Source organism: Pseudomonas sp. WS 5010 (assembly GCF_012985565.1).
Lineage (GTDB): Bacteria > Pseudomonadota > Gammaproteobacteria > Pseudomonadales > Pseudomonadaceae > Aquipseudomonas.
Genome location: NZ_JAAQWQ010000001.1, coordinates 847,524 through 905,194, shown reverse-complemented (window position 1 = coordinate 905,194; position 57,671 = coordinate 847,524). Strand labels below are relative to the sequence as shown.

The following is a 57,671-nucleotide window of genomic DNA, read 5'->3' as shown; positions in this document are numbered from 1 at the left end:
CCGCAACAACGGGAACGCGGCCCTCAAGGCCTTTGTCGTGACCCGGATCGGCGACGTGTTCATGGCCATCGGCCTGTTCATCCTGTTCCAACAGGTGGGCACGCTGAACATCCAGGAACTGCTGGTGCTGGCACCGCAGAAATTCCAGGTCGGCGACTTCTGGATCACCCTGGCGACCCTGATGCTGCTGGGCGGCGCTGTCGGTAAATCGGCGCAACTGCCACTGCAAACCTGGCTGGCAGACGCCATGGCCGGTCCTACCCCGGTGTCGGCACTGATCCACGCCGCCACCATGGTGACCGCCGGTGTCTACCTGATCGCCCGTACCCACGGCCTGTTCACCCTGGCGCCGGAAATCCTGCACCTGGTGGGCCTGGTGGGCGGCGTGACCCTGGTGCTGGCCGGCTTCGCCGCGCTGGTGCAGACCGACATCAAGCGGATCCTCGCCTACTCGACCATGAGCCAGATCGGCTACATGTTCCTGGCCCTGGGCGTCGGCGCCTGGGACGGCGCGATCTTCCACCTGATGACCCACGCCTTCTTCAAGGCCCTGCTGTTCCTTGCGTCCGGTGCGGTGATCGTTGCCTGCCACCACGAGCAGAACATCTTCAAGATGGGCGGCCTGTGGAAGAAACTGCCGTTGGCCTACGCCAGCTTCATCGTCGGTGGTGCCGCGCTGGCAGCCCTGCCACTGGTGACCGCAGGTTTCTACTCCAAAGACGAAATCCTCTGGGAAGCCTTTGCCAGCGGTAACCAGGGCCTGCTGTACGCCGGTCTGGTTGGCGCGTTCATGACCTCGCTGTACACCTTCCGCCTGATCTTCATCACATTCCATGGTGAAGCCAAGACCGAAGCCCACGCAGGCCACGGCATTTCCCACTGGCTGCCGCTGTCGGTGCTGATCATCCTGTCGACCTTCGTCGGCGCCATGATCACTCCGCCACTGGCTGGCGTACTGCCACAAAGCGTCGGGCATGCCGGCGGCGACGCCAAGCACAGCCTGGAAATCGCCTCGGGCGCCATCGCCATCGCCGGTATCCTGCTGGCGGCCATGTTGTTCCTCGGCAAGCGTCGCTTCGTGACCGCCGTGGCCAACAGTGGCATTGGCCGATTCCTTTCGGCCTGGTGGTTCGCCGCCTGGGGCTTCGACTGGATCTACGACAAACTGTTCGTCAAGCCTTACCTTGCGATCAGCCATGTACTGCGCAAAGACCCGCTCGACCAGACCATCGGTTTGATCCCGCGTGCCGCCAAGGCCGGCCACACCGCCCTGAGCCGCACCGAGACCGGCCAATTGCGTTGGTATGCAGCTTCCATGGCGGCCGGTGCCGTGTTGGTGATCGGCGCCATCGTAGTGGTAGCGGTCTGATATGAACTTTGCGAACTTGCGAAAGGAAACGAGCCCGTCATGATTCTGCCCTGGCTAATCCTGATCCCCTTTATCGGCGGCCTGCTCTGCTGGATGGGCGAGCGCTTCGGCGCTACCCTGCCCCGCTGGATTGCGTTGCTGACCATGTCCCTGGAACTCGCACTCGGCCTCTGGCTGTGGGCCCATGGCGACTATTCATTTGCTCCGGCACCGGGTGTCGATCCAACCTTCGCGCTTGAATTCAAGCACGTCTGGATCGAACGCTTCGGCATCAACGTGCACCTGGCCCTCGACGGCCTGTCGCTGTTGATGATCCTGCTGACCGGCCTGCTGGGTATCCTCTCGGTACTCTGCTCCTGGAAAGAAATCGAGCGTCACGTGGGCTTCTTCCACCTGAACCTGATGTGGATCCTGGGCGGCGTTGTCGGCGTGTTCCTTGCGCTGGACCTGTTCATGTTCTTCTTCTTCTGGGAAATGATGCTGGTGCCGATGTACTTCCTCATCGCGCTCTGGGGTCACAGTTCTTCGGACGGCAAGAAAACCCGGATCTACGCGGCGACCAAGTTCTTCATCTTCACCCAGGCTTCCGGCCTGATCATGTTGGTGGCGATCCTGGGCCTGGTCCTGGTCAACTTCAACAACACCGGCGTGATTACCTTCAACTACGCCGACCTGTTGAAAACCAAGATGTCGATGACCACCGAGTACATCCTCATGCTCGGTTTCTTCATCGCCTTCGCGGTGAAACTGCCGGTGGTGCCGTTCCACTCCTGGTTGCCTGACGCTCACGCCCAGGCGCCCACCGCAGGTTCCGTGGACCTGGCCGGTATCCTGTTGAAGACGGCGGCCTACGGCCTGCTGCGTTTCGCCCTGCCGCTGTTCCCGAACGCTTCGGCCGAGTTCGCGCCGATTGCCATGACCCTGGGCCTGATCGGGATCTTCTACGGTGCGTTCCTCGCCTTCGCCCAAACCGACATCAAGCGCCTGATTGCCTTCTCGTCCGTTTCCCACATGGGTTTCGTACTGATCGGCATCTACTCCGGCAGCCAACTGGCGTTGCAAGGCGCGGTGATCCAGATGCTGGCTCACGGTGTTTCGGCAGCCGCACTGTTTATTCTCAGTGGCCAACTGTACGAGCGCCTGCACACCCGTGACATGCGTGAAATGGGCGGCATCTGGTCGCGTATCGCCTACTTGCCGGCGATCAGCCTGTTCTTTGCAGCCGCCTCCCTGGGCTTGCCGGGCACCGGTAACTTCGTCGGTGAGTTCCTGATCCTGATGGGCAGCTTCGTCAGTGCGCCATGGATCACCGCGATCGCCACCTCCGGCCTGGTGTTCGGTTCGGTGTACTCGCTGATCATGATCCACCGTGCCTACTTCGGCCCGACCAAGTCGGACGCCGTCCTCAAAGGGATGGATGCTCGCGAACTGATCATGGTGCTCGGCCTTGCGGTATTGCTGGTGTATATCGGCGTGTATCCGCAACCGTTCCTCGACACCTCTGCCGCCACGATGCATGGCGTGCAGCAGTGGTTGAGCACCGCCTTCACTCAACTCGCTTCGGCCCGGTAAGAGCGCTATGGAATTCACGATCCAACACTTTATCGCGCTTGCGCCGCTGCTGATTACCAGCCTCACCATTGTGGTGGTGATGCTGGCAATCGCCTGGCGCCGCAATCACTCACAGACGTTCCTGCTGTCCACCGCAGGCCTGAACCTGGCCTTGCTGTCGATTATCCCGGCACTCAAGGTAGCCCCGCTGGCGGTGACCCCGCTGGTCATGATCGATGACTTCGCGCTGCTGTACACCGCGTTGATCCTGGTTGCGACACTGGCCTGCGTCACCCTCGCCCACGCCTACCTCGGCGAAGGCGGCACCGGCTACCCGGGCAACCGCGAAGAGCTGTACCTGCTGATCCTGCTGGCTGCGGCCGGCGGTATCGTGCTGGTCAGCGCGCAGCACCTGGCCGGCTTGTTCATCGGCCTGGAACTGCTGTCGATCCCGACCTACGGCCTGGTGGCCTACGCCTTCTTCAACAAGCGCTCCCTGGAAGCCGGCATCAAGTACATGGTGCTGTCGGCCGCAGGTTCCGCGTTCCTGTTGTTCGGTATGGCCTTGCTCTACGCCGAAGCCGGCAGCCTGAGCTTCAGCGGTATCGGTCACGCCCTGGCCACCACCAGCATGCCTGCGCCAATCGCCCAACTGGGCCTGGCCATGATGCTGATCGGCCTGGCGTTCAAGCTGTCGCTGGTACCCTTCCACCTGTGGACCCCGGACGTGTACGAAGGCGCCCCGGCGCCGGTAGCCGCGTTCCTGGCTACCGCGTCGAAGGTTGCAGTGTTTGCGGTGATGGTGCGTCTGTTCCAGATCTCCCCCGCCGCCAACACCGGTGTGCTGAGCGACGTACTGACCGTGATCGCCATTGCGTCGATCCTGTTCGGTAACCTGCTGGCCCTGACCCAGAACAACCTCAAGCGTCTGCTGGGTTACTCGTCCATCGCGCACTTCGGCTACCTGCTGATCGCTCTGGTGGCGAGCAAGGGCCTGGCGGTGGAAGCCATCGGCGTGTACCTGGTCACCTACGTGATCACCAGCCTCGGCGCGTTCGGCGTGATCACCCTGATGTCCTCGCCTTACAAAGGCCGTGACGCCGACGCCCTGTACGAATACCGCGGCCTGTTCTGGCGCCGTCCGTACCTGACCGCCGTACTGACCGTGATGATGCTGTCCCTGGCTGGTATCCCGCTGACCGCAGGCTTTATCGGCAAGTTCTACATCGTCGCGACCGGTGTCGAAGCCCACGAATGGTGGCTGGTGGCATCCCTGGTACTGGGCAGCGCCATCGGCGTGTTCTACTACCTGCGCGTGATGGTCACCCTGTACCTGATCGAGCCAAACCTGCGCCGTGTGGACGCCGAGCTGCACTGGGAACAGAAAGCCGGTGGCGTGATGCTGCTGGCCATTGCCCTGCTGGCGTTTTTCCTGGGTGTCTACCCACAACCGTTGCTCACCCTGGTGCAGCATGCGGTGATGGCGGGTTGATCGCTTAGGCTCAAGCAGTAAACAGAACGGCACCCTTGGGTGCCGTTTTGCGTTCCTGGGGGCAGATGTGCGGTGCCACTGGCGTCGCCATCGCGGGCAAGCCCGCTCCCACATTGATCCGGTTTCATCATGAGAACAGGGTCAAGTGTGGGAGCGGGCTTGCCCGCGATGGCGGCAGCAAAGACACTACAAAAAACGGCACCTCACGGTGCCGCTGTGCTATCTGCCCTACCTCACTTACGTGCCGCCTCCCAGGACTTGAGCAAGTCGGCATAGTTCACGGTTTCACCCTTGGGCTTTTCGTTCGCCAGTTTCGGCTTGGGCGCGCCCGGCTGATCGAACCAGTACTGGGCATCACGCTCGGGGTTCATCTTCGGCCCACAGATCGGCTGCACCTTGGAGCGTTCCAGGCGCGTCATGATGGCGTCCTGGTCCTTGGCCAGGCCATCCAGCGCCTGTTGCGGGGTTTTCTCGCCGCTGGCGGCTTCCGAGATGTGGCTCCACCACAGTTGGGCCAAGCGTGGATAGTCCGGCACGTTGGTGCCGGTCGGCGTCCATTGCACCCGCGCCGGGCTGCGATAGAACTCCACCAGGCCGCCGAGTTTCGGGGCCAGGTCGGTCATGGCCTGGGAGTTGATGTCCGATTCGCGGATTGGCGTCAGGCCGACGATGGTTTTCTTCAAGGACACGGTTTTCGACGTAACGAACTGCGCATACAGCCAGGCCGCCAGTTTTTGCTTCTCAGGCGTTGACTTGAGGAAGGTCCAGGAGCCCACGTCCTGATACCCCAGCTTCATGCCCTCCTCCCAATACGGACCCCGGGGCGACGGTGCCATGCGCCACTTCGGCGTGCCATCGGCGTTCATCACTGGCAGGCCGGGTTTGGTCATGTCGGCGGTAAAGGCTGTGTACCAGAAGATCTGCTGGGCGATGTTGCCTTGGGACGGCACCGGCCCGGACTCGGAGAAGGTCATGCCCGCCGCTTCCGGTGGCGCATAGGCGCGCATCCAGTCGACATACTTCTGCGTGGCAAACACCGCAGCCGGGCCGTTGGTATCGCCGCCACGGGTCACGCTGGAACCCACCGGGTGGCAGTCCTCGACCCGAATCCCCCACTCGTCCACCGGCAAGCCATTGGGCAAGCCCTTGTCGCCGCCTCCGGCCATGGAGAACCAGGCATCGGTAAAGCGCCAGCCCAGGGACGGGTCCTTCTTGCCGTAGTCCATATGGCCGTACACGCGCTTGCCATCGATTTCCTTGACGTCTTCGCTGAAGAACTTGGCGATATCTTCATAGGCCGACCAGTTCACCGGCACGCCCAGCTCATAGCCGTATTTCTCCTTGAACTTGGCCTTGAGGTCGGCCCGCTCGAACCAGTCGGCGCGAAACCAGTACAGGTTGGCGAACTGCTGGTCGGGCAACTGGTAGATCTTGCCGTCCGGCGCAGTGGTAAACGAAATGCCGATAAAGTCCTTGAGGTCCAGGGTCGGCGAGGTGAAGTCCTTGCCTTCATTGGCCATCAGGTCGGTGATGGATTCGGTCTTGCCATAGCGAAAGTGCGTACCAATCAGGTCGGAATCGTTGACCCAGCCGTCATAGATGTTCTTGTCCGACTGCATCTGGGTCTGCAGTTTTTCCACCACGTCCCCCTCCTGCAGCAGGTCGTGGGTCAGCTTGATCCCGGTGATTTCACTGAAGGCCTTGGCCAGTACCTTGGATTCGTACTCGTGAGTGGTGAGGGTTTCCGACACCACATTGATCTTCATCCCACGAAACGGCTCGGCGGCCTTGATAAACCACTTCAACTCTTCAAGTTGCTGGGCTTCGCTGAGGGTGGACGGTTTGAACTCGCTGCCGATCCACTTTTTCGCGGCATCTTCATAGGCATCGGCCCAGGCTGCAGCACTCAGGCCGCTGAGTGCCAAGACTGCGGCCAATGAAATGCTATGTCGCAGCTTATTGTTTTTATCGAACATAGAGACCTCCTGGTTGGGATCAAAAGGGATGCCTGTGGCTATCCCCAACGCATCACAGACAACAGCCACACCACAGACAGCGCGGACGCCACCCAGATGCTCCAGCCGGTTACGCCAATCACCAGCAGATGCAGGTAGGCGCTCCCGAGAAGACCGATAAACAGGCGATCACCACGGGTGGTGCTGATCGGTAACAAACCGCGCCGAGGGATGCTCGGCGAGCGCAATTCCCACGTGGTCATGCCCGCCAGCAACAGGGCAATCGCCGCAAAAAACAGCGCAGTCGGGGTGGTCCAGGCCATCCATTCCATCATCGTTTCCTCAGACCCGGCCGAGGGCAAAGCCCTTGGCCACATGGTTGCGCACAAACCAGATCACCAGCATGCCCGGCAGGATGGTCAGCACCCCGGCGGCCGCCAGCACGCCCCAGTCAATCCCCGAAGCGGACACGGTGCGGGTCATCACGGCGGCAATCGGCTTGGCATTCACGGACGTCAGGGTGCGCGCCAGCAGCAGTTCGACCCAGGAAAACATAAAGCAGAAAAACGCCGTGACACCGATCCCCGAGCCAATCAGCGGGATAAAGATCTTCACGAAAAACTTCGGAAAGCTATAGCCATCGATGTAAGCCGTTTCGTCGATCTCCTTGGGCACCCCGGACATAAAGCCTTCCAGGATCCACACCGCCAGCGGCACGTTGAACAGGCAGTGGGCCAGGGCCACGGCGATATGGGTATCGAACAGGCCGATGGACGAATACAGCTGGAAAAACGGCAGTAGGAACACCGCCGGCGGCGCCATGCGGTTGGTCAGCAACCAGAAGAACAGGTGCTTGTCGCCCAGGAAGCGGTAACGCGAAAACGCGTAGGCCGCCGGCAGCGCCACTGTCAGGGAAATTACGGTGTTCAGGCTCACGTAGTACAGCGAGTTCAGATACCCGGTGTACCAACTGGGGTCGGTGAAAATCACCTTGTAGTTGGCCAGGGTGAAGTCCTGCGGAAACAGCGTCAGGCCGCCGAGGATTTCGGTGTTGCTCTTGAAGGACATGTTCAGCAGCCAGTAGATCGGCACCAGCAGGAACAGGATGTAGATCAGCAGCGGAATGACTTTGCGCTTGCTCATGTTGGCGGCCTCAGCGGTTGGCGTCGGAGTGGGTCATGGCGGTGTAGAACAGCCAGGACACCAACAGGATGATCAGGAAATACACCAGGGAAAACGCGGCTGCAGGCCCCAGGTCGAATTGCCCTACCGCCATCTGGGTCAAGGTCTGACTGAGGAAGGTCGTTGCGTTACCCGGCCCGCCTCCCGTCAGGACAAACGGCTCGGTATAGATCATGAAACTGTCCATGAAGCGCAGCATCACCGCGATCAACAGCACGCTCTTCATCTTCGGCAACTGGATATGTCGGAAAACCGCCCAGGCCGATGCCCGATCAATCCGCGCAGCCTGGTAGTACACATCCGGTATGGCCCGCAGCCCCGAGTAGCACAGCAGCGCCACCAAAGAGGTCCAGTGCCATACATCCATCACCAGCACCGTGACCCAGGCGTCCATGGTGTTGGCGGCATAGTTGTAGTTGATGCCCATGGCATTCAGGCTCGACCCCAGCAGGCCGATATCGGCACGGCCAAAAATCTGCCAGATGGTGCCGACCACGTTCCACGGGATCAGCAGCGGGATGGCCATCACAATCAGTACCAGGGAGGACCAGCGGCCCTTGGTGGGCATGGTCAGGGCGATGGCGATGCCCAGCGGGATCTCGATCAGCAGCACACACGCGGAATAGATGAACTGGCGCAACAGCGAGTCATGCAGGCGCGGGTCCAGCAATACCTGCTTGTACCAATCGGCCCCGACGAAATAGCGGCTGGACTGGTCGAAAATGTCCTGCACCGAATAGTTGACCACAGTCATCATCGGGATCACCGCACTGAACGCCACCAGCAGGAACACCGGCAACACCAGCCACCAGGCCTTGTTGTTCTGCACCTTGTTCATGGGCGCGCCTCCAGCAGGTAATCATCGGCATACACCATCAACCACTGCGCCGGGAAGCTGATCGACGCCCGCCCTTCGGGCACCGGTTTGTCTTCGGCCAGGCGCACCTTCAAGGGCGCGCCGTCGAGGTTGAGGGTCAGGATCTTGTAGGTGCCCAGGTCTTCGACATGCATGACCTCGGCCTGCAACGCGTCGGGATTGGGCTCATCCCACACATGAATGAACTCGGGACGTATGCCGACCTGGAGTTTCTTGTAGGCCTTTTCCGCGATCTGCCGTTGCTGCACTTCGGACAACGCCAGATGTGTCCCGGCAAACCGCACCCCACCGGCATCGGCCTGCACCTCAATCAGATTCATCCCAGGGCTGCCGATGAAATAGCCGACAAAGGTATGGCTGGGACGCTCGAACAACTCCCGTGGCGTGCCGAACTGCACAATCTGCCCGCCGTACATCACCGCGATCTTGTCGGCAAAGGTCGAGGCCTCCAACTGATCGTGGGTAACGTAGACCATGGTGATATTGAACTGCTCATGGATCTGCTTGAGCTTGCGCCGCAGTTTCCACTTCAGGTGCGGGTCGATCACCGTCAGCGGTTCGTCGAACAGGATCGCCGACACGTCATCGCGCACCAGGCCACGGCCCATTGAGACCTTTTGCTTTTCATCGGCACTGAGGTTGCGGGCTTTTTTACCCAGCAGGTTCTGCAGGTCGAGCACCTCGGCAATTTCCTGCACCTTGCTGTGCACTTTCGCCTCGGCCATGCCCTGGTTGCGCAGGGGGAATGCCAGGTTATCGAACACCGTCATGGTGTCGTAGACCACCGGGAACTGGAACACCTGGGCGATATTGCGCTTTTCCGGGGTCAGGTCATTCACCACCTTGCTGTCGAACAGCACCTGGCCTTCCGAAGGGCTGAGCAGGCCGGAGATGATGTTGAGCAGGGTTGATTTGCCACACCCCGAAGGACCGAGCAATGCGTAGGCACCGCCCTGCTCCCAGACGTGGTTCATTTCGCGAATGGCGTAGTCTTCAGGCCCTGTGGGTGTAGGGCTGTAGCTATGCGCCAGGTTCTGCAAATGGATCTCGGCCATCAGGCAACCCTCGCGACACGGCGCCCGGGAGCCTGGACCAAACGACCCTGGCCATCGAACACAAACAGTTTATGGGTCGGTATGTAGATGCGGATCGGCGCATCCACGTCGTACTCGTGTACCCCCGGTAGGTGCAACACCAGCAAAAAATGCTCGCTGCGCACATGCAGGAAGGTTTCCGAGCCGCTGATCTCTGCAACTTCCACGGTGACCGCCAGTTCCAGGTCATCGTCGTTGCTGGGCACCAGGCTGATATGGCTGGGACGCACGCCAAAACGGAACTCGCCCTCGCCAACCGGCCGCAGGTCAACGTTCAATGGGAAGTGCACATCGTTGGCGAAACTCACTTCGTTGCCGCTGATGCGCCCCGGCATCAGGTTGATCGGCGGCTCGGAAAACAGTTCGGCGGCCAGCACGGTCTGCGGTTGGTGATAGACCTCGGCGGCCTTGCCGCTCTGGATCACCCGGCCTTCGTGGAGGATGGTGGTGGTACCACCCAGCGCCAGTGCCTCGTTGGGTTCGGTGGTGGCATAGATGGCAATGGTGTTGCGGGCCTTGAACAACTCGCGCATTTCCTGACGCAGCTCTTCGCGCAGTTTGTAGTCCAGGTTCACCAGGGGCTCGTCGAACAAAATCAGTTCGGCATCCTTGACCAGCGCCCGAGCCATGGCCGTGCGCTGCTGCTGGCCACCGGACAGCTCCAGGGGATGACGTTGCAGGAACTTGTCGATGCGCAGCATCTTCGCGGTTTCCAGCACTTTGCTGTGGATCAGCTCGCTGCTCACCCCGGCCTGGCGCAGAGGCGAGGCGATGTTCTCGAACACGGTCATGGTGGGGTAGTTGATGAACTGCTGGTACACCATCGACACATTGCGCAAGCGCACCGGTTTATGGGTGACGTCGACGCCGTTCATCAGGATGCGCCCTGCATCAGGCTTGTCCAGGCCAGCCATCAGGCGCATCAGGCTGGTCTTGCCGGACAGCGTACGGCCCAGCAACACATTGAAAGAGCCAGCTTCAAAGCGCAGGTTGGCGTCATCGATCCAGGTCTGGCCTTCGACGACACGGGTCACATGTTCCAGGGTCAATGACATGACACGCCCTTTTTCTTATTGGAATTGTTCTTCCAGGGGCAGAGCCAGTTTCGTGCCAATAATAAAAAGTGTTGATTTACCAGCGACTTGAGCAAAACCAGTGCTCGGTGCTGAACAGAAATGAACATTCACAACTGAACAATTGAACAACCAGCGGGTTGACAATGAACAGTTCTGAACAACACTGAGTAAGCCCAGTAAAACCGTTCAACCTGTGGGAGCTGGCTTGCCTGCGATAGCGATCTCACGGACGCCATCGCAGGCAAGCCAGCTCCCACAAGGTGAGCGGTGCACGGTTCATAACAACAATAAAAAGAAGGTCACCACCATGGCCGCACCTGCCCCGCTTTTGCCCCACGACACCATCATCCAGGACTCCTGGCGCCGCTGCCGCGCCTTTGGCCTGGATCACCAGAGCACCCCCAGCTTCGACCAGTTGCCCGCCGAGGGCATCAGCCAGTTGCTGGAGAGCCAGCACGCGCTAGTCCAGACCACCCACCAGGAAGTGCTGCCCTATTACGAGAACATCCTCAGCAATTCCAACTGCCTGATCATGCTCGCCGACAATCAGGGCCAGGTCCTGACTTCCTGGGGCACCCAGCGTTTTATCGAACCCAAGCTCGCCCGTGGCTTCAGCGCCGGGGCCAGTTGGATGGAGCGCGCCACCGGCACCAACGCCATCGGCACCGCGCTGGCCTGCGCCCAGGCAGTGCATATCGAGCATGACGAGCATTTCCTCAAGGCCAACCGGTTCATGACCGGTTCGGCCGCGCCGATCTTTGATGCCAACCGCGAAATCATTGCGGTACTGGATGTGTCCAGCGACAGCTACCTGCCGCCCTCCCACACCCTGGGCATGGTCAAGATGATGAGCCAGACCGTGGAAAACCGCCTGATCCTCAACCTGTTTGGCGGCGAACACTTCCAACTGACGTTCAATACCGGCCTGAACAACCTCGACAGCCAGTGGGCCGGCCTGCTGATTTTCGATGAAAGTGGCCAGGTGCTGTCGGCCAACCGCCGCGCCGACAACCTACTGGGCATCAGCCTGTCACGGGTGATGATCGACAGCCTGTTCCAAGTCTCGCTGCTGGAGCTGCTCAACCAGCCCGAAGGCCTACCCTTTGCCCTGCAAGCCGCCGGGCGCAACCGTTTCCAATGCCTGCTCAAACGCCCCAGGCAGGCGCCGGTGCAGGCCAGGGTCTTTAGTGAACCAGCCCCCGCGCCCATCGGCCTCAAGACCCTGCACTTTGGCGACAGCCGCGTGGAAAAAGCCGTGCGCCAGGCCGAGCGCCTACTGGAAAAAGACATCCCGCTGCTGATCCACGGCGAAACCGGCGTAGGCAAGGAAGTCTTCGTCAAAGCCCTGCACCAGGCCAGTTCCCGCAGCCAGCAGGCGTTTATCGCGGTCAACTGTGCGGCAATTCCGGCGGAGCTGGTGGAATCGGAACTGTTTGGCTACGAAAAAGGCGCGTTCACCGGCGCCAATCAAAAAGGCAGCATCGGCCTGATCCGCAAGGCGGACAAAGGCACACTGTTTCTCGATGAGATAGGCGACATGCCCCTGCCCACCCAGGCCCGGCTGCTGCGGGTGTTGCAGGAGCGTTGCGTACAGCCGGTGGGCAGCAGCGAATTGTTCCCGGTGGACCTGCGCATTATCTCGGCCACCAACCGCTCGCTGCGCGAACAGGTGCAGCTCGGACGGTTTCGCGAGGATTTGTACTACCGCATCGGCGGCCTGACCCTGGAGCTGCCGCCCCTGCGCGAGCGCAGTGACAAGCAGGCGCTGTTCAAGCAACTGTGGCAACAGCACCGCGAACCCACGCAGTGGGCCGGGCTCAGCGCCGAAGTGCTGGAATTGTTCGAGCAACATCCCTGGCCGGGCAACCTGCGCCAGGTCAGCAGCGTGATGCAGGTGGCACTGGCCATGGCCGAAGACCAACCGATCCGCCTGGAGCATCTACCGGATGATTTTTTTGTCGACCTGGGGCACGCCTCACCCAGCAAGCCGGTGGTGATGGGCGATCTGGACGATAGGCAAAACCTTCAGCAAAGACTGGCAGCGGTCGGCGGCAATATCTCCCATCTGGCGCGGGAGCTGGGGGTTAGCCGCAATACGCTATACAAGCGGTTGCGCGCCGTAACATAGCGAGCAACTTTTGTGGGAGCTTGCCTGCGATGGCGGTGTGTCAGCCAGCCTAGTAGTGACTGAACCATTGTTATCGCGAGCAAGCCCGCTCCCACAGGGGATCTTCAGCGGGGCGGGAATTTGGGCTTTGCCACACATCAAATGTGGGAGTTGTCGAGCCCCAGCGAGGCGGCGATGGCGGTGCGTCAAACAACATAAGTATTGGCAGTACCGCCGCCATTGCTGGCAAACCAGCACACACAAAAACGCCCCGAACCAGTCGGGGCGTTTTTGTTCAGCGTATAGCCGTCAGTCAGCCAGACGCCATGTCGTCCCGCCCTTGCCGTCTTCCAACACCACGCCCATGGCGGTGAGTTGGTCGCGGATGCGGTCGGATTCTGCCCAGTCCTTGTTGGCACGGGCATTCAGGCGGGCCTGGATCAGTGCGTCGACTTCGGCTGCATCCACACGCCCTTCGGCGCCGGCTTGCAGAAAGTCGTCGGCTTCCATTTGCAGCACGCCCAGCACGCTCGCCAGTTCCTTGAGACGGGCCGCCAGGCCGGCCGCAGCGGTGAGATCGCTCTCACGCAGGCGGTTGATCTCGCGGACCATCTCGAACAGCACGGCGCAGGCTTCGGGGGTGCCGAAGTCATCGTTCATCACCGTGGTGAAGCGCTCGACAAACGCCTCGCCACCGGCCGGCGCCACAACCGGCAGGCCTTTCAATGCGTGGTAGAACCGCTCCAGGGCGCCCTTGGCGTCCTTGAGGTTGTCTTCCGAGTAGTTGATGGCGCTGCGGTAATGGCTTGATACCAGCAGGTAACGCACAACCTCTGGGTGGTACTTTTCCAGCACGTCGCGGATGGTGAAGAAGTTGTTCAAGGACTTGGACATCTTCTCGCCATTGATGCGAATCATGCCGCAATGCATCCACGCGTTGGCGTAGGTCTTGCCGGTGGCCGCTTCGCTTTGGGCGATTTCGTTTTCGTGGTGCGGGAACTCAAGATCGCTGCCGCCGCCATGAATGTCGAAAGTTTCGCCCAGGCAGCAGGTGGACATCACCGAGCATTCGATGTGCCAGCCCGGACGCCCGGCGCCCCATGGCGACTCCCAGCTCGGCTCGCCAGGCTTGGTGCCTTTCCACAGCACGAAGTCCAGCGGGTCTTGCTTGGCTTCGTCGACTTCGATGCGGGCGCCGATGCGCAGGTCTTCGATTTTCTTGCGCGACAGCTTGCCGTAGCCCATGAACTTGGCGACGCGGTAGTACACGTCGCCATTACCCGGGGCGTAGGCATAGCCCTTGTCGATCAAGGTCTGGATCATCGCGTGCATGCCCGGGATGTGGTCCGTGGCGCGCGGTTCCATGTCCGGCTTGAGGATGTTGAGGCGCGCCTCGTCCTCGTGCATCGCGGCGATCATGCGCTCGGTCAGCGCGTCGAACGACTCGCCGTTTTCATTGGCGCGATTGATGATCTTGTCGTCGATATCGGTGATGTTGCGCACATAGGTCAAGTCGTAGCCGCTGAAACGCAACCAGCGGGTCACCAGGTCGAAGGCAACCATGCTGCGGCCGTGGCCGATGTGGCAGTAGTCGTACACGGTCATGCCGCACACGTACATGCGCACCTTGTTGCCATCCAGCGGCTTGAAGACTTCTTTGGTTTTGCTCAGCGTGTTGTAGATCGTTAGCACGATGCTTCCTTTTCTCTCTATGCAAGCCGCTCACGGCTGCATCACTGGCCCCACGAATCACGCAAGGTCACGGTACGGTTGAATACCGGATGACCAGGTTTGGAGTCCTTGATATCCGCGCAGAAGTAGCCTTCGCGCTCGAACTGGAAACGGTCTTCCGGCTGTGCGTCGCCAAGCGATGGCTCGGCACGACAACCCGTAAGTACTTGCAGGGAGTCAGGGTTGATGTTGTCGAGGAAACTCGCGCTGTCTTCGGCCTTTTCAGGGTTCGGCGAGCGGAACAGGCGATCGTACAGGCGCACTTCGCACTCGACGCTGGCAGCCGCCGGCACCCAGTGCACCACGCCCTTGACCTTGCGGCCTTCAGGGTTCTTGCCCAGGGTTTCAGGATCGTAGGAGCAACGCAGTTCGACGATGTTGCCCTCGGCGTCCTTGATCGCTTCATCGGCACGGATCACGTAGCTGCCGCGCAGACGCACTTCACCGTTCGGCTCCAGGCGCTTGTAGCCCTTGGGCGGCTCTTCCATGAAGTCGTCACGGTCGATGTAGATTTCACGGGCAAACGGCAGCTTGCGCACGCCCAGTTCTTCTTTTTGCGGGTGACGCGGCAGTTCGAGGTTCTCGACCTGGTCTTGCGGGTAGTTGGTGATCACCACTTTCAACGGACGCAGCACGCACATGGCGCGCGGGGCGTTCGCGTCGAGGTCCTGGCGGATGCTGAACTCAAGCATGCCGTAGTCAACCACGCCGTCGGAGCGGTTGGTGCCGACCATCTCGCAGAAGTTGCGGATCGATGCCGGGGTGTAGCCGCGACGACGGAAACCCGACAGCGTCGACATGCGTGGGTCGTCCCAGCCGAACACGTGTTTTTCATCGACCAGTTGCTTGAGCTTGCGCTTGCTGGTGATGGTGTAGTTCAGGTTCAGGCGGCTGAATTCGTACTGACGCGGGTGCGCCGGTACCGGCAGGCTGTCGAGGAACCATTCGTACAGCGGGCGATGGCTTTCGAACTCCAGGGTGCAGATGGAGTGGGTGATGCCTTCGATGGCGTCCGACTGACCGTGGGTGAAGTCGTAGTTGGGGTAGATGCACCACTTGTCACCGGTCTGGTGGTGATGGGCATGACGGATGCGGTACATGATCGGGTCGCGCAGGTTCATGTTCGGCGAGGCCATGTCGATCTTGGCCCGCAGTACACGGGCGCCGTCCGGGAACTCGCCGTCGCGCATGCGGGTGAACCAGTCCAGGTTCTCTTCTACCGAACGATCGCGAAACGGGCTGTTCTTGCCAGGCTCGGTCAGGCTGCCACGGTATTCCTTGGCCTGCTCCGGGGTCAGGTCGTCGACGTAGGCCTTGCCGGCCTTGATCAGCTCCACGGCCCAGTCGAACAACTGGTCGAAATACTTGGAGGCGTAGCGCACTTCACCGGACCATTCAAAGCCCAGCCACTTGATGTCGCTTTCGATGGCGTCGATGTATTCCTGGTCTTCCTTGGCCGGGTTGGTGTCGTCGAAACGCAGGTGCGTGACGCCACCGAACTCCTGGGCCAGGCCGAAGTTCACACAGATCGACTTGGCGTGGCCGATGTGCAGGTAACCGTTGGGCTCAGGCGGGAAACGGGTGACGATCTGCGTGTGCTTGCCCGAATCCAGGTCCGCCTGGATGATCGGGCGCAGGAAATTGACCGGGACGGCAGGTCCGGCCTTGGAATTCGAGGTAGGGTCGACAGTGGGCTTGCTCATAGGATCCTTGAACAGACAGGTACGTGGCCGGGTCGGGCCAGACAAACAAAGGGCTTATCATAGCCGATGCTGTCAAGCACCTGACAGGGCATGGCCAAAAACTGCTGCATTTATTGCATGGGCGGTGAAAAACCACCTCGAAATTCCTGCAGGGCACGCTAAACTGCGCGCCTTGGCCGCAATTTAGCCAACCCGGTAAGGTGCCCAGGCGGCCGAACCCACGAATTCCCTGAAAAGAGTAATGAACATGACTCAAGTCAAACTGACCACCAACCACGGTGACATCGTCATCGAGCTGAACGCCGAGAAAGCGCCGACCACCGTCGCCAACTTCATCGAATACGTTAAAGCCGGCCACTACGAAAACACTGTTTTCCACCGTGTCATCGGCAACTTCATGATCCAGGGCGGCGGTTTCGAGCCAGGCATGAAAGAAAAGAAAGACAAGCGTCCAAGCATCCAGAACGAAGCGGACAACGGTCTCTCCAACGACAAGTACACCGTCGCCATGGCCCGCACCATGGAGCCGCATTCGGCCTCCGCGCAATTCTTCATCAACGTGGCCGACAACAGCTTCCTGAACCACAGCGCCAAGACCGTACAGGGCTGGGGTTACGCGGTATTCGGTAAAGTCACCGAAGGCACCGACGTCGTGGACAAGATCAAGGGTGTTTCCACCACCATGAAGTCCGGCCACCAGGACGTACCAGCAGAAGACGTGATCATCGAGAAAGCCGAGATCATTGCGTGATATTGCTGATTTCAGATTTGCATCTGGAAGAGGAGCGCCCGGACATTACCCGGGCGTTTCTGGATTTACTCCACGGCCGCGCCCGTGGCGCGCAAGCGTTGTACATCCTGGGGGACTTTTTCGAAGCCTGGATTGGCGACGATGGCATGACCCCGTTCCAGCGTTCGATATGCGCGGCTCTACGTGAGCTGAGCGACAGCGGCACCCAAATATTCCTGATGCACGGCAACCGCGATTTCCTGATCGGCAAGGCGTTCTGCAAAGCAGCAGGCGCGACCTTGCTCAAGGACCCCAGCGTCGTGCAGATGTATGGCGAGCCCGTGCTGTTGATGCACGGCGACAGCCTGTGTACCCGCGACCTCGGCTATATGAAGCTGCGGCGCATCCTGCGTAACCCCCTTGTGCTGTTTATCCTGCGCCACCTGCCCTTGCGCACCCGCCATAAGCTGGCGCGCAAGCTGCGCAGTGAAAGCCGCGCGCAGACGCGCATGAAGGCCAACGATATTGTCGATGTAACGCCCGAGGAAGTGCCACGGGTAATGCAGGCCCATGGCGTGCGCACCCTGGTCCACGGCCACACCCACCGCCCGGCCATTCACAAATTGCAGATTGGCGAGCAGGCGGCCAAACGCATTGTGCTGGGGGATTGGGACAAGCAGGGTTGGGCGTTGCAGGTGGATGAGCAAGGTTTCCAGCTGGCGGCATTCGACTTCGTCAATCCGCAGTTGGCGTTGCCTGGCGCATAACCCAGACACAACACCTATCAATATGTAGGAGCTGGCTTGCCTGCGATGCAGGCACCTCGGTACATCAGTCACACCGAGGTGATGCCATCGCAGGCAAGCCAGCTCCTACAGTTGACTGCATTGCAATTCAAGATCAGTGACCCGACGCCGCCGGCCCCGCCTTTGCGGTAAACGGCGGCTTGGCCAGCCACACCAGCAGGATCAAGCCCATGAACATCCACCCCAGCAAGGTGAAGTAGTCCACGGTAGACATCATGTATGCCTGGCTGGTGAGGACCTGGTCCAGTTGCGCATAGGCCTTGTGGCCCGCACCGCCCAGGGTGTTCAGGGCATCGCGGGTGGCCGAGTCGTACACACTCATGCTCTCGCTCATGTAGGCATGATGCTGGTCAGCCCGGCGAATCCAGATCCAGGTGGTCAACGATGCCGCAAAGCTGCCACCCAGGGTCCGCAGGAAGGTCGCCAGGCCTGCGCCGTCGGCGATCTGGTGCGGCGGCAGGTCGGACATCAGGATGCTCAAGGTCGGCATGAAGAACAGCGCCACGCCGATGCCCATGAACAGTTGCACCAGGGCGATGTGCTGGAAGTCCACTTCATTGGTGAAGCCGGCGCGCATAAAGCAGCTCAGGCCAATCGCCAGGAACGCCAGGCCGGCCAGCAGCCGCAAGTCGAACTTGTGTGCGTACTTGCCGACAAAGGGCGACATCAGCACCGGCAGGATACCGATCGGCGCCACGGCCAGCCCGGCCCAGGTGGCGGTGTAGCCCATCTGCGTCTGTAGCCATTGCGGCAGGATCAGGTTGATACCAAAGAACCCGGCGTAGCCCAGCACCAGCACGATGGTGCCGATGCGGAAGTTGCGGTGGGCAAACAGGCGCAGGTTGACCACCGGGTGTTTGTCGGTCATTTCCCAGATCACGAACACCGCCAGGGCGATCACCGAGATGGCCGCGCCGATGATGATGAAATTGGACTCGAACCAGTCCAGGTCATTGCCCTTGTCGAGGATGATCTGCAAGGCACCGACCCCGACGATCAGGCTCAACAGGCCAACATAATCCATCGGCTGATGGCTGGTGACCACCGGCCGCTTCTTGAGCTGCGCACGCACCACCATCACCGCAAAAATCCCGATGGGCACGTTGATAAAGAAGATCCACGGCCAGCTGTAGCTGTCGGTGATCCAACCGCCAAGAATCGGCCCGGCAATCGGCGCGACCACCGTGACCATCGCCAGCAATGCCAGGGCCATGCCCCGCCTGGCAGGCGGATAGACCGCGATCAACAGGGTCTGGGTCATCGGGTACAACGGCCCCGCGACCAAGCCCTGCAGGACCCGGAAGCCGATCAGCTCGGGCATCGAGGTGGAGATACCACACAGGAACGAGGCCAGCACAAACAAAATGGTGGCCCACAAAAACAGCTTCACCTCGCCAAAGCGCCGGCTCAACCAGCCGGTCAACGGCAGCGCAATAGCATTGCTCACGGCAAATGAGGTGATGACCCAGGTGCCCTGCTCCGAACTCACCCCCAGGTTGCCGGAGATGGTCGGCAGCGCCACGTTGGCGATGGTGGTGTCGAGCACCTGCATAAAGGTCGCCAGGGACAGGCCAATGGTGGCCATCAGCAAGCTGGGCGGCGTGAAGGAGGCGTTATTGCTCATCAGCGTTGCGCAGCCTTCGGCGCGGCCACACTGTTGTCATGGATCAACTGGGTGATCATCGCGTCGGCCTCGGCCAACTGGCGGTCATACACAGTGGTGCTGAACGAAGCTTTTTGCGGCGGTTGTTGCGCCAGCACCGGGCCGCTCTGGTCATGCAGGTTGACTTGCACCTGAGTCGACAGCCCCACCCGCAATGGGTGCTCGGCCAACTCCTGGGCATTGATGTGAATGCGCACCGGCACCCGCTGCACGATCTTGATCCAGTTGCCGGTGGCGTTCTGCGCCGGCAGCAAGGCAAAGGCGCTGCCGGTACCGGCGCCAAGGCTGTCGACGGTGCCGCTGTACTTCACGTCGCTGCCGTAGAGATCGGCCTCGATGTCCACCGGCTGGCCAATGCGCATCTGGCGCAGTTGGGTTTCCTTGAAGTTGGCGTCGATCCACAGTTGGTCCAGGGGAATCACCGCCATCAACGCGGTACCCGGCTCGACCCGCTGCCCCAGTTGCACGGTGCGCTTGGCGACGTAGCCGGTAACCGGTGCGATCAGGGTGCTGCGCGCATTGGCCAGGTAGGCCTGGCGCAGTTGCGCGGCAGCGGCCTGTACATCCGGATGGGAGGAAATCACCGTGTCATCCACCAACGCGGTGGAGGTATTGAGTTGCTGTTGCAGGTTGGCCAATGAGTTGCTCGCCGCGCTCAGGGCGTCGCGGGCATGGGACAGTTCTTCCAGGGAAATCGCGCCACCCTGTGCGAGGATTCGGCGGCGGTTGAAGTTGTCCTGGGCGGTCTGCACTTGGGCTTTTTGCGCCTGTACCTGGGCTTTCATGCCATCCACATTGCTGTACAGGCCGCGCACCTGGCGTACCGTGCGCGCCAGGTTGGCCTGGGCACTTTGCAGGCCGACGGCTGCGTCGTTGGGGTCGAAGTTGATCAGCACCTGGCCTTCGTGGACCAGGTCGCCATCGTCGGCGCCAATGCTGACCACAGTGCCGGTGACCAACGGGGTGATTTCCACCACGTTGCCGTTGACGTAGGCATCGTCGGTGCTTTCGCTCCAGCGGCCATACAGTTCGTACCAGCCCCAGACGCCCACGACGCAGAGCACGACGATCAGCGCCAGGCCCAGCAACATGATTTTGCGTTTGCGCGGGTTGCTGTCGTCGGGTTGGGTTTGAGCGGTGTTGTTTGCTTGGGCAGTAGCCATGACAAGTACCTTGCGTTATTCAGCGCGCGTGACTGGCGTGTTCATTGAGTCCCGACCCGCTGCAGCGTGATGGGGTCACCGGCGGCGATCAGGATTTTCTTCAGGATGTATTCCAGGGTCTGCAACTCCCCCGGCTCCAGCACCCCAGCCAGCTGGTTGAGGGCCTGGGCGCCGATCTGCGGCAACATGTCCGCCAGGCGCTGGCCTTCTGCGGTCAGCACCAGTTGCACCTGGCGCCGGTCCTGTTCGGAACGCTTGCGCGCCAGCAGGTCTTTTTGCTCCAGGCGGTCGAGCATGCGGGTCATCGAGCCGCTATCCAGGGACAGGTTGCGGCATAGCTCCGCCGGGGTATCGACGCCGAACTGGGCCATGATGATCAACACCTTGAACTGCGCGGCAGTGATGCCGTGGGGTTCCATATGGGTGTCGATGATGCGGTCTTTGAGAATCGCGGCGCGCCCCAGCAACAGGCCGAGATGGCAGTTGTGGAAGTTTTCCGGGGTGAAGTGTTTCATCGAAAGTCACCTTATTACTGCCTAGGCAGTGAATATGTGACCAAATATTACTGCCTAGGCAGCGAATGTCAAACAAATAGTTAGGTTGCTTGGTATACCCCACGACACAACTGTAGGAGCTGGCTTGCCAGCGATAGCGGTAGTTCAGTCACTATTTCCAGTGCCTGACAGACCGATATCGCTGGCAATCCAGCTCCTACAGGTTGGTGTGGGCTAAACGTCAGAAATCCCGTTTGTAGAAGATATCCAACGAGCTGGCTACGCCGCTGGCCACTTCCAGGTACACCCGCTTGCTCAGCAGGTAACGCAAGGCGATGGTACTGGCCGGTTCGAATACCCCGACCCCGTAACGCAGGCTGAGTTTCTCGGTGATCTTGCCGCTGGCCACCACGGCGGTGTTGTTGCCACTGCCCTGGGTGTCCAGTTCAAAGTCCTGGATCCCCAGGTTCTTGGCAATGTCCGAGGTCACCCCGGCACTGCCCATCAACCCCAGGCCCAGCGCCGCTTGCGCCAGCATGTTGTTATCTTCGCCAGTAGTGCTCAACGGGCGGCCCAGCACCAGGTAAGACAGCGCCTGCTCCTGGCTCATGGCCGGTTCCGAAAAGATTTGCGTGGTCGGTTGCTCGGCACTGCCGCTCAGGCGGATACCGGCGATTACGTCGTCTGTCTTGCGGATGGCTTCGATATCCAGGTACGGCTGGTCGAGCGGCCCGGCGAACAGCAGGCGCGCACGCCGTACATCCAGCCTCTGGCCGTAGGCGCGGTAACGGCCGTCGTTGAGCCAGAGTTCGCCACGGGTGTCCAGGTTGTCGCCGATGTGCACCCGGCCCTGGACCTTGGCGGTCAGGCCGAAGCCGGCAAAGTTGAGCTGGTCCTCGCCCACCACCACGTTGATATCCATGGCCATGGCCATCGGCGGCTTGCCCTCTTCGGTCTGGCTGCCAACGATCACTGTGTCATCCGAAACCTTGACCGTGGACGGCGGCAGTTCGCGCACGGTGATATCGCCGCGCGGGATGTGCACATTGCCGGCAATTGCCAACTTGTCGTCCTTGAGGGTGATCTTCAGGTCGGGCGCCACTTCCAGCTTGGCGTAGGGTTCGACGGTCACCGGCAACTGGGAACCTTGCAGGCTGAGGTCAACGACCAGCGCCCGCCCCCAGTCGATCTGCCCCTTGAGGCTGCCCTGCCCGGCCTTGCCACTGCGCCAGCCGCCGTTGAGCTGCACGCTTTCGCCGGCGATCAACGCCTGCACGTTCAGGCCTTCGAGGCTGATGGGCAGTTCGGGCCCGGAAATCTCGCCGGCGATCAGGTTGATGCTGCCGTTGACCTGCGGCGCCAACAACCCGCCGGAGATACGCCCGCTGCCATTGAGCTTGCCATTGAGTTTTTCCACCATCGGCACAAACGGCCGCGCGACCGCCAGGTCCAGGCCGGTGAGGCTGAAGTTGCCGGAGATCGGCTTGTTTTTCGCCACCGGGTTGATCTGCGCCTGCAACAGCAACTCACCCAGCTTGCCACCGCGAAAATTCAGCTGGGTATCGATGCGCGTGGGGTTGAGCGTGGTTTCCAGCTTGAGGGTGTCGTAGGGGAAATCCAGCCATTGATCCTTGTCCTTGACCCGCAGCGTGCCGCCACTGGCATCCACCGCGATCAGGCCTTTGGGGCCGCTGGCCGGCAGGTCGAGTTGGATATCGGCGTTGAGCTTGCCCTGCCAGGCAAAATCCTTGGGCAGCCATTGCGCCAGGCTGTCGATGGGGAACTGCTTGAGGTGGTAACGCAACTTGGGATCAGGCATCAGCCGCTGGTCTTCGCCACACAGGCTGGCGGGCCCGGAGACCCAGCAGTGGGCGGCGAACGTCAGCTTGCCGTCGGCCATGCGCTCGATTTTTGCCGGGGCCTGCAGTTTCCAGTCCTGGCCACCGGCCTGCACATCGCCACTGGCCAGGCGCCCGCGCCAGTTGCCCTTGTCAAGATTGCCGTCCAGGGCCAGGGCCAGCTTGACCAGGGGGCCCATCAGCTCCAGTTGGACTTTCTGGCTTTTGATATCGCCCTGGGCACTGGCGGTCAGGGTACCGAGCTGGGAGTCCCCGGCCTGGATGCCGCTGCCCTTGAGGTCGATCTTCGCCCGCTGTGCGCTATCGAGCGTCGCGTCCAGGCTGAGGGCTTGCAGGCGGTTTTCTTCAAATACCAGTTGCTGGCCCTTGAGGTCGAGCTTGCCCTGGGGCGCGTTCAACGTACCGGCCACATCGAGCCGACCGTTGACCTGCCCACGCAACTGCGGCCACAGCTGGGCCAGGCGTGCGAGCTTGATGTCGATCTGCCCGGCCAGGCGCTGTTGCAGGCTGCCACTGCCATTGATGCGGTTGTCACCCAGGCGGATATCCAGGTTGGCCAGGGTCCATTGCTCGCCCGCGCCTTCGGCCTTGGCCGCCAGCACCGCAGGCTGGCCGCGCAGGCGGCCCTTGAGGTCGAGGTCGGCGTTGAGCTTGAGTTGTTCGTTCTTGAACTCACCTTTGCTGCGCAGCGGCCCAGCCAGGGTGCCCGGCAGCTCTGCGACCCAGTACGCCGGGTTCAGGGCCGACAGGTCCAGCGCCGTGTCCCAGGCGATGCCCTCGGCAAATTGCAGGTTCAGGTGGCCTTCGGCCTTGCCCTGGCCAGCGGTCAATTTCAGCTCGGGCAGGAACACTTGCTTGAGGTCGCCGCTGAACGGCGTGACCAGGCTGAACTTGCCGGCCGGGCCGTCGAGGTCGGCCTTGAGATTGCCCAGGTAGTTGCCGTCCTTGTAGGAGACTTCGCCGTTGAAGGTGCGCAACACCACTTGCGGCTCGTCAATCAGCGGATACAGGCGATGCCAGGGGAAGTCCAGCCAGTCGATTTTTGCGTCTGCGCTCAAACCCTGCTGCCAATCCAATTGGGCACTGAGCTTGAGGTTTTGTTTGTCCCCGGCGTTCAGGTCCAGGCCGGCGATCTGCGCGCCCTTGGCATCGACCCGGCCTTGCAGCAACAGGTCAACCGGGCCTTTTTCTGCGGGTAATACAGCCTTGCCCAGCAGTTGATAGCCCTTGCCCAGGTCGCCCTTGGCAGTCAGGTCCAGTTGGTTGAGTTGCAAGGTGTCCGGCAGGTCGGCGGCGGGTTTGAAGCCATCGGCGGTGATGCGCAACTGCGCGGGCAGGTTCTCGACCAGGGGTTGCAGTTCGCCGCTGAGTTTGGCGGGCAGGTAGCCCGTGCTGTCGGCGTCGAGCTTGAGGGTCTTGAGCAAATCACCGGTGACGTTCAGCGCCACCGCCCACGGCGCGCCGCCCGGGGCGTAGGGCAGGCTCAGGTTACCGCTCGCCGTCAGCGGCCAGTCACCGGTGGGTTGCAGCACGCCGTTGAGGTCCAGCACCAGGCCGTCGCGTTGCAGGTGCACCGCGTCGATCTGCATCCCCGCGGCCGTCCAGTGCGCGGCCAGTTGCAGGCCCTGGAGTTCTTCGCTGCCGTTGAACAGCAGACTGCCGACGCGCACGTCGCCCAGTTCGATGGCCACGGGCAGGTTCAAGTCCGGCAGGGTAATCGGGCCGCTGCTGTCTTCGGTGCTGGGTGGCAATTGCAGGCTGACCTGCTCCACATCCAGTTGCCGGATGCACAAGGTCATTCGCAACAGGCACGCCGGTGACCAATCGAACTTCGGCGCGTTGAGCTCCACGCGGCTGCTGTCTTGTTGCCACAGCACCTGGTCGGCGCTCCATTGCCCGCCCAGGCGGCCCTGGAAGTTATCCACGGTCAACCCCGGGACTTGGCCGAGGGCCCAGCGACTGCCGACTTGCGTACCCAGTACGCTCCAGACAGCCAGCGGCACCAGGGCTGCAACCGCCACCACACTCAGACCCGCTATTTTCAAACCACGCTTCACAGCTCAGGCCCCATGGAAAAGTGCAAACGAATGCCGCCCGGATCTTCCAGGGCATGGGCCAGGTCAAGGCGAATCGGGCCGACCGGCGACACCCAGCGCACGCCGACCCCGACCCCGGTTTTCAGGCTCGGCAATTCCAGGCTGTTAAAGGAGTTGCCCTGGTCGACAAAGGTCGCGATCCGCCATTTTTCGGCGATGGAATATTGATACTCGGCGCTCAAGGCCACCATGTAGCGGCCACCGATGCGGTCGCCCTTGTTGTTTTCCGGGGACAGGGTCTGGTACTCGTAGCCGCGCACGCTCTGGTCGCCACCTGCAAAAAAGCGCAGGGACGGCGGCACCGACTTGTAGCCATTGGTGGCGCTGCCGCCAAACTGCGCACGGCCGAGGAAGCGGTGCTTGTCCCACACGGTGGTCAAGCCCTTGATCATCGCCGTGCCGTACAGCAGGTTGGTGTCCGAACCCAGCCCTTCCTTGGCCACCTTGGTATCGAACTGCAGGCGATAGCCGTTATGGGGGTCGATGCGGTTGTCGCTGCGCAGGTAGGAATAGCTGATTCCGGGCATCAGCAGATTGCTCAAGCCGGAGTCGTCCCCCAGGCGATATTCTTCGCGCTGCCATTTGAGCGAGATCACCCGTGTCCAACCGCTGGGCAACTTGCTGTGCCATTCCGGGCCGAGGGTGAGCAACTTGCTGAGGGTGTCGGTGTTGGCCATTTCTTCGTTCTGGTAGCCGCCGGCAAAACGCAGCTTGTCAGTCAGCGGCGGATCGAGGGGAATGTCGTACCACAGGCCGACGTTCTGCCGAGGCGCCGACAACTCGGCCTCCCAGCCATAGCTGTGCCCTTGGGGGTTGACCCAGTGCCGCGTCCAATTGGCCTTGCCACGCGGGCCGACGTCGGTGGAAAAACCCAGGCCCAGGCCCATGGTTCGCGGTTTGCGGGTTTCCAGCTGGACCGCCACCGGGATCACATCATTGGCCGCCGCGGCCGGGGCGGCATCCACCCGCACACCCTCGAAATAGCCACTCGATTGCAGGGCCTGGTTCAGTTCGGCAATCAATTCGGAATCGTAGGGGGTGCCACTTTGGAACGGCACCATGCGCTGCAACAGTTCTTCATCAAACGGGGTATCGCCAGCAAAGTTGACCTTGCCGAGGGTGTAACGCGGGCCGCTGTCGTAGACCAGTTCGATATCGGCCACGCCCGCCTGGGGGTCGACGGACAGGGTCTGACGCGTGAAGCGGCCACTGAAATAGCCGAAGCGCGAGGCCTGGTTCTGGATCAGGCGCTTGGCGTCTTCGTAATGGCCATGGTTGAGCACGGCGCCGGACTTGAGGTCTTGGCTGTCAGGTACGCGAAAGGATTTGAGCTCGGCCGCCGGGCCGTCCACCCGAATCGTGACATTACGCAAATGCACGGGCTCGCCGGGGTCGATACTGAGGATCAGGCGCGGGTTCTTGCCGGGCTTCACCTCGCTGGCAATCTGCGGCTGATAATAGCCCAGTGCCTGGGCGGCCTTGCGCGCCTGCTCCTCGGCACCGCGGCTAAAGCGCAGCAAGGCCTCCTCGTCACGCTCGCCAACCCCGCCGATATAGCCTTCGATATTGGCCTTCAGCGCATCGTTTGAAGGTTTGACCCGCACGTCCAACTCGCTTTGCGCCAGGGCGCCGCAGCTTGTGAACAGCAGAATCAAGCCGCTGGTAAATCTATTTGAAAACTTCATAGGCGCGGATGCTACACGAGCTGGGGAGCACCTTAGAACCGGGAATTGTCTGAATAATTCTGTGTTAAGGCGTTGCAGGTTGTAACACCTGGGGATTCGGGTGAAAAAACACATGCTCCAGGATGGGTCCTACAGCCACCTCTCCGACTTCGTCATAGCCCTGGCGCTTGTAGAACTCCAGGTAAAGCGGATTGCCAGTGTCCAGCACCACCCCTTGTGAATGCGGGTCCTGCGCGCACCAGTTATGCACGGCTTCCAGCAGTTGCTCACCGTAGTGCTTACCCTGGAATTGCGGGTGGATCCCCAGCAGCGGCAACACATGCACCGACTCGGACGGCAGGCAAGCCAACACCGCCTGATGATATTCGAGGTAACGCCGGGTGCAGCGCACACCGGTGCTCAGCCACATGCGCAATTGCCAGGCCCAGCTTTCCGTGATGCCCAGGCGCCGTTGTGGCGGGGCAATCAGGGCGATGCCGATCAGCCGGTCGTTGACCAGCAGGCCGATCGCCGGCAGTTCCTGGAGAAAATGCTGCTTGACCAGCTCGCGCACGGTGGCCCTGACCCGCTGCTCATAACCGGAGCGTTCGGCTTCGAACAGATAGGCGAAGGTCGGCTCATGGCGATAGGCGTGGTACAGCAGCGAACGCGCTTCGCGCGAATAGCCGCGGTCGAGCATATGAACCTGGGCAATGGCGGTCGAGGTATCAGGCATCCGGTGTATCTCCCCTGGGCGCAACTCAAAAGGCCGCGCTCTTATTGTTACGAGCCCGGGGCAACTGAGTCGTTCCCTGCCATCGGCTCCTTGAGAGACATTAGCAGTGCATCTGTCCTACCGCCACGCTGGCCCCCGTCCGACTTGTCGGCTAGCATCGCCCTTTTGCCAGACTGGACTGCCGACCATGAAAATCGTCTCCTTCAATATCAACGGGCTGCGCGCCCGGCCTCATCAGCTGGCGGCCCTGATCGACAAACATCAACCGGACGTGATCGGCCTGCAGGAAACCAAGGTCCACGACGACCAGTTCCCGCTGGCCGAAGTCCAGGCCCTGGGTTACCACGTGTACTACCACGGGCAGAAAGGCCACTACGGTGTCGCCCTGCTCTCGCGCCAGGAACCACTGGCCCTGCACAAGGGTTTTGCCAGCGACGAAGAAGATGCCCAGCGCCGCTTTATCTGGGGCACCTTTGCTGATGAACACGGCAACCCGATCACCATCATGAACGGCTATTTCCCACAGGGTGAAAGCCGCGACCACCCAACCAAGTTCCCGGCCAAGCAGCGCTTCTACGAAGACCTGCAAAACCTGCTGCAAACCCAGTTCAGCAATGACCAGGCGCTGGTGGTGATGGGCGACGTGAACATCTCCCCCGAGGATTGCGACATCGGCATCGGTGCCGACAACGCCAAGCGCTGGCTGAAGACCGGCAAATGCAGCTTCCTGCCGGAAGAGCGCGAGTGGATGGCGCGCCTGAAGAACTGGGGCCTGACGGACAGCTTCCGGCACCTGAACCCGGATGTGGCCGATCGCTTCAGTTGGTTCGATTACCGCAGCCGCGGTTTTGAAGATGAACCCAAGCGGGGCCTGCGCATCGACCTGATCATGGCCTCCAATGGCCTGCTGCCACGGGTCAAGGACGCGGGTGTGGACTACGAGCTGCGCGGCCTGGAAAAACCATCGGACCATGCGCCGATCTGGCTGGAACTGAGCTGATCTTTGCGCCAACACCATAAAATGTGGGAGCTGGCTTGCCAGCTCCCACATTTGGATAGGCTGGGTCTCAGTCATATTTTGGCAACCTTACTGACTTAATCTGCCCGCACTTCCTTTGGCTTGAGAAGGTGGCGGCATGATGCTGCGCGTTCTGTACCTGCTGGCCCTCTGCGGCGCTTTTCCTCTTGCGGCGCTTGCAACGCCCCTACCCTTTCCCGAACATGGCCCGGCCTTGCGCATCCAGGGTTCCAATACCATTGGCGCGGCGCTGGGCCCGGCGTTGGTCAAGGGCCTGATGGAGCAACAGGGCCTGAAGGCCGTGCACCGTGAACCGGCCAGCCGCCCCAACGAACAGCGCCTCGTCGGCACCAGCCCCCAGGGCAAGCGAGTGCAGGTAGAAATCGCCGCCCACGGCACCAGCACCGGCTTCGCCGCGCTGAAAAATGCCGAGGCCGACCTGGCCGCCGCGTCGCGCCCGATCAAGGACCGCGAGCTGGTCGAGCTTGAACCCCTGGGCGACCTGAAAAGCCCCGGCGCCGAACAGGTGATTGCCATCGATGGCCTGGCGATCATCCTGCATCCAAGCAACCCACTGCAGATGCTGACCACCGACCAACTGGCGAGGATTTTCAGCGGCGAAATCAGCACCTGGGAAGCCTTGGGCGCCAGCGGCGGGAAGATCCGACTGTATGCCCGCGATGATCAATCCGGCACCTTCGACACCTTCAAGGAACTGGTGCTCAGCCGTCGCGGCAAAACCCTCGACAGTACCGCCAAGCGCTTTGAGTCCAGCGAACAATTGTCCGATGCGGTCAGCCACGACCCGCAAGGCATCGGCTTTATCGGCCTGCCCTACGTGCGCCAGGCCAAGGCCGCAGCCATCATTGACGGTGACTCCCAAGCCATGTTGCCGCAGAGCAGCCTGATCGCCACCGAGGACTATCCGCTGTCGCGCCGCTTGTTTTTCTACCTGCCGCCCAATAACAGCAACCCCTGGGCCGAGGCCCTGGTGGACTTTGCCCAAAGCGCCCAGGGCCAGGCCATCGTGGCCGCCAATGGCTTTATCGCCCAACAGGTCCAGGCCATCACCGTGCAGCCTCGGGCACCGATGCCCGAGGCCTACCAGGCCATCGCCCGCGAGGCGCAGCGCCTGAGCGTGAACTTTCGCTTCGAAGAAGGCAGTGCCAGCCTGGACAACAAGGCACGCCAGGATCTGGCGCGGGTGGTGGCTTATATAGGCAGCCACGACAAACGGGACAAGCGGGTCACGCTGGTGGGGTTTGGTGATGCCAAGGATGACCCGCAGCGCGCCGACCTGCTGTCCAAGCTGCGGGCGATGGCAGTGCGCCGGGAGTTGGTCAAGAGTGGCGTGGTGTTGCGCGATATTCGCGGCTTTGGCGCCGAGATGCCGGTAGCGGCCAACACCGTGGATGAGGGGCGGATCAAGAATCGCCGGGTGGAGGTCTGGGTGTATTGAAACCTGAAGACGGGTGTTGATTGGCCCACCGCAATCGCGGGCAAGCCCGCTCCCACAGAGGTCAGTGTGGGAGCGGGCTTGCCCGCGATGCAGGCGACGCGGTCCTACTGGCCGCTGCGCATCAGCTCTTTAGGCACATACTTGCCAATCTCGAACTTGCCAATGGCCGCCCGGTGCACTTCATCCGGGCCGTCGGCCAGGCGCAGGGTGCGCTGCATGGCGTACATATAGGCCAGCGGGAAGTCATTGGAGACCCCGGCACCGCCGTGGATCTGGATCGCCCGGTCAATCACCTTCAAGGCCACATTCGGCGCCACCACCTTGATCTGGGCGATTTCACTTTTCGCCACTTTGTTGCCGACCGTATCCATCATGTAGGCCGCCTTCAACGTCAGCAGGCGCGCCATGTCGATTTCCATCCGCGAGTCGGCGATTTTGTCGATATTGCCACCCAGGCGTGCCAACGGCTTGCCAAAGGCGGTGCGGCTGACCGAGCGTTTGCACATCAATTCCAGGGCGCGTTCAGCCATGCCGATGGAGCGCATGCAGTGGTGGATACGGCCCGGGCCAAGGCGCCCCTGGGCAATTTCAAAGCCGCGACCCTCACCCAACAGGACGTTTTCGTACGGCACACGCACGTTGTCGAACAGCACTTCGGCATGGCCGTGGGGCGCGTCGTCGTAGCCGAACACCGGCAGCGGCCGGACGATTTTCACCCCCGGTGCATCCACCGGCACCAGGATCATCGAGTGCTGCTGGTGGCGTGGCGCATCCGGGTTGCTCAGGCCCATGAAGATCAAGATCTTGCAACGCGGGTCGCACGCGCCGGAGGTCCACCACTTCTTCCCGTTGATCACCCACTCGTCACCCTGGCGCTCGGCGCGGGCGGCCATGTTGGTGGCGTCGGAAGACGCCACATCCGGTTCGGTCATGGCGAATGCCGAGCGGATCTCGCCGCGCAGCAGCGGCTCCAGCCAACGTTGCTTCTGCTCTTCGTTGGCATAGCGCACCAGCACTTCCATGTTGCCGGTGTCGGGCGCCGAGCAGTTGAACGGCTCCGGCCCCAGCAGGGAGCGGCCCATGATTTCGGCGAGCGGCGCGTATTCCAGGTTGGTCAGGCCGGCGCCCAGTTCGGACTCCGGCAGGAACAGGTTCCACAGGCCTTCGGCCTTGGCCTTGGCCTTGAGCTCTTCCATGATGGCGGTGGGCTGCCAGCGATCACCTTCGCTGACCTGGCGCTCGAACACCGGCTCGGCGGGGTACACGTAAGCATCCATAAACGCGGTAACGCGTTCACGCAGTTCCTGAACCTTGGGCGAATAGGCAAAATCCATGAGCAGCTCCCTTCTTGGAGAGGTTGTTTAGGTCATGCAATCGATGCTAGAACAGCGTTGATAATTTACCTAGCCTATTCTCGGCGTGTATTAACATTCATCACCGATATATGATCGGCGCATGAAAACCTAACAAGAAGAGCGCAACGAAATGAATCTGAGCAAGGTCGACCTCAATCTTTTCATCGTGTTTGACGCGATCTACACCGAAGCCAACCTGACCCGCGCCGGGCAGATCGTCGGCATCACCCAGCCGGCGGTTTCCAACGCCCTGGCACGCCTGCGCGAGACCTTCAACGACCCGTTGTTCGTGCGCACCGCCCAGGGCATGGTGCCGACTCCGATGGCCCAGAACATCATTGGCCCGGTGCGCAACGCCTTGTCGTTGCTGCGGGTGTCGGTGCAGGAAAGCCGGATCTTCAACCCGTTACAGGCGGCCAAGACCTACCGCATCAGCATGACCGACCTCACTGAAGCGGTGATCCTGCCGCCGCTGTTCCAGCGCCTGCGCCGCCTGGCGCCCACGGTGATCATCGAGAGCTTTTTGTCCAAACGTCGGGAAACCACCAAGGAACTGGCCGCCGGCCGCCTGGATTTTGCGGTGGACGCGCCGCTCAACACCGACCCGCAAGTGCGCCACGTCAAGCTGATGGAGGACCGCTACGTGTGTGCCATGCGCAAGGGCCACCCGATGGCGGGCAAGGAAAAATTCAGCCTCGATGACTACCTGGCGCTGACCCATATCCATATTTCCAGCCGGCGCAATGGCCTGGGCCACGTCGACCTGGCCCTGGGCAAAATGGGGATCCAGCGCAAGATCGCCCTGCGCTCCCAGCATTACCTGATGGCCTCCCAGGTCCTGCAGCAGACCGATATGGTGATGACCGTGCCCGAGCGCTTTGCACGGCGTAACGATCTGCACTCATTCAACCTGCCGGTCAATGATGTGCCGCCAGTGGAAACCCACCTGTACTGGCATGAAAGCACCGACCAGGACCCGGCCAACCGCTGGATGCGCGAGCAGATGATCGAGTTGTGCCAGCAGGTCACGGCGCGCGAGAAGAAGTTGGATAACGCGTAGGTGGTGATTTGCTTGACGTTTACGTCAAGCAGCCATTAGCGTAGCGCCAAGACCCTCCTTGAGCGCGACCATGAGCACGACCTACAGCATCTCCGACCTGGCCCGCGAGTTGGACATCACCACCCGGGCCATTCGTTTCTATGAAGAACAAGGCCTCTTGAGCCCTGAACGCCGAGGCCAGGAGCGTATCTATTCGCCCCGGGACAAAGTCAGCCTCAAGCTGATCCTGCGTGGCAAGCGCATCGGTTTTTCCCTGGCCGAATGCCGCGAACTGATCGAGCTCTACGACCCCAGCAGCGGCAATCAAAAGCAATTGCACAGCATGCTGGCGAAGATCAGCGAACGCCGTGAGCAGTTGGAACAACAGTTGCTGGACATCGAACAGATGAAGCTGGAACTGGACACCGCCGAAGAACGTTGCACCCAGGCCCTGGAACAGACGATCCAGAGCCAGGTCGGCCAACCCCAATAAAAAGGTAGATCCCATGTCTCTCCCCTCTCATGTGCGCCTGGTCGAAGTCGGCCCGCGCGACGGCCTGCAAAACGAAGCACAGCCGATCAGCGTGGCCGACAAGGTGCAACTGGTCGATGCCCTCAGTGCGGCAGGCCTGGGTTACATCGAAGTCGGCAGTTTTGTCTCGCCCAAGTGGGTGCCGCAAATGGCCGGCTCCGCCGAAGTGTTTGCACAGATCCAGCGCAAGCCCGGCGTGATCTACGGCGCGCTGGCGCCGAACCTGCGTGGGTTCGAGGACGCGCTGGCGGCCGGGGTCAAGGAAGTCGCGGTTTTTGCGGCGGCGTCCGAGGCGTTTTCCCAGCGCAATATCAACTGCTCCATCAGCGAGAGCCTGGAGCGCTTTGCGCCGATCATGGCCGCGGCGCAGCAGCATGGTGTGAGTGTGCGCGGCTATGTGTCCTGTGTGCTGGGTTGCCCTTACGAAGGCCGGGTTGCGCCGGAGCAAGTGGCCGCCGTGGCCCGTGAGCTGTATGCCATGGGCTGTTACGAGGTGTCGTTGGGCGACACCATCGGCACCGGCACCGCAGGGGCTACGCGGCGCATGTTCGAGGTGGTGGGCAAGGACGTGCCACGGGCAAAGCTCGCCGGGCATTTCCATGACACCTACGGCCAGGCCATCGCCAATGTCTATGCCAGCCTGCTGGAAGGTATACAGGTGTTCGACAGCTCTATCGCCGGCCTTGGCGGCTGCCCCTATGCCAAGGGCGCCAGCGGTAACGTGGCCACCGAGGACGTGCTGTACCTGCTCGATGGCCTGGGCATCGAGACCGGTATCGACATGGACCAGTTGATTGTGGCGGGCCAGCAGATCTGTACGGTCCTGGGCCGCCCTACCGGCTCACGCGTGGCCAGGGCCCGCAATGCCCATTGAGTAGCGCTTGTGTTACCTCGCGGCTACACATCGGGTAACACGGGAACATATCTTGTCGCATTTTCTGAAGTAAATTTCCCCCATAAAAATCAAGCCATTGATTTTAAAGGACTTTTAAAAGTTGGCACGGCTTCTGCTATCTCTATGGCATAACAAGAATAAAAAGCACCAAACCTAATAAAAATAAGACGTAACGACTCTGACATAACAAAAACAACACGGCAGAGACGCAGCTAACAGATTTTTTTGGAGAAGATGTGCTTCGCAGGGTACGGCGCAAGCCGCCACTCGCAACCGGGCAGAGAACAATAAAACTACCTCAAGGTAGCTACCCACTGGTTGGATCGCGTGCGAAGAAGCAGATCAGCGCTCAAAAAAATACGTTTGCTCTTGACCCCGGATGGGGGTCGCCAAAAACAGCGGTAAAGGGCCACGGTTGCCAAAAACAACAACAGACCGCCCCTCAATAATAAAAAAAGAGCACGTAACAACAAATTAAAGGGGAGCTTCGGCTCCCCTTTGTGCTGTCTGGATGAAAACAATACCGACTGACACGCCACCGTTAATGTGGGAGCCGGCTTGCCTGCGATAGCGGTGTGTCAGCTACTTAATTGTTGACTGATAAACCGCAATCGCAGGCAAGCCAGCTCCCACCCTTTAGATCGGGGCGATCAGGGTTTCAGCGTTCGCAGTTGCTCGATCGTGATCTCACGCATGCGGAACTTCTGGATCTTCCCCGTCACCGTCATCGGAAACTCTTCGACAAACCGGAAATGCTTCGGCGTCTTGAAGTGTGCAATGCGCCCCTTGCACCAGGTTTGCAGTTCCAGCTCGTTGGCCACCTGCCCCGGGTGGAACTTGATCCAGGCCACGATCTCTTCGCCGTAACGCTCGTCGGGAATGCCGATGATCTGCACATCCGCCACCGCCGGGTGGGTGAAGAAGAACTCCTCCAGCTCCCGTGGGTACACGTTTTCGCCACCGCGAATGATCATGTCTTTGTTACGCCCGGCGATGCACACGTAACCCTGCTCATCCATGGTCGCCAGGTCGCCGGTGTGCATCCAGCCGGCGTCGTCGATGGCTTCGCGGGTGCCCTCGGGGTTGTTCCAGTAGCCGAGCATCACGCTGTAGCCTCGGGTGCACAACTCGCCGATCTGCCCACGCGGCACGGTGTTGCCGGCTTCGTCGATGATCTTGCTTTCCAACTGGGGCTGGGTGCGCCCGACCGTCGTCACGCGCCGCTCCAGGTCGTCATCCGCACCGGTCTGCAACGACACCGGGCTGGTCTCGGTCATGCCGTAGGCAATCTGCACTTCGCTCATGTGCAGGTCGCTGATCACCCGGCGCATCACCTCGATCGGGCAGGTGGAGCCGGCCATGATCCCGGTGCGCAGGGTCGACAGGTCGAACGTGCTGCGTTGCGGATGATCGAGCACCGCGATAAACATCGTCGGTACGCCGTACAGGCCGGTAGCGCGTTCTTCGGCCACGGCGGCCAGGGTCAGTAGCGGGTCGAAGCCATCATTGGGATAGATCATGGTGGTGCCATGGGTGATGCAGCCCAGGTTGCCCATGACCATGCCAAAGCAATGGTAGAGCGGCACCGGGATCACCAGGCGATCCTGCGCGGTCAGGCCCAGGCTTTCGCCGACCATGTAGCCGTTGTTGAGGATGTTGTGATGACTGAGGGTGGCGCCCTTGGGGAAGCCCGTGGTACCGGAGGTGTACTGGATGTTGACGGCTTGATCGAAGTGCAGGCAGGCCTCGCGGTGGTGCAATTGTTCCGGGGGTGTACCCGTCCCCAGAGCCGACAATTGCGACCAGGGCAGGAACCCCGAGGGCGGTCGCGCCTCCAGGCTGATCACCCCGCGCAGTTGCGGCAACAGATCACAGCGCAACTGGCCGATGCCCTGCTCCGCCAGTTCCGGCACCAGCGCCTGCAGCATCCCGTGGTAGTCGGAGGACTTGAACGCGCCGGCACAGATCAACCACTGGCAACCCGACTGCTTGAGCACGTATTCCAGTTCACTGCTGCGGTAGGCCGGGTTGATGTTGACCAGGATCACCCCGAGCTTGGCGCTGGCCACCTGGCTGATGCACCACTCGGCGCAGTTCGGCGCCCAGATGCCCAGGCGATCCCCGGCCTGTAACCCCAGGGCCAGCAGCCCGCGTGCATGCAGGTCCACGGCTTCGGCCAGTTGCCGCCAGGTGTAGCGCAGTTGCTGATGGCGCACCACCAGGGCCTCGCCCTCCGGGTGCTGCGCCACGGTGCGGTCAAATGCCTGGCCGATGGTCATGGCCAACAGGGCCCTGTCCTGTGGGCCACGGCTGTAGCTCTGATTCGGTTGATCCATGACGACCCCTATTGTCTTTTTTGTAGGTGGACGGTGCGCCGGTCAGGCGCGAGCTTGACGTTAACGTAAGCTACGATTGACAGTCATGCAACGCAAGTTTACGTTAACGTAAAGGTGATCGCCCAATGGCGTCGCCAGCCCCACAACAATAATGTTTATAGGTGCCCTCCCATGAGTTACCCGACCCTGAACTTCGCCCTCGGTGAAACCATCGACATGCTGCGCGACCAGGTGCAGGCCTTCGTGGCCAAGGAGCTGGCGCCACGGGCAGCGCAGATTGATATCGACAACCTGTTCCCCGTGGATATGTGGCGCAAGTTCGGTGATATGGGCCTATTGGGCATCACCGTGCCGGAAGAATACGGCGGTGCCGGCCTGGGTTACCTGGCCCACGTGGTGGCCATGGAAGAAATCAGCCGTGGCTCGGCCTCGGTGGCGCTGTCCTACGGCGCGCACTCCAACCTGTGCGTCAACCAGATCAACCGCAACGGCAACCACGAGCAAAAACTCAAGTACTTGCCCAAGCTGATCAGCGGCGAGCACATTGGCGCCCTGGCCATGAGCGAGCCGAATGCCGGTTCCGATGTGGTGTCGATGAAGCTGCGCGCCGACAAGCGTGGCAGCATATATGTGCTCAACGGCAGCAAGACCTGGATCACCAACGGCCCCGATGCCCACACCTATGTGATCTACGCCAAGACCGACCTGGAAAAAGGCGCCCACGGCATTACCGCGTTTATCGTCGAGCGCGACGCCAAGGGTTTTGGCCGCAGCAACAAGTTCGACAAGCTGGGCATGCGCGGCTCCAACACCTGCGAGCTGTTTTTCGATGACGTCGAAGTGCCCGAAGAAAACATCCTCGGCGCGCTCAATGGCGGGGTCAAAGTGCTGATGAGCGGCCTGGACTACGAACGCGTGGTGCTCTCCGGTGGCCCTACCGGGATCATGCAGGCCTGCATGGACCTGATCGTCCCCTACATCCACGACCGCAAGCAGTTCGGCCAGAGCATCGGTGAGTTCCAGTTGATCCAGGGCAAGGTCGCCGACATGTACACCCAGCTCAACGCCAGCCGCGCCTACCTCTATGCCGTGGCGCAGGCCTGCGAGCGTGGCGAAACCACGCGCAAGGACGCCGCCGGGGTGATCCTGTACAGCGCCGAACGCGCAACACAGATGGCCCTTGATGCAATCCAGATTCTCGGCGGCAATGGCTACATCAATGAATTCCCCGCAGGCCGCCTGCTGCGCGATGCCAAGCTGTATGAAATCGGCGCGGGCACCAGTGAGATCCGGCGCATGCTGATTGGTCGCGAACTGTTCAACGAAACCCGCTGAGGGAGTGCACCATGGCCACCCTGCACACCCAACTCAACCCGCGCTCGGCGGAATTCGCCAGCAACAGCGCGGCGATGCTCAAACAGGTCGATGCCTTGCACACCCTGCTCGCCCAGGTCCAGCAAGGCGGCGGCAGCAAGGCCCAGGAGCGTCATACCTCCCGTGGCAAGCTGCTGCCGCGCGAGCGCATCAACCGCCTGCTCGACCCGGGCTCGGCGTTCCTTGAGCTCAGCCAACTGGCGGCGTATCAGGTCTACGGTGAAGACGTACCGGCTGCTGGCGTGATCGCCGGGATCGGCCGCGTTGAAGGCGTGGAATGCATGATCGTCGCCAACGATGCCACGGTAAAAGGCGGCTCCTACTACCCGCTGACTGTAAAAAAACACCTGCGCGCACAGACCATCGCCGAACAGAACCGCCTGCCGTGCATCTACCTGGTGGATTCCGGCGGCGCCAACCTGCCGCGCCAGGATGAGGTGTTTCCCGACCGCGAGCACTTTGGGCGGATCTTCTTCAACCAGGCCAACATGAGCGCGCAAGGCATCCCGCAGATCGCCGTGGTCATGGGTTCCTGCACCGCTGGCGGCGCCTATGTGCCGGCGATGGCCGATGAAGCGATCATGGTGCGCCAGCAGGCGACTATCTTCCTCGCCGGCCCGCCACTGGTGAAGGCCGCCACCGGCGAAGTGGTCAGCGCCGAAGACCTTGGCGGGGCCGACGTGCACTGCAAGATCTCCGGGGTGGCCGACCACTACGCCGACAGCGACGAACACGCCCTGGCCCTGGCCCGGCGCAGCGTTGCCAACCTCAACTGGCGCAAGCAGGGGCAGTTGCAACAGAGCACGCCGGTCGCGCCGCTGTACGCCAGCGACGAGTTGTACGGGGTGATCCCGGCCGACGCCAAGCAACCTTTTGATGTGCGCGAAGTGATTGCGCGACTGGTGGACGGCTCGGTCTTCGATGAGTTCAAGGCGCTGTTCGGCACCACGCTGGTCTGCGGCTTTGCCCATTTGCATGGCTACCCCATCGCGATCCTCGCCAACAACGGGATCCTCTTCGCTGAAGCGGCGCAAAAAGGCGCGCACTTTATCGAACTGGCCTGCCAGCGCGGGATTCCCCTGTTGTTCTTGCAGAACATCACCGGCTTTATGGTCGGGCAGAAGTACGAAGCCGGTGGCATCGCCAAGCACGGCGCCAAGCTGGTCACGGCGGTGGCCTGCGCCAAGGTGCCGAAATTCACGGTGATCATCGGCGGCAGCTTTGGTGCCGGTAACTACGGGATGTGCGGGCGCGCCTACGACCCGCGCTTTTTGTGGATGTGGCCCAACGCCCGCATTGGCGTGATGGGCGCCGAACAGGCCGCCGGCGTGCTGGTGCAGGTCAAGCGCGAACAGGCCGAGCGCAGTGGCCAGGCGTTCAGCGCCGAGGACGAAGCGCAGATCAAGCAGCCGATCCTCGACCAGTACGAAACCCAGGGCCACCCCTACTACTCCAGCGCCCGCCTGTGGGATGACGGCGTCATCGACCCCTTGCAGACCCGTGACGTGCTGGCCCTGGCCTTGTCCGCCGCGCTGAATGCCCCCATCGAGCCGAGCCGCTTCGGCGTGTTCCGCATGTAATTGGAGCTGCACCCATGAGCGATTTCAACACCGTTGAACTGGTCAACGACCCCCGTGGCTTTGCCACGCTGTGGTTGAGCCGGGAACAGAAGAACAACGCGTTCAACGCCGAAATGATCCGTGAGCTGATCATTGCCCTGGACCAGGTGCAGGCCGATGCCTCCCTGCGCTTTTTACTGGTACGCGGGCGCGGCAAGCATTTCAGCGCCGGCGCGGACCTGGCCTGGATGCAGCAGTCGGCCGAGCTGGACTACCACACCAACCTCGACGACGCCCGCGAGCTGGCGGAGTTGATGTACAACCTGGCCAAGCTGAAGATCCCGACACTGGCGGTGGTCCAGGGCGCGGCCTATGGCGGCGCGCTGGGCCTGATCAGTTGCTGCGACATGGCCATTGGCGCCGATGATGCGCAGTTCTGCCTGTCAGAAGTACGCATCGGCCTCGCACCGGCAGTCATCAGCCCGTTTGTGGTGCAGGCGATTGGCGAGCGTGCGGCACGCCGCTATGCCTTGACCGCAGAACGCTTCGACGGCCAGCAGGCGCAAGCCATCGGGCTGTTGGCGCAAAGCTACCCGCTTGAGGCGCTGAATCAGCAAGTCGAACTATGGACCGCCAACCTGTTGCTCAACAGCCCGGCCGCCATGCGCGCCAGCAAGGATCTACTGCGCGAAGTGGGTAACGGCGCACTCACCCCGGCGTTGCGCCGTTACTGCGAAAATGCCATCTCACGCATCCGCGTCAGCGCCGAAGGCCAGGAAGGCCTGCGCGCGTTTTTGCACAAGCGTGCGCCCAGTTGGCAGTCCCAGGAGCCGCGCTCATGAGTGCACCGTTGATTACCTGCGTACTGGTGGCCAACCGTGGCGAAATCGCCTGCCGGGTCATGCGCACGGCCAAGGCGTTGGGCATGACCACCGTTGCCGTACACAGCGCTACGGACCGCGATGCGCGCCACAGCCGCGAAGCCGATATCCGGGTGGACCTGGGCGGCAGCAAGGCTGCCGACAGTTACCTGCAGATCGACAAACTGATCGCCGCGGCCAAGGCCAGCGGCGCCCAGGCGATTCATCCCGGCTATGGCTTTCTTTCCGAAAACCCGGGTTTTGCGCGGGCAATTGAAGAGGCTGGGCTGATTTTCCTCGGCCCACCTGCCTCGGCCATTGATGCCATGGGCAGCAAGTCGGCGGCCAAGGCATTGATGGAAACCGCTGGCGTGCCGCTGGTGCCGGGATACCACGGGGCCGGCCAGGACCTGGAAACCTTCCGCCAGGCCGCCGCGCGCATTGGCTACCCGGTGCTGCTCAAGGCCACGGCCGGCGGCGGCGGCAAGGGCATGAAAGTGGTCGAGGACGAAAGCCAACTGGCCGAAGCCCTGGCCTCGGCCCAGCGCGAGGCGCTGTCGTCGTTTGGCAACGCGCAGATGCTGGTGGAGAAATACCTGATCAAGCCGCGCCACGTGGAGATCCAGGTATTCGCCGACCAGCACGGCCATTGCCTGTACCTCAATGAACGCGACTGCTCGATCCAGCGTCGCCATCAAAAGGTCGTCGAAGAAGCACCGGCACCCGGCCTCAGCCCTGCCCTGCGCCAGGCCATGGGCGAGGCAGCGGTGCGTGCCGCCCAGGCGATTGGCTATGTGGGCGCCGGCACCGTGGAGTTTCTGCTGGATGCGCGCGGTGAATTCTTCTTCATGGAGATGAACACCCGCTTGCAGGTGGAACACCCCGTGACCGAGGCCATCACCGGCCTGGACCTGGTGGCCTGGCAGATTCGCGTGGCGCAAGGCGAGCCGCTGCCAATCACCCAGGAGCAGGTGCCGTTGCGCGGCCATGCCATTGAAGTGCGGCTGTATGCCGAAGACCCGGCCAATGACTTTTTGCCGGCCACCGGGCATCTGGCGCTGTACCGTGAATCGGCGCCAGGCCCGGGACGCCGGGTGGACAGTGGCGTCGAGCAGGGCGACGACGTTTCGCCCTTCTACGACCCGATGCTCGGCAAGCTGATTGCCTGGGGCGAGGACCGCGAACAGGCGCGCCTGCGCCTGTTGAGCATGCTCGACGAGTTTGCGGTCGGCGGTTTGAAGACCAACCTGGGCTTTTTGCGGCGCATCATCGGCCACCCGGCATTCGCTGCGGCGCAGTTGGATACCGGCTTCATCCCGCGCTATCAGGAGCAATTGCTGCCAGGCGCCAGCGCCTTGAGCGATGAGTTCTGGCACGCGGCTGGGCACGCGTTTATGCAAAGCCAACTGCCTCGGCTGCGGGACGACGACCCCGCCTCGCCGTGGGCTGCGACGCAGGGCTTTCGTGCGGGCCTGCCCGCCGAGACTTCACTGCACCTGAGCTGCGACGGCCAGGACCGCTTGGTAACGCTGCAAACGCACGCTGTGCCGCAACTGCGCGACGAACACTTGGTGATCGCGGATGCCGGAATCCGCCGCTCGCACCTGGCCGTGCGCCATGGGCAGACGCTGTTCCTGCGCTGGCAGGGTGAGATGCGCGGCGTGACGCTGTTTGATCCGATCGCCGCCGTCGATGCCGGACAGGCCCATCAGGGCGGCCTCACTGCGCCGATGAACGGCAGCATCGTGCGGGTGCTGGTGGAAGTCGGGCAGACGGTCGAGGCTGGCACACAACTGGTGGTGCTCGAGGCCATGAAGATGGAGCACAGCATCCGCGCGCCCCATGGGGGGGTGGTCAAGGCGCTGTATTGCCAGGAAGGCGAAATGGTCGGCGAAGGCAGCGCCTTGGTGGAGCTGGAGGCCCTGGCCTAGAACTTCACCGTGGCCTGTACCACGACGCCGATGATCTGACAGTCATCGGTGAGCAGGGCCTTGGGGTAGGTCGGGTTGAGCGGCATCAGGTAACGCTGGCCGCTTTCCTCGATCAACTTGCGAAAGGTCGCCTGGCTGCTGCCGGCCCATTGGGCTACCACCAATTTGCCGGGCTCGGCGGCGAGAGCCGGGTCCACCAGGATCATCATCCCTTCGGCGATGCTCGGCCCGCTCGGAGCCGTCATCGCATCACCGCTCACCTGCAGCCAGAACGCCTCGCCATCGGCGTCGTAGTCACTCGCCTCAAAACGCGCAGGGCCATAGGCCGGCCGCGATTCATGGACCCGGCCGGGCTGCTTCCAGTCCCTCACGGGGTAGCGAAAATACGGGTTGTATTGAACGGCCGGCGCGGCTTCGTCGGCCGGGGCCTCGCCCTTCTCGCGGATTACCAGTGCCGCTTCCAGGTAACCCAGGCCCAGTTCCTCGAGCACCCGGTTCATGTCGTCGAGGCTCGGTACCCGGCGCTTGCCCAGCCAATGGGCAACACCGCCCTGGGACATGCCCAGGCGCGTGGCCAGTTGGTTTTGCGTGACCTGGCGGGCCTTCATGTTGGCTTTGACCAACGCTATCCATTTATCCATGGGGCATGACAATACCGGGTGTATTCGCGGCGACAATAAACAGTTTGTAGTAATCAATCAAATGACATAAATACAGATCGTATTATTATCAGCTCCACCTGTTCACCTTCCCACCCAGAGCACCGACCTCATGACCACAACCCCGGATCACCTGCCTGGTACACCTGATGACGATGAAATTAAGTGCTTGCAGGGCAGCGACGCAGCCCGGCGCGCCTTGGACTACTACTTCAAAGAAGACGCCGAGCCCACATCGGACGATGTGGCCTGGTTCGAGGCCAGCCCCACTGTCAGCCATGAAGAAGCCCTGGTCCATGCTTCGGACCTGCTACGCAGCGCCGCCGCCATCGCGTATGAGCTGGCGAACAACAAGCTGGGGGGCACCCGGGACCTGGCGTTTTCGGTGGTGTATCTGATTGATATGGCCAAGGCCATGCTGGAGCGTCCACTGCAACTGGTCGGCGGGAAAACCCCTTGACCCGGTAGGCGTGCAGGAACAGAAGGAAAAATATTTCTATCTGGCAGATAAAAACATTTGACTTGCAAATGATAATGATTATTATTGCATGCAGCTGGTCGCGAGATCAGTCGATAGACCAAGGGACCTTAGGTCGGACTCTTGGAATATCTCCTCATCAGGCTAATCACGGTTTTTGACCCGGCTCTTTGGCCGGGTCTTTTTTTTGCCAGTTATTCTGGCGTGGCTTCAGGCTAATGAAGACTGTGTGTTGCTTGATGGCGCGCATGGTAGCAAAAGACCATCGCCGAAAGAAAGCCGATAAAGCGCTCTAGCCCGGATCTTTCCAAATTAGCACTTGAGAATCAATCTCATAGACTCTAAGCTGCTGCAGCGTCAAGGATGACGCCCCCTTCTTTTTCGCATTAATTTGCGTCCAGATTTTACCCCGCGCCTGTGTAAACTGCCCGCCACACCATTTAAATTCAGGCAAGCAGACTATGACCGTGGCCTTGACCTCCATCAAAATCAGCAGCGACTTCGACAGCGGCAATATCCAGGTGCTCGACACCAGCGATGCCCATCAGTTGCTGCTGGCAATCAAGCCGGATACCCGCAGCCAGCACTTCCAATGGTTCCACTTCAAGGCCGAAGGGATGCACATTGGTCATACCCATACCTTCCGCCTGAGCAACGCTGGCCAGTCTTCCTACAAACATGCCTGGAGCGGCTACAACGCCGTGGCGTCCTATGACCATATCAACTGGTTCCGGGTGCCGACGCGCTTTGATGGCGAAACCTTGCACATCGAATTGCAAACCGAGCAAAAACACGCCTGGCTCGCCTACTTCGAGCCCTACAGCCGCGCGCGCCACGCCTGGTTGATCGACCAGGCGCTGAACCGCGCCGGAACGCAACTGCTGGCCACCGGCAAGAGTGTCGAAGGCCGTGATATCCCCCTGCTCCGCCGTGGCAAGGGGGACGCGGGGCAGCGCAAAGTGTGGATCATTGCCCAGCAGCACCCCGGCGAGCACATGGCCGAGTGGTTTATGGAAGGCATCATCGAACGCCTGCAACAGGACGGTGATGATGAGCTGAAAAAACTCCTGGCCGCCGCCGACCTGTACCTGGTGCCGAACATGAACCCGGATGGCGCGTTCCATGGCCATCTGCGCACCAACGCCATGGGCCAGGACCTCAACCGCGCCTGGCAGAGCGCAAGCCAGGAACTGAGCCCGGAAGTGCTGTTCGTCCAGCAGCAGATGGAGAAGTACGGCGTAGACCTGTTCCTGGATATCCATGGCGACGAGGAAATCCCCTACGTGTTCGCCGCAGCGTGCGAAGGCAACCCCGGCTACACCCCGCGTATCGAAGGCCTGGAAAAACACTTTCGCAGCCACTTGAGCGAGCTGACCCGCGACTTCCAGACCACCCATGGCTACACCCGCGACCTGCCTGGCCAGGCCAATATGACCCTGGCGTGCAACAGCGTGGGCGAGAAATTCGACTGCCTGTCCCTGACCCTGGAAATGCCCTTCAAGGACAACGACGATGCGCCCGATCCGCGTACCGGCTGGTCTGGCAAACGCTCCCGGCAACTGGGCAAGGACGTGTTGAGCACCGTGGCGGACATGGTCAACGTACTGCGCTGACCCTGCCCCAATAAGTTAACCCTAAGCCTCGGACTGCGCCGCCACCCGCAGGCAGTCCTGCGGTCCGAGCACCCGGCCATCCGCCGCATGCACCTGCAAAGCCTGCAGCGGCTGACCGTGCTCACGGTCCAACAGCACCGAATGGGCCTCGCCTTCGGCGTAGAAAAACCCCTCGCCCCATTGCCGCAACCCAATGATCACCGCAAACAGCCCCCTGCCCTTTTCCGTCAACACGTACTCCTGATAAGCGCTGCCATCCGAGGCCGGGACAATCTCGAAAATTCCGTGGCCGACCAGGCTGCGCAAGCGCGTGGCCAGTATGTTCTTGGCCATGCCCAGGCTGCGCTGGAACTCGCCAAAGCGGCGGATGCCATCGAATGCATCCCGAATGATCAGCAGCGCCCAACCATCGCCAATCGCCTCCAGTGAGCGCGCCACCGGGCATTCGGCAGTTTCAAAGCGGGTGAGTTTGACCATGGGTAACGCCTGCCTGACAAAAAATGTAGTTGCAATATAAAACCGCAATACCTACCGTACAACCAGTTTTATTTAGCAACCACATTGAGAATTGAGCATGCCCCCATCATCGTTAAGCGCCGCCGTGGTGCTGCTGTTTGCCATTGCCTGTGGCCTGTCGGTGGCGAATGTCTATTACGCCCAACCCCTGCTCGATGCCATGGCCATGACGTTCGCCATGGACCCCGCCACCGTCGGCATCGTGATCAGCCTGACCCAGGTTGGCTATGGCGTTGGCCTGTTACTGCTGGTGCCGCTGGGCGATCTGCTCAATCGCCGGCATTTGATCGTCGGGCAGTTACTGCTGTCCACCGGTGCGGTGTTGCTGGTCGGCCTCTCCAACAGCCTCGTCGGGTTTCTGGCCGGCCTGCTGCTGACGGGCCTGCTCGCCGTGGTGGCCCAGGTGTTGGTGGCCTACGCCGCCAACCTGGCGCGGCCCGAGCAACGGGGGCATGTGGTGGGGCTGGTGACCAGTGGCATCGTGGTTGGCCTGCTGCTGGCGCGCACGGTGTCCGGGATCATGGCGGACCTGGCCGGCTGGCGTTCGGTGTATCTGCTGTCGGCGGGCTTGACCCTGTTGATGGCACTGCTGCTCTGGCGTGTCTTGCCCACCACCGAGCAGCCTCGGGCGTCAGGCTCCTATCGCCAGTTGCTGGTTTCAGTGTTCAGCCTGTTGCGTGAGGAAAAAGTGCTACGCGACCGCGCAGTGCTGGCGTTTCTGATTTTTGCCGCGGGTACCGTGCTCTGGACCCCGCTGGTGCTGCCCTTGAGCGCCCCACCCCTGTCGTTGTCCCACACCCAGATCGGCCTGTTCGGCCTCGCCGGTGCCGCCGGCGCATTGGGCGCGGCCCATGCCGGGCGCCTGGCAGACCGCGGCCTCGCCCAGTGGACCAGCGGCGCGGCCCTGGTGCTGATGCTGCTGTCATGGCTGGCCATCGCCTTGACCCAGTCTTCGTTGTGGGCGCTGCTGCTTGGGGTAATTACCTTCGACCTCGGCCTGCAAGCCGTGCATGTCACCAGCCAAAGCCTGATCTACAGCGTACGCCCCGAAGCCCAAAGCCGCCTGGCAGCCGGCTACATGCTGTTCTACTCGGCGGGCAGCGCCCTGGGCTCGCTCGGCGCGACCCTGATGTACGCCTGGGCCGGCTGGCTCGGCGTGTGTGCCTTGGGCGCCGCCATCAACCTGCTGGCGCTGGTGTACTGGCGGGCGACCCTGGGGCCTCAGTCCTTGCCGAGCATGCTTTGCAGCACGCCATCCCGGCGAACCCAGCCATGGAACAACGCCGCCGCCAAATGCAGCAGCACCGTGAGGAACAGCAAATAAGCGAGATACCCATGGGCCGTGCGCAGCACCGCGAACAACTGCGCGTTGGCCGGCACCCACGAAGGCAACTGCAGCGCGCTGGACAGCATCACCGGGTCACCCGCCGCCGAAATCATCGCCCAGCCCAATAGCGGCAGCACCAGCATCAAGCCGTACAGCAGCAGATGCGACGCCTTGGCCGCCAACACCTGCCACGCCGGTAAATCGGCAGGCAACGCTGGCTGACGGGTAGAAAAACGCACCGCCAGGCGCACGATCACCAACAGCAGAATCGCAATACCCAACGGCTTGTGCAGGTGCAACAACCATTCATGGCGCTGGGACACCGAAGCCACCATGCCAGCACCGATAAACAGCATGGCGATGACCATCAGCGCCATCAGCCAGTGCAGCAGGCGCGCCAGCGGGGCGAAAAACCGCGGTTGGGCATTCATGGCCGGGACTCCTGAGGGGGGTTGGGCAACTGGCTGACTTCACCGGTACGGCGCAGGTATGAACTGGCATAGGCAGCGGAACGTGCCGCCAGCAGCGGGTCATTGGAGGCTTCGATACCGCTGGGCAGGATCAGCGGGTCAAAGTTGATATCGCGGCAATCGCCGTCCAGCTGTGGCTGGCTGCGTTCGAGCACCAGGGTGCCGGCGTTCAGCACCGTGTGCGCGCCGGCCCAGGCCTTACTGGCGTCATCCACCGGGTCCGCGGGGTTGGCCAGGGTGATCTGCAATTGCCAGCGCAAGGGTCCGGCCGCCAACCGCTGCTCCAGGTCGGCCTGGAGAAAATCCGCCCCTCCTGGCGCAACGGCGCCACTGGCGTCCTGGCTCATCGGCACCACGCCCCAGCGCACGGCCTGGCGTTGCCCGTTGGCGCTGATCAGGTAAAACGCATTGATGCCGTTGTAAGTTTCGCTGGCATAGCTGGCCGAAGGCCTGGCGGTCTTGACCCAGGCCAGGAACGGCGCGGTCTCGGGATGACTGGCAAAAAACGCCGGCAGACTGGCCGGGTTGGGCTTGCCGGTCGCAGGGTCCGCAGCCCCCGCCTTGAGCATCTGGTAGAAGGCCTCGGGGGTGCCCACCGGGAACACCGGCATGCTGTTCATCCCGCTGCGCCATTGCTGGCCGTTGGCCTGGTTGAACTGCACCGCCAGGCTGCGGATCGGCACGCTGCTGTCCGGAGCATAGGGGTTGCCGCTGGGTAGGGCGAAACGCCCGATCACCGGGGTGCGCGCTTCACTGAATACCTGCGCGCTGGAATAGGCACGCGCCGCAGGGCTGCTTTCGAAATAACCCGCCACGCATACGCCCTTGGCATGGTTGCGCCGGTAGCCAGGGTGCAGGCCGTTGTTGGTTTCCAGGGCATTGACCAGGGTCTTGGGGCGCAACCGCTGTGGGTCGAGGGTACCGTTGACGTAGGCAAAGGCCCCGGCAACGACGCCGACGACCACGCCGATAGCGGCCAGGCGCAGCACCAGGCTGGCGCGCCCCAACGGCGTGCGGGGTGGCGATGGATGATCTGGCATGAAGTGCTCCGAGGCCAACGGCCACAGGTGGAAGGTGCAATGAGACGCCGCTCACGCAGGCTTATTCCACCAAGGCCGTAGGCTTTTTCGCAGCGGGTGATTCAGGAGTCCCAGATCGCGCCATAGGCCGGGATCCCCCGCGCCTCCATTTGCGCCACCACCCGGCGCGTCAACGCCTGGTTGGCGATACAGATCACCGCTTCGGCACCAAAATCCTGCACCGCCGCGTACGCCAACTGCACCAGGTCAGGCTTGCCGCGCACGTCGGTGTCCCAAATCACTGCGTGCGGTTGCGCCCGCAGGATTTCGGCGACCAGCTCTTCACCATAGGTCTTTGCCGGGCTGCGGGTGGACCACACCAACTGGATCGGCACCTGCCCGGCCAGCAAGTGCGGCATCACCGGGCCAATCCCGCTGCCGGTGGCGATATACACCACCGACTTGAACAACGTCTCGATATTCGCCACGCCCGCCGTGGTAATGCCCTTGACCCAGACATGGGCTGGCATGTGCTCGATAAAACGCCCCGTCCAGTCCCCGGCCCTGGAAATAATCAGGCGAAAGCCCGGCTGGCCCGGGGTCGGGATATTGGCAAACGAGTGCCACTCCAGCAGCGGCTGCAGGCTGATCGCCGTCGACGAGCCGGCAAAGGGCGTGGTGTGGCGCAATGTGGTGATCACCGCATGAGCGCAAGGCCGCTGATGACTGACTGCCACTTTGCGCAAGCGCAACCAAGGCAGGGCAATGCTCAAGGTCAGCACCAGCAGCATCCCGAATGCAACCGGATGAGCCTCGGCCAGCAGTGCCTGCACCCAGAACAACAGCAAGGCCGCCCACCCCGCAAAGCGGTGCACGCGCTCAAAGCCATTATGAAAACGCCTGCGAATCCCCGGCTGCGCCATGACCACCATCAACAGCAACACCCCCAACAGTGCCGCACTGACCAACAACCACGGCGCAGAAACACTCTGCGGCTGTTGCAGGTAACGCCAGCCCTGGCTGGCGACCAGCAGCGCGAACCACAGCGTCGCCGCCAGCGCACCGCCGCTGTGCAGCCCGCCCAGGTGATAGACCTTGGCAGCATGGCGACGCAGGTACAGCGGCCAGCTCAGCGGGATGCGCGTGGCCAGCCAAAACAGCCCGTTGATCACGTACTGCTGGCGCACCAGGATCGCCATGGACAGGTTGATCATCACCAGCATCGACAGCTGCTGCGCGTCGATCACGGGTAGCTTCAAGCCAGACAGTGCAAACCACCCGTTGCCCAGCAGCACCAACGCCACCAGCCGGTTGTAATGGGAAAAAATCGGCAAGCCACGCCACCGCCGCCACCCGCCAGGCAAGGCGGGCACTACCGTCGCCATCCACCGCTCAATCATGCTCGGCCCCCTGCTTTGAGGGCGAGTTGGCGACCCTCCTCGCTGTCACAGACCCATTGCCGCAGCAGGGTCTTGTCGATCTTGCCGCGTGCCGTCAGGGGCAAGTGCTCCAGGGCAAAAATCACCGCCGGCACACAGTAGTAGGCCAGCCGCTGCGCGCAGAACTGCCTGGCTGCCGCAATGTCCGCCGTGGCCGGTGTGACGAATGCCACCAGGTGCTGACTGTCGAACTTCAACGCCACCGCCCGGCTACAGGAGCCACTGGCCTCCAGCGTGCTGGCCAGCGCGTCCAATTCCACGCGAAAACCACGCACCTTGACCTGATCGTCGACCCGCCCCAGATGCTCTAGGGCCCCATCGTGCGTCCAGCGCCCCAGGTCGCGGGTACGGAACATCATCCGCCCCGCCCCCAGGAACGGATCAGGCCGATAACGCTGCGCAGTCAACAACGGGTCATGCAGATAGCCCGCCGTCACCCCGTCGCCCCCGGCCCACATCTCGCCCACTTCCCCCGGCGCGCAGGCCTGGCCGTGTTCATCCAGCACATACACGGTGTTGTTGGGCGTCGGTTGGCCGATGGACAACGGCGCCCCCGGTACGTGCCGGTGCAAGGTGTTGACGATGGTGGTTTCCGTGGGTCCGCAACCGTTATAGAACGTGCAATGGGCCGCCCAGCGATCCGCCAGGGCCTGCGGGCATGGCTCGCCCGCCACTGCGACCACCTCAAGCGTGGCGCACTGTCGCGGATCCAGGGTGGCGAGAATCGACGGGGTGGCGATCAGCACTTGGCAATGGCGGGCCGTTTCGCCGATATCTTGCTGACGGATATACAACGTCGCCCCGTGGGCCAGGCAGCCGAGAATTTCCCAGGCGGCCATGTCAAACGCGATATTGAGGATTTGCCCAACCCTCATGCCCGGCTTGATGCCCAGGTTGCCCGGTGCCGTCAGCAGGATGTTGCACACATTGCGGTGCGTCACCCGCACCCCATTGGGCCGCCCTGTGGTGCCGGAGGTGAACAGCACAAAACACAGGCTGGCGGGGTCTGGCGCGGCGACGTTCAGCTCGCAGGCCTGCGCCACCCACGGCTGTTGCGCCAGGAACTCGTCCAGGCACACGCACAAATGGCCCGCTGCCAGCGGCAATTGCTCCTTGAACCCCGACAAGGTCAGCACCACTGCACTCGACAGCGCCTCAAGGATCATCGCCAACTGCGCCGGTGGAGTGATCCTGGCATCCTGCGGCACATAGGCCGCGCCGATCTTCAACACCGCGAGCATCCCCACCAGCATGGGGATCGACCGCTCGACAAACAGCGCCACCGTATCGCCCGCCATCACCCCCTGCGCGAGCAGGTGCCGGGCCAGCCGATCGGCCTGGCGGTTCAACTGCTCATAGCTGATGCTCTGGCCCGAGCAGAGCGCGGCGATCCCATGGGGGGTTGCCGCGGCGTGCGCCTCGAATGCCTGGTGGATACACGCGTACGGCAGCGCCCGCGCCGGCCCGCAGCCCCAGGTTTGAAGGGTATGACGTTGGATGATGGGCAAATGGCCCAGTGCCTTGGTGCAAGCAAAACCGCTATCCGCTGCTGTCGTCGATATCATGGGTCAACTCCTCATCTGGCCCCTGCCTCACACTGTTCGGGCAGGCAGGGGCCTTGACTGAGGACCATTCACGGCATTACAGGGCTGCGAGAGCCCACAAAAGACAGAGACCAAGGCTATCTACAGCGCTTATTTTTCCCACAGATGGAATAACCTTTGCCCCTAGGCGTCTTCCTCAACACCGCCCACGACACGCAGGCCCTCCATGCACGAACTCGACGACCAGTTGCGTGAACTCCTCCCCAGGCTGCGGCGCTTTGCCCTGTCCCTGACGCGCAACCCCAGCAGCGCCGACGACCTGGTGCAGGCCAGCCTGGAGCGCGCCATCGTCAGCTGGCGCCACAAGCGCGTCGACGGGGATTTGCGCGCCTGGCTGTTTTCGATCCTCTACCGGCAGTTCCTCGACGCGCACCGGCGTTCGCGGCGCTATGCGCGGATGCTGGAGTTCTTTACCGGCCGCGATGACGCGCAACCGTCAGTCGAACGCACGGTGATCGCGCAATCGACCCTGCAGGCCTTCGACCAGTTGAGCAGCGAGCAACGCGCCCTGCTGCTATGGGTCTCGGTGGAAGGCTTGAGCTACAAGGAAGTCGCCCATATCCTCGACGTGCCCATTGGCACCGTGATGTCACGCCTGTCCCGCGCCCGCCAGGCCTTGCGCCAGCTCAGCGACGGCGATATCACCCGCCCTACCCTGCGGATACTCAAATGATCAGCCTGCCCCCCAATGAACGCGACCTGCACGCGTACGTCGATCACCAGCTCAGCGAGCCGGATCGCCGCCAATTGCAGATCTGGCTCGCCGCCCACCCCGAGGTCGCGGCCCAGGTCCACGCCTGGCAACAGGATGCCCAGCACCTGCGCGCGGCCATCGGTGCGCCGCCAGCGGTCAACCCCGAGCTGGATCCGGCGCTGCTTCGCCAGCGCCTCAAGCGCCAGTCGCGCCGCCACCTGGCCACTGCCGCCATGTTGCTGGTCGCCATCGGCCTGGGCGGCCTGGGTGGCTGGCAAGCGCGGCAGGCCACCCTGCTCGCCAGCAGCCTGCCGATGACCGACGCCATGCAGGCCTATCGCCTGTTTGCCCAGAACCCGATCATGCCCGCCGACTACCAGGTGCAGGGCAATGGCGATATGCAAGCCTGGCTCGACCGCTACTTCGCCCAGGCCCATCGCCTGCCAGACCTCAGCCAGGCCGGCTTCAGCCCAGTCAGCGCGCGCCTGCTCAGCACCGACCAGGGCGCGGCGGCGATGGTGCTCTACGAGAACCCACAAGGCCGGCGCATCAGTTTCTACATTCGCCCGCCGGGCCCGCAGAACACCCTGCTGCCAAGGGGCAGCCGCAGCGCCGAGGGGCTCCAGGCCGAGTACTGGTCCAGCCCCGGCTACAACTATGCGATGGTCAGCCAAGAGGACGAGCCGACCACCCCATTGCTCAAGCAGACCACTCGGTTCTAGGACGCCACCGCCATGCCTTTTCGAGAGAGCCGCCCGCGTCGCCTGCCCTTGCTCAGACGCCTGTTCGGCAAAACAACCGCCAGTGACAGCGCGCCAGCCATTCAGCGGTTCTTCGCGGACAAGGCCCGGCAACAGGGCTACACCCTCAGCCCCAGCCAATTACAGGTGATCGACGCCATGGCCCGGCAGACCGCGTACCTGCTGGACCGGCGCCCGACCCGCAGCCTGTACCTGCACGGCGCCGTCGGCCGGGGCAAAAGCTGGCTGCTGGACGGGTTTTTCCAGGCCCTGCCATTGCCTGACAAGCAGCGGGTGCATTTCCACGACTTTTTCGCCCGCCTGCACCGTGGCATGTTTGCCCACCGCCAACAGGCCGATGCCCTGGGCGCCACCCTGGACCAGTTGCTCGACGGCTGCCGGGTGCTGTGTTTCGACGAATTCCATGTGCATGACATTGGCGATGCGATGTTGATCACTCGTCTGTTCAAGGCCCTGTTCCAACGGGGCATCCTGGTGCTGGTCACCTCCAATTACCCGCCCCAGGGCTTGCTGCCCAACCCGCTGTATCACCAGCGTTTCAAGCCGGTGATCGACTTGATCGGCGCGCACATGGACGTCATGCAAGTCAGCGCGCCCCAGGACTACCGGGGCCTGGCGCAGAACCACCAGCAGCAGCGTTTCACCCACGGCCAATACGTGTGGCCCGGCACCCCGGCCCAGCGCCGCGAACTGGCGCTGCCCCCCACCGCTGGCCCGCCCCTGGCGCTGGCGGTCGGCTCGCGGCAACTGCAAGTGCGCTGGCACCAGGCGCGCAGCCTGGCCTTGACCTTCAACGACCTGTGCGAACAGCCCACCGCTGTGATGGACTACCTGTTGCTGTGCGAGGATTTCGACCACTGGATCATCGACGATCTGCCGCTGCTCGGCGAATGCCCGATTGCCGTGCAACAGCGCTTTATCAACCTGATCGACGTGCTGTACGACCAGGACAAGCACCTGACCCTGCTGGGCCAACAACCCCTGGATACTGCCCTGCAAGGCCAGGCAATTGACCTGGCGCGTACCCGCAGCCGCCTGGGGCAGTTGCAACAAGTCAGCCCGCTGGCGCTCAAGTCGCTATCATGAGCGCCTTTGACCTTGTCGAGTGACCTAAGCTGTTCATGGATACCCTTGCCCAACTCAAGGCCGGCCAACTGGCTGGCATCAAGCGCCTGGACCTGTCCTGCGGCCTGACGCAGTTCCCCCGGGAAATCTTCGACCTGGCCGACTCCCTGGAAATCCTCAACCTGAGCGGCAATGCCCTGCGCAGCCTGCCGGACGACCTGCACCGCCTGCCCCACCTGCGCGTACTGTTTTGCTCGGATAACGCCTTTACCGAGCTGCCCTCGTGCCTGGGCCTGTGCCCGCAGTTGAGCATGGTCGGCTTCAAGGCCAACCAGATCGAGCAGGTGCCCGCCGCCGCGCTGCCACCGCAGTTACGCTGGCTGATCCTCACCGATAACCGCATCCGCCAGTTGCCGGACGCCCTCGGTGAGCGGCCACTGCTGCAAAAACTCATGCTGGCCGGCAACCGCCTGGAGCAACTGCCCGCGAGCCTGGCCCAGTGCCATAACCTCGAACTGCTGCGCATCGCTTCCAACCGCCTGACTCAGTTACCCCACTGGCTGCTGACACTGCCGCGCCTGACCTGGCTGGCCTATGCCGGCAACCCGGTGGAAAGCGCGGTGGACGTGGCAACTGATGACGCGACGCCGAACATTCCCTGGGCCGAACTGGAACTGGGCCAGGTGCTGGGCGAAGGCGCCTCGGGGGTGATTCGCAAGGCCCTGCGCAAACCGTCGAACGAGCCAGTCGCGGTCAAACTCTACAAGGGCACCATCACCAGCGACGGCTCGCCGCTGCACGAAATGCAGGCCTGCATTGCCGCCGGGTTGCATCCCAACCTGATCAAAGTGCAAGGCCGCGTGGTCGGCCACCCCGATGACCAGGCCGCGCTGGTGATGGACTTGATCGACCCGAGCTACCGCAACCTCGCCGGCCTACCCAGCCTGGCGTCCTGCACCCGGGACATCTACGACCCCGCCACCCGCTTCAGCGTGGAGGTAGCGTTGCGCATGGCGCGCGGCATCGCCTCCGTGGCCGCGCACCTGCACCGGCACGGCATCACCCATGGCGACCTGTATGGCCACAATATTTTGTGCAATGCCCAGGGTGATTGTTTGCTTGGGGACTTTGGCGCCGCGTCGTTCCATGCCACGGCCGACACCCTGGAGACCAGGGCATTGCAGCGCATTGAAGTGCGGGCGTTCGGGGTGTTGCTGGGGGAGTTGCTGGAGCGGATTGACGCGGGTTTGAGTGATGCAATGCGCCAGACGCTGGAGACACTGGGTGACAGTTGCTGCCAGCCGCAGGTGCTGGCGCGTCCGGCGTTCGAAGAGATCGAGGCACTGCTGTCCTCACTCTGAAACGCCCTGTAAATGTGGGAGCGGGCTTGCCCGCGATAGCAGTGGGTCAGCCAGCTGATGTGCCATCTGATACACCGCTATCGCGGGCAAGCCCGCTCCCACACAAGTCTGCGCCCATAATTCCTGGCCGGGTTTAGCCCGCCAGGCCGACGAACATATCCTGCACGTCGTCATGGTTGTCCAGGCCTTCGAGGAAGGCTTCGACTTCAGCCATCTGCTCATCGCTCAAGCCGCTGACCGGGTTTTTCGCAAGGTAGCCCAACTTGGCCGACAACACGGTAAAACCCTGCTCCGGCAAAGCCTTCTGCACCGCGTCCAGGTCGGTGGTCTCGGTGATGAACAGGGTCGTGCCCTCTTCTTCACCTTCTTCAAAGTCCTGGGCGCCGGCTTCGATGGCGGCCATTTCCGGGTCGGCGTCCGGGGTATCCGGCGAGGCTTCGATCAGCCCCACGTGGTTGAAGTCCCAGGCCACGGAGCCCGAAGCCCCCAGTTGCCCCTTGCGGAACGCCACGCGGATTTCCGCTACGGTACGGTTGATGTTGTCGGTCACGCACTCAACGATCAACGGCACCTGGTGCGGGGCAAACCCTTCGTAGGTCACGCGATGGTACTGCACGGTCTCGCCCAGCAGGCCCGCGCCTTTCTTGATCGCGCGCTCCAGGGTTTCCTTGGGCATCGAGGCCTTCTTGGCCTGCTCGACCACCAGACGCAGGTGGGCGTTGGTCGCGGTGTCCGCACCGTTACGGGCGGCAATGGTGATTTCCTTCACCAGCTTGCCGAAAATCTTGCCCTTGGCATTGGATGCCGCTTCTTTATGTTTAACCTTCCACTGTGCGCCCATGACTCACTCTCTTGATATCCGTGGCGCCGAGACGTCTACTGGCCGGCGCTTTGGCCGCAGAGTTTATAGGGCAAGAACCCATCGTTCCACCAAAAAACCGGCCAGCGTTGCAGGGGCCTCAGGTGCGCAGGGGTTTGATCGCGACGGAACGATCCGGCACAAAGTCGCCCACTTGCGCCAGAACCGCAGGCCGCGCGTTCCAATAGGGCATCAGCACCAGCGCCGAAAACAACGCGGCGCCGGCGAACACGATAAACACCGTCACCGTGTCGAAGTAGCCCGGCAGCAGGCCACCGAGGATCGCCCCCACCGAACCGCAGCCGTTGACGAAGCCCGCTGCCGTGGCGCCTGCCTTGGCCGTACCGAAGTCAATCGCCGCCGTGCTGCTGATCATCGAGTCCGGCCCGTACAGGGTCAGGCCCATCACAAACAGCAAGGCCATCACCAACAGCACGCTACCGGTATGCAAGGCCCCCATGAACAGCGCCAGCGACACCGTCAGCGCAAGCAGGCTGAGGACACAAGCCGGCATGCGCCGGGCGCCGAACAGTTTGTCGGACGCCAGGCCAATCATGATCGGCCCCAACAACCCCGCCAGCTCGAACGCCGTCGGCACAATCGCTGCGCCGACCTTGCCCACCGAGGGCATCTGCTCATAGACAATCACCGGGCCCCACAACAGGATCGCGTAGCGCGCCGGTTTCAACAGGAAGTACGCCAGGCCCAGGGTCAGCACCGTGCGGTTGCGCAAGATCTCGCGCAACGGCTCAAGGATGCTGATTTTTTTCGCCGCTGCCTGCTCTTCAGCGCTCATTGCCGGCTCAGGTTCCACTTGCGGCAGGCCAACGTCCTGTGGCGTGTTGCGCTGGAAGATAAAGAACAGCACCGCCACCACCGCCACCACCGCGGCACTGGAGATAAATGCCGCGTGCCAGCTGCCAATCAGGGTGTAGGCCCACCAGCCGGCAAATGGCGATGCCACCAGCCCGCCAAACGCGTAACACGAGCTCCACAACCCCAACACCCGCCCGCGCTGCTGCGCCGGGAAGAAACTGCCAAGGTTCTTGCACAGCCCCGACCAGCCGGTGGACTGCGCCAGCCCCTGGATCAACATGCAGGTGACAAAGATCGGCAAAGTGGCAAACGTACCCATGATCAGGGCGGCGGCCGCCGAAATCACCAGCCCGCCCAACACCACCACCCGTGGGCCGAAACGGTCGGCAAGCATGCCCCAGGTGAACTGGCCAACGGCATAGGCCGCCAGGTACAGGCCATCCAGGTTGGCCATCATCATCTTGTCCAGCGGGAAACTGGGGTCGTCGACGAGCCCCAACTTGGCCACGGAAAACGCTTTGCGGGTGAAATAGAAGGCGGCATATGCCAGCCAGGTGATGGCGAAAATCTGCATGCGCCAACGCTTGATGCTACCCATAGGGATATTCATGGTGGTTCTGACCTCAGGTGTGAGTGTGCCGGCAGAATCGAGAAGCAATTGCCTGTGTTTTTATTGTTTTGCACTGCAGTACCGGGGCGCAGGGCGCTGGGTACTGGTCAGATGAGTCCTGCAAGGGTGCACGCAAGGGCCCATGATCGCCGAAGTTGTAGGACTCAACCTACGGCGACTGAGCGCTATCAAAGCAATGGCTGACTAATAGGTAAAATCGATTTATCGTATTTCAAATATAAGCTCAGCTTGTAAGAGGTCGTGCCATGTCGGTTTCCCATGCCCAACTCAAAGCCTTCCATGCGGTGGCCGTCCACGGCAGCTTTACCGCAGCGGCGCAGCGGCTGTTCCTCACCCAGCCGGCCATTTCCGATCAGGTGCGCAAGCTTGAAGAGCGTTTTGGCGTGCTGCTGTTCCATCGCAACAAGCGTTCGGTACGCCTGACCGACCTGGGGGAGCGCCTGCTGAGTATCACCCAGCGCCTGTTCGTGATTGCCGCCGAAGCCGAGGAACTGCTGCAAGACTCCAAGGCCCTGCAGACCGGCAGCCTGACCCTGGCCGTGGACGCGCCGGTGCATGTGCTGCCGCAGATCGCGCGGTTTTGCGAACGCTATCCGGGGATCACCGTAAGGATCGAGACCGGCAACACCGATGATGCGCTGTATCGCCTGCAC

General features: G+C 62.0%; 47 protein-coding genes (2 of these 47 cut by a window edge). 23 read left to right on the top strand and 24 right to left on the bottom strand.

Annotated elements, in window-relative coordinates; translation table 11 throughout:
- The 3 genes in view from nuoL to nuoN are tightly spaced (at most 39 nt apart) and all read left to right on the top strand, a layout consistent with a single transcriptional unit that may run on beyond the window.
- Positions 1-1,369, top strand: the 3' portion of a protein-coding gene (gene nuoL, locus HBO11_RS04320; protein ID WP_029293339.1) for an NADH-quinone oxidoreductase subunit L. 485 nt of this gene lie to the left of the window's left edge; only the last 1,369 of its 1,854 coding nucleotides appear in the window; the start codon falls outside the window, past its left edge; the stop codon is at positions 1,367-1,369.
- A 39-nt stretch (positions 1,370-1,408) separates the two neighbouring features.
- Entirely contained in the window at positions 1,409-2,941 is a 1,533-nt protein-coding gene (gene nuoM / locus HBO11_RS04315) for an NADH-quinone oxidoreductase subunit M (protein WP_029293337.1), read from the top strand.
- Positions 2,942-2,948: 7 nt separating this feature from the next.
- Entirely contained in the window at positions 2,949-4,412 is a 1,464-nt protein-coding gene (gene nuoN / locus HBO11_RS04310) for an NADH-quinone oxidoreductase subunit NuoN (protein WP_029293335.1), read from the top strand.
- A gap of 233 nt (positions 4,413-4,645) precedes the next feature.
- On the opposite strand, the gene HBO11_RS04305 is transcribed toward nuoN, so the two are convergent.
- Genes HBO11_RS04305 through HBO11_RS04280 form a run of 6 tightly spaced genes read right to left on the bottom strand, consistent with a single transcriptional unit; the run spans position 4,646 to position 10,575 of the window.
- The gene (locus HBO11_RS04305; RefSeq protein WP_169954352.1) at positions 4,646-6,388 is read right to left on the bottom strand and encodes an ABC transporter substrate-binding protein; all 1,743 of its coding nucleotides are present in this window, start codon (positions 6,386-6,388) and stop codon (positions 4,646-4,648) included.
- 38 nt (positions 6,389-6,426) lie between these two features.
- Positions 6,427-6,699 (bottom strand): DUF2160 domain-containing protein, encoded by a 273-nt coding sequence (locus tag HBO11_RS04300; RefSeq protein WP_029293327.1) that lies wholly within the window; start codon positions 6,697-6,699, stop codon positions 6,427-6,429.
- 10 nt (positions 6,700-6,709) lie between these two features.
- The gene (locus tag HBO11_RS04295) at positions 6,710-7,510 is read right to left on the bottom strand and encodes a carbohydrate ABC transporter permease (protein WP_017735079.1); all 801 of its coding nucleotides are present in this window, start codon (positions 7,508-7,510) and stop codon (positions 6,710-6,712) included.
- A gap of 10 nt (positions 7,511-7,520) precedes the next feature.
- Positions 7,521-8,387 carry a sugar ABC transporter permease gene (locus HBO11_RS04290; RefSeq protein ID WP_029293322.1) on the bottom strand — a complete coding sequence of 289 codons (867 nt, stop codon included), beginning with the start codon at positions 8,385-8,387 and terminating at the stop codon, positions 7,521-7,523.
- Positions 8,384-9,481 (bottom strand): ABC transporter ATP-binding protein, encoded by a 1,098-nt coding sequence (locus HBO11_RS04285; protein ID WP_169954353.1) that lies wholly within the window; start codon positions 9,479-9,481, stop codon positions 8,384-8,386. Before HBO11_RS04285 ends, HBO11_RS04290 begins: the two co-directional genes overlap by 4 nt.
- Positions 9,481-10,575: an ABC transporter ATP-binding protein gene (locus HBO11_RS04280; RefSeq protein ID WP_169954354.1), complete on the bottom strand. Its 1,095-nt coding sequence runs from the start codon at positions 10,573-10,575 to the stop codon at positions 9,481-9,483. Before HBO11_RS04280 ends, HBO11_RS04285 begins: the two co-directional genes overlap by 1 nt.
- A 328-nt stretch (positions 10,576-10,903) precedes the next feature.
- On the opposite strand from HBO11_RS04280, the gene HBO11_RS04275 reads away from it, so the two are divergent.
- Positions 10,904-12,724, top strand: a complete 1,821-nt coding sequence (locus tag HBO11_RS04275; RefSeq protein ID WP_169954355.1) for a sigma-54-dependent Fis family transcriptional regulator — start codon at positions 10,904-10,906, stop codon at positions 12,722-12,724.
- A 288-nt stretch (positions 12,725-13,012) separates the two neighbouring features.
- Here the strand turns inward: HBO11_RS04275 and cysS are convergent, their stop codons facing one another.
- Both cysS and HBO11_RS04265 read right to left on the bottom strand, forming a co-directional pair.
- On the bottom strand, positions 13,013-14,395 hold the full coding sequence (cysS, locus tag HBO11_RS04270) for a cysteine--tRNA ligase (RefSeq protein WP_169954356.1): 1,383 nt from the start codon (positions 14,393-14,395) through the stop codon (positions 13,013-13,015).
- Between the two features lie 41 nt (positions 14,396-14,436).
- A complete protein-coding gene (locus HBO11_RS04265) occupies positions 14,437-16,137 on the bottom strand; it encodes a glutamine--tRNA ligase/YqeY domain fusion protein (protein WP_169954357.1) in 1,701 nt (566 codons plus the stop codon).
- Between the two features lie 247 nt (positions 16,138-16,384).
- On the opposite strand from HBO11_RS04265, the gene HBO11_RS04260 reads away from it, so the two are divergent.
- Together HBO11_RS04260 and lpxH are read left to right on the top strand one after the other, a co-directional pair.
- Complete coding sequence (locus tag HBO11_RS04260) at positions 16,385-16,888, top strand: peptidylprolyl isomerase (RefSeq protein WP_169954358.1); 504 nt, start codon at positions 16,385-16,387, stop codon at positions 16,886-16,888.
- Positions 16,885-17,634 carry a UDP-2,3-diacylglucosamine diphosphatase gene (gene lpxH / locus HBO11_RS04255; RefSeq protein ID WP_169954359.1) on the top strand — a complete coding sequence of 250 codons (750 nt, stop codon included), beginning with the start codon at positions 16,885-16,887 and terminating at the stop codon, positions 17,632-17,634. The genes HBO11_RS04260 and lpxH overlap by 4 nt, the downstream gene beginning before the upstream one ends.
- Positions 17,635-17,767: 133 nt before the next feature.
- Here the strand turns inward: lpxH and HBO11_RS04250 are convergent, their stop codons facing one another.
- The 6 genes from HBO11_RS04250 to HBO11_RS04225 form a co-directional block, all read right to left on the bottom strand.
- A complete protein-coding gene (locus HBO11_RS04250) occupies positions 17,768-19,297 on the bottom strand; it encodes a DHA2 family efflux MFS transporter permease subunit (RefSeq protein ID WP_169954360.1) in 1,530 nt (509 codons plus the stop codon).
- Positions 19,297-20,499, bottom strand: a complete 1,203-nt coding sequence (locus HBO11_RS04245) for an HlyD family efflux transporter periplasmic adaptor subunit (protein ID WP_169954361.1) — start codon at positions 20,497-20,499, stop codon at positions 19,297-19,299. Before HBO11_RS04245 ends, HBO11_RS04250 begins: the two co-directional genes overlap by 1 nt.
- A gap of 41 nt (positions 20,500-20,540) precedes the next feature.
- The gene (locus tag HBO11_RS04240; protein WP_169954362.1) at positions 20,541-21,014 is read right to left on the bottom strand and encodes a MarR family transcriptional regulator; all 474 of its coding nucleotides are present in this window, start codon (positions 21,012-21,014) and stop codon (positions 20,541-20,543) included.
- A 220-nt stretch (positions 21,015-21,234) separates the two neighbouring features.
- Positions 21,235-24,909, bottom strand: a complete 3,675-nt coding sequence (locus HBO11_RS04235) for a translocation/assembly module TamB domain-containing protein (RefSeq protein WP_169954363.1) — start codon at positions 24,907-24,909, stop codon at positions 21,235-21,237.
- Positions 24,906-26,633, bottom strand: coding sequence for an autotransporter assembly complex family protein (locus HBO11_RS04230; protein WP_169954364.1), 1,728 nt, complete (start codon positions 26,631-26,633; stop codon positions 24,906-24,908). Before HBO11_RS04230 ends, HBO11_RS04235 begins: the two co-directional genes overlap by 4 nt.
- 64 nt (positions 26,634-26,697) lie before the next feature.
- A complete protein-coding gene (locus HBO11_RS04225; protein ID WP_169954365.1) occupies positions 26,698-27,348 on the bottom strand; it encodes a GNAT family N-acetyltransferase in 651 nt (216 codons plus the stop codon).
- A 187-nt stretch (positions 27,349-27,535) separates the two neighbouring features.
- On the opposite strand from HBO11_RS04225, the gene xthA reads away from it, so the two are divergent.
- The gene (gene xthA, locus HBO11_RS04220) at positions 27,536-28,348 is read left to right on the top strand and encodes an exodeoxyribonuclease III (RefSeq protein ID WP_169954366.1); all 813 of its coding nucleotides are present in this window, start codon (positions 27,536-27,538) and stop codon (positions 28,346-28,348) included.
- Between the two features lie 136 nt (positions 28,349-28,484).
- The gene (locus HBO11_RS04215; protein ID WP_169954367.1) at positions 28,485-29,825 is read left to right on the top strand and encodes a phosphate ABC transporter substrate-binding/OmpA family protein; all 1,341 of its coding nucleotides are present in this window, start codon (positions 28,485-28,487) and stop codon (positions 29,823-29,825) included.
- 104 nt (positions 29,826-29,929) lie between these two features.
- On the opposite strand, the gene HBO11_RS04210 is transcribed toward HBO11_RS04215, so the two are convergent.
- Complete coding sequence (locus HBO11_RS04210; protein ID WP_029298342.1) at positions 29,930-31,159, bottom strand: acyl-CoA dehydrogenase; 1,230 nt, start codon at positions 31,157-31,159, stop codon at positions 29,930-29,932.
- A gap of 151 nt (positions 31,160-31,310) precedes the next feature.
- Here HBO11_RS04210 and HBO11_RS04205 point away from each other — a divergent pair, with 151 nt between their 5' ends.
- The 3 genes from HBO11_RS04205 (at position 31,311) to HBO11_RS04195 (ending at position 33,625) form a co-directional block, all read left to right on the top strand.
- Positions 31,311-32,240, top strand: coding sequence for a LysR family transcriptional regulator (locus tag HBO11_RS04205; RefSeq protein ID WP_169954368.1), 930 nt, complete (start codon positions 31,311-31,313; stop codon positions 32,238-32,240).
- Positions 32,241-32,310: 70 nt separating this feature from the next.
- Positions 32,311-32,712, top strand: coding sequence for a MerR family DNA-binding transcriptional regulator (locus tag HBO11_RS04200; RefSeq protein ID WP_154220670.1), 402 nt, complete (start codon positions 32,311-32,313; stop codon positions 32,710-32,712).
- Positions 32,713-32,725: 13 nt separating this feature from the next.
- Positions 32,726-33,625, top strand: a complete 900-nt coding sequence (locus HBO11_RS04195) for a hydroxymethylglutaryl-CoA lyase (RefSeq protein WP_169954369.1) — start codon at positions 32,726-32,728, stop codon at positions 33,623-33,625.
- Between the two features lie 671 nt (positions 33,626-34,296).
- On the opposite strand, the gene HBO11_RS04190 is transcribed toward HBO11_RS04195, so the two are convergent.
- Positions 34,297-35,982, bottom strand: coding sequence for an AMP-binding protein (locus HBO11_RS04190; protein ID WP_169954370.1), 1,686 nt, complete (start codon positions 35,980-35,982; stop codon positions 34,297-34,299).
- Positions 35,983-36,153: 171 nt separating this feature from the next.
- On the opposite strand from HBO11_RS04190, the gene HBO11_RS04185 reads away from it, so the two are divergent.
- The 4 genes from HBO11_RS04185 to HBO11_RS04170 are packed head-to-tail and all read left to right on the top strand — an operon-like array spanning position 36,154 to position 41,706.
- Positions 36,154-37,317, top strand: a complete 1,164-nt coding sequence (locus HBO11_RS04185) for an isovaleryl-CoA dehydrogenase (RefSeq protein ID WP_169954371.1) — start codon at positions 36,154-36,156, stop codon at positions 37,315-37,317.
- Positions 37,318-37,328: 11 nt separating this feature from the next.
- Positions 37,329-38,936, top strand: coding sequence for a carboxyl transferase domain-containing protein (locus tag HBO11_RS04180; protein WP_169954372.1), 1,608 nt, complete (start codon positions 37,329-37,331; stop codon positions 38,934-38,936).
- 14 nt (positions 38,937-38,950) lie between these two features.
- Positions 38,951-39,757, top strand: a complete 807-nt coding sequence (locus HBO11_RS04175; protein ID WP_169954373.1) for a gamma-carboxygeranoyl-CoA hydratase — start codon at positions 38,951-38,953, stop codon at positions 39,755-39,757.
- A complete protein-coding gene (locus tag HBO11_RS04170; protein WP_169954374.1) occupies positions 39,754-41,706 on the top strand; it encodes an acetyl/propionyl/methylcrotonyl-CoA carboxylase subunit alpha in 1,953 nt (650 codons plus the stop codon). Before HBO11_RS04175 ends, HBO11_RS04170 begins: the two co-directional genes overlap by 4 nt.
- Here the strand turns inward: HBO11_RS04170 and HBO11_RS04165 are convergent.
- Positions 41,703-42,347 carry an XRE family transcriptional regulator gene (locus tag HBO11_RS04165; protein ID WP_169954375.1) on the bottom strand — a complete coding sequence of 215 codons (645 nt, stop codon included), beginning with the start codon at positions 42,345-42,347 and terminating at the stop codon, positions 41,703-41,705. The two genes, HBO11_RS04170 and HBO11_RS04165, sit on opposite strands and share 4 nt — an antisense overlap.
- Before the next feature lie 130 nt (positions 42,348-42,477).
- Between HBO11_RS04165 and HBO11_RS04160 the strand changes: the two genes are divergently transcribed.
- Positions 42,478-42,825, top strand: coding sequence for a DUF3077 domain-containing protein (locus HBO11_RS04160; RefSeq protein ID WP_169954376.1), 348 nt, complete (start codon positions 42,478-42,480; stop codon positions 42,823-42,825).
- Positions 42,826-43,304: 479 nt separating this feature from the next.
- Positions 43,305-44,456: a carboxypeptidase family protein gene (locus HBO11_RS04155; protein WP_169954377.1), complete on the top strand. Its 1,152-nt coding sequence runs from the start codon at positions 43,305-43,307 to the stop codon at positions 44,454-44,456.
- Between the two features lie 21 nt (positions 44,457-44,477).
- Here HBO11_RS04155 and HBO11_RS04150 read toward each other — a convergent pair whose 3' ends face one another.
- On the bottom strand, positions 44,478-44,933 hold the full coding sequence (locus HBO11_RS04150; RefSeq protein WP_169954378.1) for a helix-turn-helix domain-containing protein: 456 nt from the start codon (positions 44,931-44,933) through the stop codon (positions 44,478-44,480).
- 97 nt (positions 44,934-45,030) lie between these two features.
- Here HBO11_RS04150 and HBO11_RS04145 point away from each other — a divergent pair, with 97 nt between their 5' ends.
- The gene (locus tag HBO11_RS04145; RefSeq protein WP_170058825.1) at positions 45,031-46,296 is read left to right on the top strand and encodes an MFS transporter; all 1,266 of its coding nucleotides are present in this window, start codon (positions 45,031-45,033) and stop codon (positions 46,294-46,296) included.
- Here the strand turns inward: HBO11_RS04145 and HBO11_RS04140 are convergent.
- The 4 genes from HBO11_RS04140 to HBO11_RS04125 form a co-directional block, all read right to left on the bottom strand.
- Positions 46,194-46,730 (bottom strand): cytochrome b/b6 domain-containing protein, encoded by a 537-nt coding sequence (locus tag HBO11_RS04140; RefSeq protein WP_169954380.1) that lies wholly within the window; start codon positions 46,728-46,730, stop codon positions 46,194-46,196. The genes HBO11_RS04145 and HBO11_RS04140 overlap by 103 nt on opposite strands.
- The gene (locus tag HBO11_RS04135) at positions 46,727-47,809 is read right to left on the bottom strand and encodes a catalase family peroxidase (RefSeq protein ID WP_169954381.1); all 1,083 of its coding nucleotides are present in this window, start codon (positions 47,807-47,809) and stop codon (positions 46,727-46,729) included. Before HBO11_RS04135 ends, HBO11_RS04140 begins: the two co-directional genes overlap by 4 nt.
- A gap of 101 nt (positions 47,810-47,910) precedes the next feature.
- The gene (locus HBO11_RS04130) at positions 47,911-49,188 is read right to left on the bottom strand and encodes a hypothetical protein (RefSeq protein WP_169954382.1); all 1,278 of its coding nucleotides are present in this window, start codon (positions 49,186-49,188) and stop codon (positions 47,911-47,913) included.
- Complete coding sequence (locus HBO11_RS04125; RefSeq protein ID WP_169954383.1) at positions 49,185-50,792, bottom strand: amino acid adenylation domain-containing protein; 1,608 nt, start codon at positions 50,790-50,792, stop codon at positions 49,185-49,187. Before HBO11_RS04125 ends, HBO11_RS04130 begins: the two co-directional genes overlap by 4 nt.
- Before the next feature lie 205 nt (positions 50,793-50,997).
- Between HBO11_RS04125 and HBO11_RS04120 the strand changes: the two genes are divergently transcribed.
- Genes HBO11_RS04120 through HBO11_RS04105 form a run of 4 tightly spaced genes read left to right on the top strand, consistent with a single transcriptional unit; the run spans position 50,998 to position 54,712 of the window.
- The gene (locus tag HBO11_RS04120) at positions 50,998-51,504 is read left to right on the top strand and encodes a sigma-70 family RNA polymerase sigma factor (RefSeq protein ID WP_169954384.1); all 507 of its coding nucleotides are present in this window, start codon (positions 50,998-51,000) and stop codon (positions 51,502-51,504) included.
- Entirely contained in the window at positions 51,501-52,247 is a 747-nt protein-coding gene (locus HBO11_RS04115) for an anti-sigma factor (RefSeq protein ID WP_169954385.1), read from the top strand. The genes HBO11_RS04120 and HBO11_RS04115 overlap by 4 nt, the downstream gene beginning before the upstream one ends.
- A gap of 12 nt (positions 52,248-52,259) precedes the next feature.
- A complete protein-coding gene (gene zapE / locus HBO11_RS04110; protein WP_169954386.1) occupies positions 52,260-53,372 on the top strand; it encodes a cell division protein ZapE in 1,113 nt (370 codons plus the stop codon).
- A 35-nt stretch (positions 53,373-53,407) separates the two neighbouring features.
- Positions 53,408-54,712 carry a protein kinase gene (locus HBO11_RS04105; protein WP_169954387.1) on the top strand — a complete coding sequence of 435 codons (1,305 nt, stop codon included), beginning with the start codon at positions 53,408-53,410 and terminating at the stop codon, positions 54,710-54,712.
- Between the two features lie 133 nt (positions 54,713-54,845).
- Here HBO11_RS04105 and HBO11_RS04100 read toward each other — a convergent pair whose 3' ends face one another.
- Both HBO11_RS04100 and HBO11_RS04095 read right to left on the bottom strand, forming a co-directional pair.
- Positions 54,846-55,553, bottom strand: a complete 708-nt coding sequence (locus HBO11_RS04100) for a YebC/PmpR family DNA-binding transcriptional regulator (protein ID WP_057441529.1) — start codon at positions 55,551-55,553, stop codon at positions 54,846-54,848.
- Between the two features lie 118 nt (positions 55,554-55,671).
- Entirely contained in the window at positions 55,672-56,997 is a 1,326-nt protein-coding gene (locus tag HBO11_RS04095) for an MFS transporter (RefSeq protein WP_169954388.1), read from the bottom strand.
- Between the two features lie 266 nt (positions 56,998-57,263).
- Between HBO11_RS04095 and HBO11_RS04090 the strand changes: the two genes are divergently transcribed.
- Positions 57,264-57,671, top strand: partial view of a LysR substrate-binding domain-containing protein gene (locus tag HBO11_RS04090; RefSeq protein WP_169954389.1) — the 5' portion only. It continues 471 nt past the right edge of the window; the window shows 408 of its 879 coding nt (coding positions 1-408); the start codon lies at positions 57,264-57,266; its stop codon lies beyond the right edge, outside the window.

What these genes read in the sequence shown, in the direction of transcription:
- nuoM (WP_029293337.1), top strand. Translation starts at nt 1,409, where the DNA reads ATGATTCTGCCCTGGCTAATCCTGATCCCCTTTATCGGCGGCCTGCTC.
- nuoN (WP_029293335.1), top strand. Translation starts at nt 2,949, where the DNA reads ATGGAATTCACGATCCAACACTTTATCGCGCTTGCGCCGCTGCTGATT.
- HBO11_RS04305 (WP_169954352.1), bottom strand. Translation starts at nt 6,388, where the DNA reads ATGTTCGATAAAAACAATAAGCTGCGACATAGCATTTCATTGGCCGCA.
- HBO11_RS04300 (WP_029293327.1), bottom strand. Translation starts at nt 6,699, where the DNA reads ATGGAATGGATGGCCTGGACCACCCCGACTGCGCTGTTTTTTGCGGCG.
- HBO11_RS04295 (WP_017735079.1), bottom strand. Translation starts at nt 7,510, where the DNA reads ATGAGCAAGCGCAAAGTCATTCCGCTGCTGATCTACATCCTGTTCCTG.
- HBO11_RS04290 (WP_029293322.1), bottom strand. Translation starts at nt 8,387, where the DNA reads ATGAACAAGGTGCAGAACAACAAGGCCTGGTGGCTGGTGTTGCCGGTG.
- HBO11_RS04285 (WP_169954353.1), bottom strand. Translation starts at nt 9,481, where the DNA reads ATGGCCGAGATCCATTTGCAGAACCTGGCGCATAGCTACAGCCCTACA.
- HBO11_RS04280 (WP_169954354.1), bottom strand. Translation starts at nt 10,575, where the DNA reads ATGTCATTGACCCTGGAACATGTGACCCGTGTCGTCGAAGGCCAGACC.
- HBO11_RS04275 (WP_169954355.1), top strand. Translation starts at nt 10,904, where the DNA reads ATGGCCGCACCTGCCCCGCTTTTGCCCCACGACACCATCATCCAGGAC.
- HBO11_RS04265 (WP_169954357.1), bottom strand. Translation starts at nt 16,137, where the DNA reads ATGAGCAAGCCCACTGTCGACCCTACCTCGAATTCCAAGGCCGGACCT.
- HBO11_RS04260 (WP_169954358.1), top strand. Translation starts at nt 16,385, where the DNA reads ATGACTCAAGTCAAACTGACCACCAACCACGGTGACATCGTCATCGAG.
- HBO11_RS04250 (WP_169954360.1), bottom strand. Translation starts at nt 19,297, where the DNA reads ATGAGCAATAACGCCTCCTTCACGCCGCCCAGCTTGCTGATGGCCACC.
- HBO11_RS04245 (WP_169954361.1), bottom strand. Translation starts at nt 20,499, where the DNA reads ATGGCTACTGCCCAAGCAAACAACACCGCTCAAACCCAACCCGACGAC.
- HBO11_RS04240 (WP_169954362.1), bottom strand. Translation starts at nt 21,014, where the DNA reads ATGAAACACTTCACCCCGGAAAACTTCCACAACTGCCATCTCGGCCTG.
- HBO11_RS04230 (WP_169954364.1), bottom strand. Translation starts at nt 26,633, where the DNA reads ATGAAGTTTTCAAATAGATTTACCAGCGGCTTGATTCTGCTGTTCACA.
- HBO11_RS04225 (WP_169954365.1), bottom strand. Translation starts at nt 27,348, where the DNA reads ATGCCTGATACCTCGACCGCCATTGCCCAGGTTCATATGCTCGACCGC.
- xthA (WP_169954366.1), top strand. Translation starts at nt 27,536, where the DNA reads ATGAAAATCGTCTCCTTCAATATCAACGGGCTGCGCGCCCGGCCTCAT.
- HBO11_RS04215 (WP_169954367.1), top strand. Translation starts at nt 28,485, where the DNA reads ATGATGCTGCGCGTTCTGTACCTGCTGGCCCTCTGCGGCGCTTTTCCT.
- HBO11_RS04210 (WP_029298342.1), bottom strand. Translation starts at nt 31,159, where the DNA reads ATGGATTTTGCCTATTCGCCCAAGGTTCAGGAACTGCGTGAACGCGTT.
- HBO11_RS04205 (WP_169954368.1), top strand. Translation starts at nt 31,311, where the DNA reads ATGAATCTGAGCAAGGTCGACCTCAATCTTTTCATCGTGTTTGACGCG.
- HBO11_RS04200 (WP_154220670.1), top strand. Translation starts at nt 32,311, where the DNA reads ATGAGCACGACCTACAGCATCTCCGACCTGGCCCGCGAGTTGGACATC.
- HBO11_RS04195 (WP_169954369.1), top strand. Translation starts at nt 32,726, where the DNA reads ATGTCTCTCCCCTCTCATGTGCGCCTGGTCGAAGTCGGCCCGCGCGAC.
- HBO11_RS04190 (WP_169954370.1), bottom strand. Translation starts at nt 35,982, where the DNA reads ATGGATCAACCGAATCAGAGCTACAGCCGTGGCCCACAGGACAGGGCC.
- HBO11_RS04185 (WP_169954371.1), top strand. Translation starts at nt 36,154, where the DNA reads ATGAGTTACCCGACCCTGAACTTCGCCCTCGGTGAAACCATCGACATG.
- HBO11_RS04180 (WP_169954372.1), top strand. Translation starts at nt 37,329, where the DNA reads ATGGCCACCCTGCACACCCAACTCAACCCGCGCTCGGCGGAATTCGCC.
- HBO11_RS04175 (WP_169954373.1), top strand. Translation starts at nt 38,951, where the DNA reads ATGAGCGATTTCAACACCGTTGAACTGGTCAACGACCCCCGTGGCTTT.
- HBO11_RS04170 (WP_169954374.1), top strand. Translation starts at nt 39,754, where the DNA reads ATGAGTGCACCGTTGATTACCTGCGTACTGGTGGCCAACCGTGGCGAA.
- HBO11_RS04165 (WP_169954375.1), bottom strand. Translation starts at nt 42,347, where the DNA reads ATGGATAAATGGATAGCGTTGGTCAAAGCCAACATGAAGGCCCGCCAG.
- HBO11_RS04160 (WP_169954376.1), top strand. Translation starts at nt 42,478, where the DNA reads ATGACCACAACCCCGGATCACCTGCCTGGTACACCTGATGACGATGAA.
- HBO11_RS04155 (WP_169954377.1), top strand. Translation starts at nt 43,305, where the DNA reads ATGACCGTGGCCTTGACCTCCATCAAAATCAGCAGCGACTTCGACAGC.
- HBO11_RS04150 (WP_169954378.1), bottom strand. Translation starts at nt 44,933, where the DNA reads ATGGTCAAACTCACCCGCTTTGAAACTGCCGAATGCCCGGTGGCGCGC.
- HBO11_RS04145 (WP_170058825.1), top strand. Translation starts at nt 45,031, where the DNA reads ATGCCCCCATCATCGTTAAGCGCCGCCGTGGTGCTGCTGTTTGCCATT.
- HBO11_RS04140 (WP_169954380.1), bottom strand. Translation starts at nt 46,730, where the DNA reads ATGAATGCCCAACCGCGGTTTTTCGCCCCGCTGGCGCGCCTGCTGCAC.
- HBO11_RS04135 (WP_169954381.1), bottom strand. Translation starts at nt 47,809, where the DNA reads ATGCCAGATCATCCATCGCCACCCCGCACGCCGTTGGGGCGCGCCAGC.
- HBO11_RS04130 (WP_169954382.1), bottom strand. Translation starts at nt 49,188, where the DNA reads ATGATTGAGCGGTGGATGGCGACGGTAGTGCCCGCCTTGCCTGGCGGG.
- HBO11_RS04125 (WP_169954383.1), bottom strand. Translation starts at nt 50,792, where the DNA reads ATGATATCGACGACAGCAGCGGATAGCGGTTTTGCTTGCACCAAGGCA.
- HBO11_RS04120 (WP_169954384.1), top strand. Translation starts at nt 50,998, where the DNA reads ATGCACGAACTCGACGACCAGTTGCGTGAACTCCTCCCCAGGCTGCGG.
- HBO11_RS04115 (WP_169954385.1), top strand. Translation starts at nt 51,501, where the DNA reads ATGATCAGCCTGCCCCCCAATGAACGCGACCTGCACGCGTACGTCGAT.
- zapE (WP_169954386.1), top strand. Translation starts at nt 52,260, where the DNA reads ATGCCTTTTCGAGAGAGCCGCCCGCGTCGCCTGCCCTTGCTCAGACGC.
- HBO11_RS04105 (WP_169954387.1), top strand. Translation starts at nt 53,408, where the DNA reads ATGGATACCCTTGCCCAACTCAAGGCCGGCCAACTGGCTGGCATCAAG.
- HBO11_RS04100 (WP_057441529.1), bottom strand. Translation starts at nt 55,553, where the DNA reads ATGGGCGCACAGTGGAAGGTTAAACATAAAGAAGCGGCATCCAATGCC.
- HBO11_RS04095 (WP_169954388.1), bottom strand. Translation starts at nt 56,997, where the DNA reads ATGAATATCCCTATGGGTAGCATCAAGCGTTGGCGCATGCAGATTTTC.